We start from the raw sequence: 57,671 nt of genomic DNA, 5'->3' as shown, positions 1-57,671 counted from the left end.
CGTTTTGCGTGCGCGCCCCGTCAAAGGCACTTCTGCTAAGATTTGACCTTCTTTGACCTTTTGACCATCTTTAACCAGCAGCGTTGCACCCTGTAGAACAGAGAAGGTTTGCTGCCGTCCGTCCTTGTTTTCCAGAGTCAACTTAGAACTCGCTTCCACCGATTCGACCGTGTAGGCATCTTCACCATGGCGGGTGCGATACGGGCGGGTACGCAGTTTCTTGGGGAATTTCAGAGTGCCATCGAACTGTGCCTTTTCTTGACGCGCCATTTCACCTGTGAACACACCACCTGTGTGAAAGGTTCGCATCGTGAGCTGTGTACCAGGTTCACCAATGGATTGGGCAGCAATGATCCCTACTGCTTCACCAATATCAACCATGTGAGCGTGTGCCAGACTCCAGCCATAGCAATGCTGACAGACAGATCGAGTGGCTTCGCAGGTAAGGGGCGATCGCACAATTACTTCTTGTAGCTTTGCTCTGCCGATGTGATCTGCCATTTCGTCCGTAATGGACTGATTGCGAGCCACAATGACTTCACCTGTTTCGGGATCAACCATTGGCTCAGCCGCAACACGACCCAGCAAGCGATTTTTCAGCGGAATGAGGACGCGATCGCCATCCATCATGCTTTGAACCGGAATGCCGCGTTGGGTGCCGCAGTCTAGTTCCCGAATGATCACATCTTGAGAGACATCGACCAGACGGCGGGTGAGGTAGCCAGAGTCGGCAGTACGAAGTGCCGTATCTACCAACCCTTTGCGCGCACCATAGGATGAGATGATGTACTCAGTAACGGTCAGCCCTTCACGAAAGTTAGTCTTAATCGGCAAGTCAATAATTTCGCCCTGCGGATCTGCCATCAAACCTCGCATACCAACCAACTGCCGCACCTGCGAGATGTTTCCCCGTGCGCCAGAAAAGGCCATCATATAAACCGAGTTAAGGGGGTTATTCGCTCTAAAGTGGCGTACCACCTCATCTTTTAACTCTTCACTTGCACCGTTCCAGGTATCAATTACTTTTTGGAAGCGCTCTACTTCAGTGATCTCGCCCCGCGTATAACGTTCTTCCGTCACCCGGATTGTTTCTTCAGCGGCATCCAGCAATTTTCGCTTAGTCGGGGGGATTTGCAGATCGTCCACACTAATTGAAACACCTGCTCGAGTCGCGTAGCGGAAGCCCAGCTCTTTAAGCTGATCTGCCATCTGGGCTGTGCGAGCTGAACCGTGGGTAGTAAAAGCCCAAGAGATCAACTTCCGAAGCTGCCCTTTGTCTACCACGCGGTTACGAAAAACTGGTTGGTTCTGTTGCTGCTCTACCATGAGTTGTCCCGCTTGTCCCATGAATGAATGTCAATTTTGGCTTTTAACGTTTGGTCTTACTCTCAAAGACAAAACGCTAAAAGCCTGAAGCTAAGATTGCCTAGACCGCCAACGCATCTTGGATGGCTTTGTTGTAGATAATCCGTCCTGGAGTCGTCTGGATATATTGCGAAATCAGCTTGCCGTCAGCATCATGCCGCGATCGCCGAAACTTGTAGATGCGGGTAACCACTCCGTCGCTCGACGTTAGCTCTTCTACTACGTCATGGTCTGGCTCATCCGTCTCAACTTCGCCGTCAAAACGTACCCACACATGAGCATGGAGGTCTACTTGCTGCTGCTCGTAAGCCGTGATGGCATCCTCCAGGCTAGAGAAATAGCGCTCACGACTGCTATCAGCATCCGGGTTCTCTGCTGTCAAGTAATAGCAACCAAGCACCATATCCTGGCTAGGAGTGATAATCGGGCGACCCGTAGCAGGCGACAGGATATTGTTGGATGCCAACATTAATAGCCGTGCTTCTGCCTGAGATTCGATCGACAGCGGTACGTGTACCGCCATTTGGTCACCATCAAAGTCAGCGTTAAAGGCTGGACAAACCAATGGATGAAGCTGAATCGCCCGTCCGTCTACCAAAATCGGCTCAAACGCCTGAATACCTAAACGGTGCAGCGTGGGTGCCCGGTTGAGCATCACAGGATGTCCGTCAATCACCTCTTCCAGAACATCCCATACTGTTGGATCGTTGCGCTGAATGAGCTTCTTCGCAGCTTTGATGTTGTTGACCAAGCCTTGCCGAATCAACCGATGAATCACAAACGGTTGGAATAGCTCGATCGCCATTTCCCTTGGCAGCCCACACTGATGAATTTTCAGCTTGGGACCGACCACAATGACCGATCGTCCAGAGTAGTCAACTCGCTTACCTAGTAAGTTTTGACGGAAACGTCCTTGCTTCCCTTCAATAATGTCGGATAGAGATTTGAGTGGACGGTTATTGGCACCAACCACCGTACGCCCACGACGACCATTATCAATCAGGGCATCAACGGCTTCTTGCAGCATCCGTTTTTCATTACGGACAATGATTTCAGGCGCTAGAATTTCCTGCAAGCGCGCCAGACGATTATTCCGGTTGATAACCCGGCGATAGAGGTCATTCAAGTCAGAGGTTGCAAAACGTCCACCGTCTAGCTGCACCATAGGGCGCAAGTCAGGCGGGATCACAGGAATGACTGATAGAACCATCCAGTCAGGCTGTGAACCAGTTGCAATAAAGTTATCAATGACCCGCAGGCGCTTGATTAGCTTTGCTCGTTTCTGCCCTTTAGACGTAGCAATCTCTTCGCGGAGTTGCTCAGCTTCTTTTTCTAACTCAATGTCTTGCAGTAGACGTTGCAGTGCTTCCGCACCAATACCAACCTCAATGCCCGACAGTTTAGAATCTTCACTGTAGAGTTCATCTTCAATCTCAATCCACTGATCTTCCGTCAGCAGTTGCTTGTAAGTAAGGTTCTCTGCATTACCAGGAGACAGCACTACATACGCGTTAAAGTAAACAATTTGCTCGACATCCCGTAGGGGCATATCTAACAAGATTGCCATGTAGCTGGGGATGCCCTTGAGATACCAAACATGAGCAACCGGAGCTGCCAGCTTGATATAACCCATGCGGTGACGACGGACACGCGATTCGGTCACTTCTACGCCACAGCGTTCGCACACAATACCCCGATGGCGCACGCGCTTGTACTTGCCGCAGTGACACTCCCAATCCTTCGCGGGACCAAAGATGCGCTCACAGAACAGCCCGTCCATTTCGGGCTTGAGCGTCCGATAGTTAATTGTTTCTGGTTTTGTGACTTCGCCTACAACCTGCCCATTTGGTAAGGTGCGCTCTCCCCACTGGCGAATCCGCTCTGGCGACGCCAGACCAATCTTCACATAGTCAAACCGCTGCTCTAGCTTTGGCATCGTGTCTTTCCTTCTTTACTGTGGCGACAAAAATCTTATACGGTAGGACCAAGTGGCTAAGGGGAAGGGCACAGAAAACTAAATAGCTTTTTTGAACCCTTCTCCCTCAGCTTCTTTCCCTAGCTATTCGTCACTCTCGTCTATCTCATCTCTTGAAATAGATTCGTAGGTTGGTCGGGAGGGTGCGCGGCGGCTGCTAACATCCGCCATAAGGTCAACTTCACTGTCGCGGCTAGTGCCATCTTCTCGGGTATCTAGCTTATGCACCGCTACATCAAGGCAGAGCGATTGCAGCTCACGCATCAGCACCTTAAACGATTCAGGCGTGCCAGGTCGGGGAATTGCCTTGCCCTTCACGATCGCGTTTAGCGCTTCGTTCCGGCCCTGCATATCATCTGATTTGACAGTGAGCAGCTCTTGCAAGGTGTAGGCAGCACCAAACGCTTCCAGTGCCCAAACTTCCATTTCACCAAACCGCTGTCCACCTTGCTGCGCTTTACCGCCCAGAGGTTGCTGGGTAACAAGCGAGTAAGGACCTGTTGAACGAGCATGGATTTTGTCGTCCACCAGGTGAACCAGCTTCAGCATATATGCCTTGCCAACGGTGATGGGGCGATCAAACGCCTCACCTGTCCGTCCATCAAACACTTGCGTTTTGCCAGCATTTTCAGGATCAAACAACCAGTCCTTTGCCAGAATTTCACTTGCCTCAGTCAGCTTACCGTGAACCGTCTCACGGGACTTTTCTTCACCGTGCATTTCGTCAAAGGGTACTACTTTGAACCGGACATCCAGGTTTTCACCAGCCCAGCCCAACAAGCACTCGTAAACCTGCCCCACGTTCATCCGAGAAGGCACACCTAGAGGGTTAAGCACAATATCTACCGGTGTACCATCGGGCAAATAAGGCATATCTTCCACCGGCAGAATGCGGGAAATAATGCCTTTATTGCCATGACGACCCGCCATCTTGTCGCCGACTTGAATCTTCCGCTTTTGGGCGACATAGACCCGTACGACCATATTGGCTCCGGGCGGCAGTTCGTCTCCTTGCTCCCGAGTAAAGACGCGCACGTCAACAACCCGACCTTTCTCACCGTTTGGCACACGCAAAGAGTTGTCACGTACATCTCTCGCTTTTTCACCAAAGATGGCACGCAGCAGCTTTTCTTCAGGCGGTTGGTCTGACTCACCTTTGGGGGTTACTTTACCAACTAAAATGTCGCCAGCTTCTACCCAAGCACCAATACGGATAATACCCGTCTCATCGAGCTGACGTAGAGAATCTTCACCCACGTTAGGAATTTCGCGAGTGATTTCTTCTGGTCCAAGTTTGGTCTGCCGCGCCTCAATCTCAAATTTCTCAATGTGGATAGAGGTATAGGTGTCATTAGAAACAAGACGTTCGCAAATGAGGATGGCATCCTCGTAGTTGTAGCCTTCCCAGGGCATATAAGCGACCAGGATGTTCTGCCCAAGCGCCAGTTCACCTTTTTCAGTTGCAGAGCCATCAGCCAGCACTTGACCTGTAACTACTTTGTCACCAACGAAGACAATCGGACGCTGATTTAAACAGGTGTCCTGGTTAGAACGCTGGTACTTTTGCAGTTGGTACTCAATTTCACTTCCATCAGAACTGGTTACCCGTAAGCGATCGGCAGAGACATAGGTCACCTCCCCGTCCGTACGGCTCACGATAACCATCCCAGAGTCACGCGCTGCCTGCGCTTCCAGACCAGTACCGACCAACGGACGTTCTGGGCGCAGTAACGGCACTGCTTGACGTTGCATGTTTGATCCCATCAACGCTCGGTTCGCATCGTCATGTTCCAGGAAGGGAATTAGCGATGTTGCTACAGAAATAATCTGCACAGGTGAAACCGCTACATAGTCCACCTCGTCCCGTGTCGTAGTCGTAAACTCTTGCCGATAACGCACTGGCACCGTTTCACCCAGGATGTTTCCAGCTTCATCCATCGTGACATCACCTGCCGCGACCCGTAGATCGTCTTCTTCATCTGCTGTCATATAGACAGGAGGACGTTCTTTAATGACTCGTCCTGCTTCTACAGGGTAGAAGGGCGTTTCAATAAAACCGTAAGCATTAACCCGCGCATGGGTTGCCAAAGAGCCAATCAATCCTGCATTCGGACCTTCAGGCGTTTCAATGGGGCAGATACGACCGTAGTGAGAGGGGTGAATATCCCGCACCGCAAAGCCAGCCCGTTCCCGAGTGAGACCACCTGGTCCTAACGCACTGAGACGGCGCTTGTGGGTTAGCTCTGCCAGAGGATTCGTTTGGTCCATAAACTGAGAGAGCTGAGAGGACCCGAAGAACTCTTTGATTGCAGCAACCAGAGGCTTGGGATTAACCAGAGACGCTGGCGTAAGAGATTCGGCATCCGAAACAGTCATGCGCTCTCGAATGATGCGTTCCAAACGGTTGAGTCCAACACGCACCTGGTTTTGAAGCAGTTCACCGACTGATCGCACGCGACGATTGCCAAGATGGTCAATATCATCAATGCTACCAATGTCGAATTCTAGGTTGATCAGATAGTCGATCGCAGCCAGAATATCCTGCGCTGTCAACACGCGGGTTGGCTCAGGCACGTTTAGCCGCAGCTTCTTGTTTAGCTTGTAGCGACCAACTTTGCCTAAGTCATAGCGCTTGGGATCAAAGAAGCGAGAATCGAGCAACTGTTGACCACCAGAAACGGTTGGTGGCTCACCTGGACGCAGCTTGCGATACAACTCCATCAGCGCTTCTTCTTCGCCGAATTGCCCTTCTTTTTCGATCGTCTTCTGAAAGTACTCAGGGTGGCGTAGCGCATCAAAAATTTCGCCATCACTTAAGCCCAGCGCTTTTAGCAAGACCTGCGCCGAGAGTTTGCGAGTCTTGTCAATCCGCACCCAAACCAAATCATTCTTATCAGTTTCAAACTTGAGCCACGCGCCCCGGTTGGGGATCAAGCTAGCATTGTAGGTGCGGCGACCGTTTTTATCAGTTTCGGATTTGTAGTAGACACCAGGGCTACGTACGATCTGATTAACGATCACGCGCTCGGCTCCGTTAATGATGAACGTGCCGCGATCGGTCATCAGCGGCAAATCGCCGATAAAAACTTCTTGCTCTTTGATTTCGCCCGTTTCTTTATTGATCAAGCGAGTGGGTACATACATCTGCACCGCATAGGTACTGTCCCGCCGCTTAGCTTCGTCTACATCGTACTTTGGTCGCTTGAGCTTGTAATCTTTGCCCAAGAAGTGTAGCTCTAGCTTTCCCGTATAGTCAGTAATGGGGGAAAAGCTATCCAGCTCTTCAATTAGCCCTTCTTCGAGAAACCAGCGAAAGCTAGCCCGCTGAATCTCAACTAGATCCGGTAGTGTAAAGGCGGGTGGGGTATATGTCTGCTCAGTCATGCGTCTCCTCGAAGGGGTCACGCCCAGCGCGAGTCCCAGATTTTATGTGGTCTGTGCGAAAATGTCAATACAAAAAGCCTGGGTTCTAGCGAGAACCCAAGAAACAAATGATTCAGTTTAAGTAGACGTTTGACAGTTCAGGGCTATCTCCAAGGCATTAATGTCAGGTTCAGAGCGTGTACTGCTTCATCACATCTCTCTATGAAAATAGGAGAGAAAGCGTCTTTATGTCCTATTAGGTGCCTGAAGCACAAAGGCAGCAGCCACCCTGTAATCGATCGTGGCGTTGAGTAACTGAATATCCATACTTCCATTCATTATGACGTAGAAATGCTAATTTGGCGGATTAACCAATACCAAAAATCGGCGGCTCAGTCAACAGTGCTGGTAGCAGTTCCCATCATCAGTCAGCAGACAGATCCAATTCAGTTGCAGGCAGCAAAGGAACAGGTATGGGTAAGCTGAACAATCGGCAAGCATTTTGAGTTGTTTGCAGCGCCAAATCGCTTAGAGGCATCTGCCGTAACCGGGCAACCTGTTCCGCCACGAACCGGACATAGGCAGGCTCATTACGTTGACCCCGTTTTGGAACTGGAGCCAGAAAGGGGCAATCCGTTTCAATGAGCAGACGATCGCTAGGAACCATCTGAGCCGACTCATGGATTTGCGTTGCTTTAGGAAACGTCACTGTTCCACTGAAACTGACAAATAAACCTAGATCTAGAAACCACTGCGTTTCCTCAGGAGTGCCGCCCCAGCAGTGCATGACCCCCTTAACGGCACCGTGTTGCTGCCAGAATGTCCGGAGCATCGCTGCCATTGACTCCGCAGCCTCACGACAATGAATAATCACAGGACGATCAAGCTGCTGGGCAATTCGCAATTGCGCTTCAAAGGCTGCTTCCTGCTGCTCCCGATTGCTCGCCTTGAAAAAGTCCAAGCCTGTTTCACCGATCGCCACTACTCGCGTATCAGACTGAGCTAGCGTCAAAATCTCGTTGGCAGAGGTGTCCGTCCACTTTGTCTCAACATCCAGAGGATGCAATCCCACAGCAAAAAAAAGCTCTGGAAATCGATCCGCTAAAGATTTAATGACTGGAAACTCGTCGGGAGAGACACAAGAGTGAACAAGACGAGTAATACCAGAGTCACGCCACCTTACAGCGATTGTGTCCAGATCAGCCTGGAATGAATCAAAGTTAATATGGACATGAGTATCAATCAACTGCATGAAAACAAAGATTAAGGGCTAACGGTCAGAAGATGAGCAGTCTTGAGTCTGCAACCGTAGGATGGCACTAAACTTAGTCTTCAGGAAGCTGATCTAGGTGCTTCATGCTTTTTCAACGTACGAGCAATTAGGGACTTTTTCCGCGCACCTGTATTAGGGTGCAAAGCGCCTCGCTTAACGGCTTTATCAATTTTGCTATATGCAGCAGCCTGGGTCAGCTTAACAGCTTGCTCCAACTCAGGACTTGGGCTTGCCGCATAACTACTTACTGCTGCAAGGTATTTCTTTGTTAACGTCTTTACAGCGGACTTATAGCTCTTGTTGCGTAGACGATTGCGTTCGGCGATATCAACGCGCTTAATAGCAGACTTAATATTAGCCACAGTAAATCCCGGAGACCTTTCTATTGAACATTATTTGAGCAGACGCGCTATACGTCAGGTAAATAACTATAGCATCTCCTTCCAATGATAACGTGATCCCCAAAAAATCCAGGTTAAGCTAGAGTAGCGATTACAGATATCTCTGGTGCTCAGGGTTTCCAGGAGGCACCGCGACTCTGTTTTCACTGGGACAACTCCTAAGACTTGGCATTCCTACTCCATGCTGCGAATTATTACTCAGCGGGCTGATGCGCGAACTGAATTGCGACGGATCTGCGATCGTACTCACGATGAGCAGGTTGTCCATAAAGAAGCAACGGTACGGGAAGTGCTTCAGGCTGTAAAGCGTCAGGGAGACCGAGCCGTCCTGCACTACACCACCGAATTTGATCGGCTTACCCTTAAGCCGGAAGAGTTGCGCGTGAGCGGTTCTGAACTGGATGCTGCATACCAACAAGTATCGAAGGAACTGCTGAATGCGATTCGCCTTGCCTGTCGGCAAATTGAAGCCTTTCATCGTCAGCGCGTGCCAAAAAGCTGGGTGCAGTTTGCTGAAGATGAGGTTGTGCTGGGTAAACGCTACACGCCAGTTGATCGTGCAGGGCTATACGTTCCTGGTGGACAAGCGTCGTATCCCAGCACGGTGCTAATGAATGCTGTGCCTGCTAAAGTCGCGAATGTGCCCCGTATTGTCATGGTGACGCCTCCAGGTGCGGGGAAAACGATCCATCCAGCCGTGCTAGTAGCAGCTCAAGAAGCAGGGGTTGAAGAGATTTATCGAGTGGGTGGGGCACAGGCGATCGCAGCGCTTGCCTATGGCACCGAAACGATCCCTAAAGTTGATGTGATTACTGGACCCGGCAACATCTATGTCACGCTGGCAAAGAAACTGGTTTATGGCACGGTGGGTATTGATTCGCTAGCAGGTCCATCAGAAGTGCTGATCATTGCGGATAAAGTAGCGAATCCCGTCCACGTTGCTGCGGATATGCTGGCGCAAGCAGAGCACGATCAGATGGCAGCCGCAATTTTGCTGACTGATGACTCTGTGTTAGCACGCAAGGTAGTAGACGAAGTAGCACGACAGTTGATGGATCACCCCCGTCGTTTGCTGACGGAGAAAGCGATCGCGCACTATGGCTTGGTCGTAGTCGTCGAGTCATTGGACGATGCGGCTGACTTATCGAACGAATTTGCTCCTGAACATTTAGAACTCGAAATTGCTGATCCCTGGGGTTTACTGGACAAGATTCGCCACGCTGGAGCAATTTTCCTTGGCTGCTCTACGCCAGAAGCGGTGGGCGATTATTTAGCTGGTCCAAACCATACCTTGCCCACGTCTGGCTCTGCTCGCTATGCCTCGGCGCTCAGTGTGGAGACCTTCTTAAAGCACTCCAGCTTGGTGCAGTACTCCCAGACAGCGCTGCAAAAAGTAGCGGGCGCGATCGATGCGCTGACAATAGCAGAAGGTCTACACTCTCATGGCGAATCAGTTCGCTTACGTGTACGCGGTAACCCTAGCCCAGAGCCGTAACAGGGCAGGGGCAACCCGGAAGAGTACTGCATACCAGATAGCTAGAAACTGCGCGAGCCTTTATAGCCTGATGCCGTTGCAAGCTCGTCAAGCGATTGAGTGCCCATGTAGGTTTTGCCCCTAATTTTCCAAGTAGGATAGCCCTCAATTTTTTCTGCTTCGCAAAGGTTAGGGCGTGAGTTTTTCCCATCATTAACGCACTCGATATAAGGAAGCTGGGCGACAGCTTTCTGCCCAAACAATTGCAGTTGCTCATGACAGTGAGGGCACCAATAGGCTCCATACATCTTTGCTCCTACACGTTTGAGGTGCTTTGCTAGTGCGATCGCCGCAGTACTAGACGTTGTAGTGATAGGCGGAAGAGTGCTAACCGGAGCAGCTGTAGATTCAGATTGAGCCACTGTGATTGGAGCGACGGTCGGTTGAGCGATCGTTGTCCCTTCCTTAGAACCGAAGAATGAAGGAGCGATTGCATCCGAGCGTACAATGCCGACTGCAAGCGCCAAACCTGTACTGACTAACGCGCCTGCTAGAACCAAAGCGTGAAGTGTTTTCATTCGTTAATTTATTTGCTAGCAAGAAACCGTCGGAGTTGCAGCAGGCTTGCCGTCTGCGCCAAGTTTAGGGGCAATAGCGAAACACCTTCTAACCGAGACTGTACCCAACCATCACCCCAGTACCATTCGTGAAAACCATCAACACCCTGGCTCAAGAGTAGACGCAGGCTGTTTGGCTGTACTTGATCCACAGTCTGCTGAATGGCGATCGGACCTGCCCAACTAGTAAACGTCAACCCTGGCTGTAATTGTTCGGGTAAGCCCCGCTCAAGCCGCAGCGGTGATAGCCACTGTTGCAGCTTACCTGAGTCAGTTAAACTCTGCCGTAAATCTGCTTCTGAAGCAGCAATTTCAATGCGGAGACTACTTTGCTGAAAGATGCCAAGCATGACAATGATAGAGACAACTCCTTCAGTATGCCAAATGTAGGAGAAACGCCAAAAAGCCAAAAGTGGAAAGTGGTGGAGCGAGCCCTTAAATGAAACGTCTTTAACCTGTTTCCGTCCTTCTGACTGTTCTCCAACACTTTAGAATAGAAGGATAGGATGGTTAAGAAACGTAAGGAATTTTCATGGCTGATCAGCTAATTCGCGCTACCGCAGCTGAGGGAGGCATCCGGGCTGTGGGAGTGATCACAACCCGCTTGACCGAAGAAGCCAGACAGCGGCACAATCTTTCGTATGTTGCGACAGCAGCGTTGGGTCGGACAATGACAGCCGGACTACTGCTCGTATCCAGCATGAAGCGGGCTGAGTCAAGGATCAACATTCGCATACGGGGCAATGGTCCTCTGGGTGGCATCTTGATTGATGCCGGACTGGATGGGACAGTACGTGGCTATGTGGATAACCCCACGATCGAATTACCGCCGAGTGCTAAAGGCAAACTAGACGTAGGTGGTGCAGTTGGGCAAGATGGCTATGTATATGTGGTTCGAGATGTTGGCTATGGCTACCCCTACTCCAGCACGGTGGAACTGGTTTCAGGTGAAATCGGCGACGACTTGACGCATTACCTCGTCACTTCTGAGCAAACGCCTTCAGCGCTTGTTTTGGGCGTGTTTGTCGAAGCAAGTGGTGTGACGGCAGCAGGAGGCTTGCTGATTCAGGTCTTACCTAAAGCTGCCAGCGATGAAACGTTAGTTGAGCTATTAGAGTCGCGCCTTTCCTCCCTATCTGGCTTTACACCACTGTTGCAAGAGGGCAAAACACTGCCCGATATTTTTGAGCTGCTGCTAGGTGATTTGGGGCTAGAAATTTTGCCAGAAGTGCAGCTAGTACGGTTTCATTGCCGCTGTTCGTTCGATCGTGCCCTTCGTGCGCTCAAACTATTTAGTACGGCGGAGCTACAAGATATGATTGATCGCGATCATGGAGCCGAAGCAATCTGCGACTTTTGCGGTAACGTCTACCGAGCCACCAGTGAGGAACTTGCACAACTGATTAATGATTTGCAGGCAGAATCATCTCAAGGATAAGGTTAAAGCAAACCGCTGATCGTTTTAGACTAGCGAAGGATAGCACTGTTGGGACTACACATCTGGTTTCTCACCGCACTCCAGGCAATCTGATGTGCTTTTGACTCTTCGCCATACCATTGGATCGCTGAGTTAAACGCAACTCGGTAAAAGTTTTGTGCTGCTTCTGAGAGGCGGGTACGAATACTAACAGGCAAATCTTGATTGTTTAAGTAAGACATAGCAATCAACTCCTGCAATGGCAAATGGGATAATGACATAGTAAAACGCTGCAAAAAACTGCACACCCTCTTTAGGCTGAATTCCTTTGATCGAAGCTATTCAACCTACCGAACGTTAAGGAGACAACTTTGATTACCACAAGCTTGAATACAACCAAATCAGAAGAAATTTTTGCCGCTGCTCAAAAGCTGATGCCAGGAGGCGTTAGCTCGCCTGTCCGTGCATTCAAATCAGTCGGCGGGCAGCCGATTGTGTTCGACCATGTTAAAGGAGCCTATGCCTGGGATGTCGATGGCAACCGCTACATTGACTACATCGGCACCTGGGGACCTGCTATCTGTGGTCATGCTCATCCCGACGTACTGAAAGCACTACATGAAGCGCTAGAAAAAGGTACTAGCTTTGGCGCACCCTCTAGCCTGGAGAATGTTCTGGCTGAAATGGTTATTGATGCGGTGCCCAGTATCGAAATGGTGCGCTTCGTCAATTCAGGTACAGAAGCGTGTATGTCGGTGCTGCGCCTGATGCGTGCCTTCACCGGGCGGGAAAAAATCATCAAATTTGAAGGCTGCTATCACGGGCACGCTGATATGTTTCTAGTGAAAGCTGGGTCGGGTGTAGCAACGCTAGGGTTGCCTGATTCCCCAGGAGTGCCAAAATCGACAACTGACAATACGCTGACGGCTCCATTCAACGATTTAGAAGCTGTGAAAGCGTTGTTTGAAGCTAATCCTGATGCGATCGCTGGCGTCATTTTGGAGCCGATCGTTGGTAACGCGGGTTTTATTCCACCTGATGCAGGCTTCTTGCCAGGGCTACAGGAACTAACCCGTGAATACGGCGCGCTGCTAGTCTTTGATGAAGTGATGACTGGCTTCCGCATTGCCTATGGTGGTGCCCAAGAGAAGTTTGGCATTACTCCTGACCTAACAACCCTCGGTAAGATCATTGGCGGTGGTTTGCCAGTGGGTGCGTATGGCGGACGACGCGACATTATGGCAATGGTTGCTCCAGCCGGTCCTATGTACCAGGCAGGTACCCTGTCTGGTAATCCTCTAGCGATGACAGCGGGTATTAAGACGCTGGAGCTACTGCGGCAACCAGGCACCTACGAGCAACTCGATCGCATCACGAAGCGCCTTGCAACCGGGCTGCTGCAAATTGCGAAAGAGACTGGGCACGCCTCCTGTGGCGGACAAATTAGCGGTATGTTTGGTTTCTTCTTCACTGCTGGACCTGTCCATAACTACGAGGATGCCAAACTGTCCGACCTGAGCAAATTTAGCCGTTTCCATCGCGGAATGTTGGAGCACGGCGTTTATCTAGCTCCTTCGCAGTTTGAGGCTGGTTTTACCTCGCTGGCTCATACAGATGAGGATATTGACCATACCCTCGAAGCCGCTCGGACTGTACTGTCAAGCCTGTAGAGTTCTAGCTTCAATTAGTACGAAAGGGTCGATCGACCGTCTGGTAAGCCATAACTTTATGTGAGCGAATAGCCCTTCTCTCGCACACATAAAGTTATGGCAAAGAAAATGCATTGAGCTAGCCGTAGCAATGCAGTCACAGCGAGTCATTCTACTGCGGCTGCTTTACTGGAGCCAGTACCCAAAGCGAGTCCAATCGTTGTGCGTCGGCAGTTGCAGAGTTTGACGTGCTAACACTGCGAACGGTGCCTGCTATCCGTTGAAATTCCTGTACAAACAGCGAATCACTGGTAGATACAGGGGGCAAGATTAGGTTGTAAAGGAAAGAAAGCGTTGCGCCCATATTGACGTAGAAGTAGCCATCGTTAGGGATAGGAAAACTAGCGGTGGCAGTTTGAAAGGTGTGGTTCAAGTGCAGGGGCAAATAAGGTTTGGGGTTGAGTGCAGCCATTGGTGTCACCCCTGTTGTAATGACGAGTGTGTTGGCATCAACCCAGCCATGTGAAAGAAAGCTCAGCGTTTTGCCCCTATCCTTGGCTTCCCAACTAACGATCGACTGCCCTTTCAGTCGTTTGGGCACAATTGCCACTTCACCCTTCGCCTCTTTTTTAACAAACTGATCCAGCTTTTTGAGGGCAAGTTCCGCAGCAGCGCGATCGCTGGTTTGAATTATCAAACCCACCCCCAAGTCAAGCTTGGAGTTAATGGAGTTAAAAAGACCACCCCTGGCTGGAAAGAGGAAAAACGCATACTCACCGTCCATCCAAGGAAATACGTCTTTTTCAGGATCTAGCCCCACAGCACGCAGTGATTCGCGAAAGCCTGTCAGGGCAAGCTGAGTATTTGGATCTTTCTGGGACTCTTTGAGCGAGGTTTGCCACTGCTCCTTAAAGTTGCGACTGCTAGCAGAGAGGAAGGTCGCAGCAGGTAGACGAGTCACCATTTGGTTTGCATCGGACGTTGCCCGTGTTGCCAGATCGGGTCGCGGTGTTGTGTAGTAGATATTGACCTGACTGTGAATGCCCTCTGGTTGTAGCCAGATATGGCTATCAGCCGTGCTATAAAGCTTCGTCAGGGCAGAAAGTTGGCTTTCATACAGAGTTGGTAAGCCTAAGCCAAACGTTGATGCTGGCGAGGCTTTGACGATCGCTAAGATAAACTTACTAATTGCTGCAACATTGCCGTAGCTAGTCAGGAGCGATCGTTCTGCATGAGGATGTTGCAACGTGCGTCGAAACAAAGGGTTCTGCGTCAGTGGTTCTTTTTCAGCACGGGCATCAATCAAGTCTTCTAGAGTCTGCGCCTGTACAGCCACAGCAACATTGCCTGGTAGTAAAGCGATCGCCATACCTTTTGGCTTTAACAACTCTGACGCATCAAAATCTGATGGTTTATCTGGTTTTGGTGTCTCGTCCGGGTCTGTTGACTCGTCTGAGCTTGACGGCTCCTCTGGTTCTGAAGCAGGTGGTATTGTCTCTAGCTGCGCCACTAGCTGCTTCACGGGCTGCCCTAGCAAGGCACGAGTCGGCTGGACAAACCCACGCCACGGAATGCTACGTTGAGTTGTTGCATCTGGTTCTTCTGTAGCAGGGGAGGTTTCCTCAGCCGATGCAGACCATTGCAGCAGCGTGACCCCTTTATATTCCCGCTCAATGTCTGGGTTGCCTCGTGTTGCTTTGAGCTTACTGAGAAAACGATCGAAGCGATCGCGATCTTTGATGGGTGCCACTAACACTGCACTTGCGTCCAGGGTTTGTAGGACTGTACCTGCGATCGATCCTGCTGTTGGCACTAACGCCACTGCTACTTGGTCGCCAAGCCAGGGCTGAATATCCTGAGTAAAGTTGATCGCGCCGGGTAAAAACGGCACGCTGAAAGGAATGCGAAGCGATTCTGGTAAGGGATTGAAGCGATCGAGCGCTGCCCATGCAGTTGGTTTAGCATTTACTAGCACTATGCCTGGAGTATTGGCTGGCAGCACAGTAGTGACGGTAGGTGGCGATAGTTGCGGCACAGGAGCAGCATGAGCAACGGCATAACCAGGTAGCAAGGCTATGACCGTCAAGAACGACACAGAAACATGACGCAACACCACTTTTTCCTCCAACCGTAAACTCACTATATAGGCCCTAGGCAGCGGGCTTGAAAGACTAAATGCCGCGCAGAAACCAACTATTTCAAGATAGTGACTAATGCCAGGATGCTTACTGAAGTAGAAAGCAGGCGTTCTCATCTTCCGTCGGAAATCAGCCTTATAGCCGGGCTTTCAGGCAACCCTAGCCTATTTTGCTACGATCGCCAAGATTTGTGACCCGTAATTTTACCCTTCAGCCAACTTCGCTTCCAACTAAAGGAAGTCTAAAAAATAGACGCAGCCTTGCCCTACACAATCACGCTAAAACTAGAGCGTATCTTCTTACTGGATACTCTTAGTAGCTACTGGTAAGCCATCTAAAAAGCTGACTCTAACTGTCACGAGTGCCAGCCTTACTTGAAGGAGCAGTGCCATACGTAGCCCAATCATGTTTGTTCAGGAACAAAAACAGCTTGAATACTTGCCGCCACCAGTCCTTAAGCATTGGAAGCGAGAAGCATAAAGCTGCTAAATGATGGGGATAACAGTCTTGGACAAGCACTTGTCACAGAGGCAACTGTAGCACAAAGCTATTGAAACTAAATGGCAATAGCTTTTGCCGTCCTACTTCTAGAAGGAATCGTCCCAAGCTACTTTAACGCTGAAAAGCAGGTCTTCAAGGCTGAGAGTTTCACTCAACATCTAAATTTACACTTATTTGCAGCTTGCTATTGCTATATAGTCGCAATAGTCATGATAGGATGTGCCCAGTTTCTTATTGAGACTTTAATGCAATAAGTTTGTGGCAGCTGTCTGTTTGAAGCTAGCAGCCGGAAGAAGTTGTTAGCTGTCAACTGGCAAAACGAACTCAGAACTTAAAACTTTCCTCACTCCTTACCCCTTACCACTTGGAGTTTTCATGTCCCTCTCCTTTGACGTCCTTTGGCTCAACGCTAGCCCTAGTTTGAAGCGTTTTGATCAACCGCTTTTACGTTACCTGTCAGAGCATCTTACAGTGGCACGATGGGAGTATAGCCAAGCGGACGATGAAGCCAGCTCACTGGAGACAGCCGTTGAGTTACTACATGACTTTCTGCAATGCCGTCAGCATCCTGTTCATCTAGCAGGTCATGGTCTGAGTGGAGTCTTAGGTTTGACTTATGCCCGTCTGTATCCAGAGCAAGTACAATCGCTGACGCTCCTGTCAGTAGCGGCACAGCCTGGTATTACATGGCAAGCGCACTATTATGTACAGCGCCAACTCATTGCATGTAGTCGTCAGCAGCTTTTGGCGTGCGTTATTCGTAGTCTGTTTGGGCAACAACTTCCCTATGGCATCAAAGCGTTAGTTACGTCTCTAGAGCGCGATTTAGAAGAGGCGCCTTCACCACATTCCCTGTTTAGGCTGGCTCACTTACCAAGAGGTGGCGTCACAATGCCCTTAATGGTGTGCGGCAGCAAGACCGATCCGGTCGTCCATCCGCCAGCGCTGCAAGAATGGCTAGAGTGCTTTAAGTCAGACGATGCACTCTGGCAGTGTCCCGATGGTCGTCACTTTTTTCACTACTTCTATCCAGAAGCAGTGGGAGAACAACTTTTGCAGTTTTGGCGTTGTTTAGAGGAGCAACACTCCGTGCGATCGCTACCACTTTTATCTAACTATTGCCCTGCCAAACCTGATTGATGATGAAGGGATAATCTCTTTGTATAATTTGATATAGTGCGTTCAACTATTGGCTCAACGGTAGGCGATCGCAAAGGCAAAAAGGGAAGCGTTGCACAGTGGCACAGCACCATCGCTTTTCAGACCTATCGGCTTGTGAGTCAGGCAAGACGGATGCTCTGAGATGTCGCTAACAGTGAAGCGTGTGCAACGCTAGTGAGAAGGGAGTTTGGACTCATACCAACGATGATACTGTTGAAATCCATAAACAGAAATCACACTATTCCTCTAGAATCATAGATTCTGGTTTATGGAAGAGCCTTGAGGAACCCTGCTTGAAGAATGCAACGCTCCATCAGTTGAAAGTGTTTGAGGCAGTTGCGCGCCACAACAGCTTTACTCGCGCTGCGGAAGAACTCTTTCTGACGCAACCAACCGTGTCGATGCAGGTGAAACAACTGTCAAAATCAGTTGGTTTGCCGTTATTTGAGCAGGTCGGCAAACGGCTCTATCTCACTAGTGCTGGCAAGGAGCTGTACACAACTTGCCGAGAACTCTTTGATCGCTTGTTGCAGTTTGAGATTGCGATCGCTGATCTCAAAGGGCTCAAACAAGGCGCATTGCGGTTGGCAGTGGTGACGACTGCAAAGTACGTCATTCCCCGCTTGCTAGGACCCTTTTGTCAACGCTATCCGGGTATTGATGTTTCATTAACGGTGAATAACCATGCGTGGGTGTTAGAAAGTCTGGCAGACAATCGCAATGATCTGTACATTCTGAGCCAGCTACCTGAAGACATTGATGTAAAAGTGCATCCCTTTCTCGAAAACCCTTTGGTAGTGCTGGCTCAACGTCATCATCCCCTGGCGCAGGAGCGCAATATTCCCCTTAAACGGTTGGCAGAAGAACCGTTCATTATGCGGGAGCCTGGTTCGGGAACGCGCAAAGCGGTGCAAAAGCGGTTTGATGAGCAGGGTTTAGAGCTTAAGGTAAAACTAGATTTGGGCAGTAACGAAGCAATTAAGCAGGCAATCGCTGGTGGGCTGGGCATTTCGGTACTGTCGTTGCATACGCTGGCGCTGGAAGGACCTAATAGTCAGTTAACCATTCTGGATGTAGACGGCTTTCCGATCGAACACTATTGGTATGTCATTTATCCCTCTGGTAAGCAGCTATCCGTGATTGCTCGCACCTTCTTCGACTATCTGTTGAATGAAGGCAAAAATGTTGCTGAAGCCACCGCTTTTCAGGGAGTGTTTAGCAAGGGGCGGAAACCAGAAGGATAAGGGCTAAAGGCTAAAGTATAAAAAAAACGTCTCTTTTAGCCTTCATCCCTCATCCCTTTTAGCCTTCATCCCTTAGCCTTATTCTGGCAGTTTGTATTGCGCTACAATGCGCTTCGCATACTCTGGCACATGAGCCTCCAACTTTTCGGGGTAGTGGCGCTTGACGTAGAGGTAATTGCGGGTGAAGTGAGAGTCGATCGAAAAACGGGCGTACTCTAACCCTTTAGGACCAATCTTTTCAATGACAACACCCATAAGCTTTGCTGCCCACATCGGCAAAGTTACGCCCTTATCATAGGCAGGAATGCTTTGCTGCACAGCACTATGACGATCGCCTTGCGACATCACAGGCTGAGTTTCGATCTGATCCTGCACGAGATCGAGCATTTCTTGACCGCGATCGTTGCGCACCACAATCCACTGCCAGCCAAAGGGTGCACCCATGTAACCCACTACCAGATCAGCCAGGGAGTTAACGTAGTCAAAACAGCTCATGCACGAGGGCGCAAATACATCTTTGAGCTGGTTTGTTTTTAAGCCAAAGAAGGGCACCGTTTCGCTAGAACCGTCTTCGTGCTTGAAGTGAACGCGGAAGTCTTGCATAAATTCGTAATGCACGACGGTAGAGGGCGATCGGCTGGTAGTATCAAGAAATTTCTGTAAGCCAGCGCGGGTCACGTTATCCACGCAGGGCGTTCCCAGGACGTAGAGTTTTTCTAAGCCCAACTGTTTCTCTACTGCCCGAAGCGCCTGAATCTGACAACCAACACCAATGACCAACAGCCGCTTCATGCCCGACTGTTCAATTTCTTCTAGCACTGATAGGTTCGGCGACAGCGTCGGCTTATTTACTTTTGCTGCCAAGATCTCATCTGGTGTGCGAGCTAGCACAGGTTTGGGCTGAAAGCGATCGTCGTCTGTGTTCTGCACGCAAACAACGCCTTCAACCATGCCACGAGTCAGCATTTCAATGGCGATCGTGCTAACAATGCCTGTCCACTGTGCGCCCGGCAGTGGCTCCGTCTTGCGCGCTGCCATCATTGATTGACTAACCCCAAAGTACCACTCATCAGGGTTGTCTAAATTACGGCTGCGATCGTGAATGTCTGCTTCCAGTTCAGCAATCTGCTGATGTAGGAAGGCACACGCTTCTTTGACATAGTGAATGTAATAGGTGTCACACAGTCCGCATTCGCTGCACAACGCTTTGGCAGGGCGACGACTAGAAGGGTTGAGAGCTTTCGCCTTTTTATGAGAGGGCGCTACGGTCATGATGTGAGGCAAGTTGAAACACTATTGATCACGATAACCCAACGCTGACCCGTCTGACACAGTGTTACGCCCGTTACTTAACGTTGCCTTTTTACGGCTGCAAACGCAAGACGGCTGACAACAAAAGACTTGTCATAAACAACTCTATGGGCAATACAAACTACCTTCAGAGAGAGGTAACACCCCTCTAATCAAGGGCAAACTTTAAGCTAAAGCCTTTGCAGCGATCGAGCACTTGCAAAGATGGGCGATCGTCTGCTGTGCAATTGCGCTCTTCTAATCACTCATAACAGACGATGAAACGGTTGCTTATTAGCGCCCTTGGGCTTGTAGCGTTAACAACGTCAGGCTATGCCCTCTCCTTCTTAACGATCATGCCCAAAAGCGTAGTTGAGCAGGCAGTAAGCTGTCCTACAAATGCAAAACCAAAGGCAGAACGCTTCAAGGTTTTAAGTACGCAGCGATCGTCTCAAGGTGTGATTGTGCTTTACAGCGCTTTTTGCCCCACGAGCGATGGTGCACAGCAGGTGTTTGGGCACAAGGTTGTTAAACGAAACGGAATGATATGGCAAGTGAGCGGTAGCGGTAGCTATGGCGCAGAGAATGAGTCGGCACCATCAGCGCGACTGGTAGAGTATGGGATCAGTCATGCTTCAGCTCAACCCCCTACGAACACTGCTGCTAAAAACGATGAACCCTATACGCTCTTGTATGGTCGGGCGCTCAAGCCCCAGGTTGTTGCAGTTGAGGCGACCTTTAACAACGGAAAAACAATTCGTGATGTGAGCCACAACGGGGTCTTTGCTCTCTTTTCAGCTGGCGCAACTGGTGTTTGCGAGTTGCGTGTCTTAGGTGCTGACAACCAAATCTTACGACGCGAAGACTTTGTAGTACGAACGCCCTTCAGCCAGTACAGGCGATCGACTCAATGTTTGCCGTCACAACAGTTGTGATAGCCTAACTTTAACTTGCAGACTTTAACAAAAGCATTCAGCTAGTTAAAGAGCAACAAAACAAAAGCGGGAGCGATTATTCAATCGCTCCCGCTCAACTACTTACTGAGAGTTTCGAGATTAGATACGAGCAGCATACTGTTCCTTTTCAGGTATGTTTGTATACTCAGAAACGATTTGCCGAAACTCGTCTCCATCAATGGTTTCTTTCTCAATCAGCAAATCAACTAGGCGATCGATCACAGTGCGGTTTTCACGAATGATACGTCGGGCATCATCATAGCAATGCTCAACAATAGTGCGGACTTGAGCATCAATACGAGACGCAATTTCCTCAGAATATTCTGAGCGTGTCATCCAATCCCGCCCCAAAAAGACCTCACCCTGTTGGCTTTCCAGCGAGAGTGGACCCAAATCAGACATCCCAAAGCGGGTGACCATTTGACGCGCCATGTTAGCAACTTGCTGAATGTCGTTGCCAGCACCAGTGGTTACTTCAGCATCGCCGAAAATAACGATTTCAGCCGCGCGACCGCCCAAGGCACCAGCAATGCGAGCCAGAATTTGCGATCGTGAAATCAACGTTTGATCCTCTCCTGGTGTAAACCAGGTTAGACCTTGCGCTTGACCCCGTGGGATCAGCGTTACCTTCTGCACCGGGTCATGATCCTTAATTAGCGTGCCAATGATGGCATGACCAATTTCGTGATACGCAATCAGTCGCTTGCTCTTGCTGTCCACTAAAGGCGTACCTTCCATGCCGGCAACTACGCGATCGACCGCATCATCTACCTCTAGCATCGTCATCGCTTCTTTCCGACGACGTGCTGTAAGAATCGCTGCTTCGTTCAGTAAGTTTGCTAAATCAGCGCCAGTGAAGCCGGGAGTACGACGCGCAATTACTTCTAGCGACACTTCTGGACTCAGCTTCTTGTTGCGAGCATGTACCTGAAGCACTTCCAAGCGACCCTTCATATCAGGCGCATCAACTGTCACCTGACGGTCAAAGCGACCCGGACGTAGCAGCGCGGAATCCAACACATCGGGACGGTTCGTCGCAGCGATGATGATGATACCGGTGTTGCCTTCAAAGCCATCCATCTCGGTCAGCAACTGGTTCAGCGTTTGTTCTCGCTCGTCGTTGCCACCACCGATACCAGCTCCACGTTGCCGTCCCACCGCATCAATTTCATCAATGAAGATGATACAAGGGGCATTCTCTTTCGCTTTCTTGAACAGGTCACGGACGCGAGACGCACCCACACCCACAAACATTTCGACAAACTCAGAGCCAGAGATGCTGAAGAAGGGCACGCCTGCTTCGCCCGCGATCGCCTTTGCCAACAAGGTTTTACCTGTACCCGGTGCGCCAACCAGCAATACGCCCTTAGGAATCCGTGCCCCAACAGCGGTAAAGCGTTCGGGCTTCTTTAGGAAGGTGACGACTTCTTGGAGTTCTTCTTTGGCTTCTTCAATGCCCGCCACATCGTCAAACATCACGCCTGTTTTGGCTTCCATCTGGAAGCGAGCGCGGGATTTACCAAAGCTCATTGCCTGTCCAGGGCCACCAGGCACATTGCCAGAACGGCGGAACAGGAAAAACAGCCCCCCTAACAGCAGCACTGGGAAGATCAAGTTACCCAGCAACCCCCAGATTGCACCGTCGTTACGAGCGGGATGCGAATCAAAGCTAATCTTGTCAGTTCTAAGCCGAGTGATTACTTCAGGGGCGTTTCCGGGAAGGTCTACGCGCAAGCGTTGCAGACGATTATCAAGTTCAGGGTCAACCGCTTCAACGATCGCTGTCCGACCATTCTCATAAAAATCAACGCTCGTGACGCGATGAGCATCCAGGTACTCTAGGAAACGACCATAGGTCATCCGGGTGCTGGCAGCATTGCTACCCACGTTAGCAGTCGTGCTAAGTGAAGAGCCCTGCCACAAGAAAAACCCAATGATTACGGCTGGCAGAGTCCACAGTAGGACAGTTCGCCAAGAGAATTTCATACGCTAACGCCCTCTTAATACAGTTAAAACAGTTTGGTGTCAGTGCAATCAGGATGAAGGCACCTGCGATATCTCATTAATTTCATTCAACCGACTACGAATGAATATCCTTTTCTAGAAACCGAAAGGCTCGCTCTGCAAGTAGCGATCGCAAACTTGCATCAACAAGCAATCATGTATGAGAACAATTGTTAACTAAATTTAACGTATTTAGCAGGATCAGAGCAACTGACTTCTGCCAGTGCTCTTTTTCGACGCTGCGTTTTTTGCTCTGTCATGCTTGACTAGCCGCGGCAAACTCTATGAACCAAAAGGCTCTTTGCTCCTACAGTTGAACCGCTTAACTGCTACATATTGCTCTGTTAACGTTTCTCAGTGATGCGAAGCACGTATGCAGGAGCACGACCCTTAGCATAGGAGCTGACCCAGATTTTATATGTGCCGGGTAACCACTCGCCAGTAACACCAGGATTTTTGCCTTGATAGTCGTCGTTGCACCAAATGCCACCGGGACCTTGAATGGTAAGGGCGGTGTCATCTGCACTTTGCACAACAAGTCTCAACGACTCAAAAAAGTCGGTCAGTTCAACCGTATGATTTGGCTTGACATTGGCATTTCCAACACATTCACCTGTTGGCGTTTTAGCAACCTTTACCACATCTTTAACAGGCGTATCACCCCCTGCAACGCCCTTTACCTCTAACGGGTTGGGCGAGAAGCGCTGACCAATAGTAATAACACTAAGGTTTTGAGGCGATTGAGCTTGCACAGGTGTAATTGAGGTGTAGCTAGCCAATAGAAAGGCAGTCACCAGGAACGAAACGGGCGCGATCGGAGCGAGTAGTCTTGCGCTAGCCTGTAAGCCTCGATAGTTCATGTAAGGTAGCCAGGAAAGGTGACGGTTGGACTCACAACGACGTGTAGACGTAGGTAGAGTTCCTGACACGATGAGATGGGAGGAGTAAGGAGTGAGGAAGTTTTGAATTAATTCTGGCTACTAACTGACTAACAGTTGCCTGATCGTTGCCCGCTGCTTGCCAATAATCGTCGTCTAACAATTAGCTACTTCGATCGTGCTGCTTCTAGCGCTTGCTGAAGGCGAGATTGATCGAGCCCACGCTGGTGTAGCAGCAGCCAGGACTGCACCAGGTCAGGACCATGCATGGCTCCTGTGAGGGCAGCGCGGAGCGTTCGCATCACCAAGCCTTTTTTCAAATTCTGCTCTTTGACAACTTGTTTAAGCAAGTCCTGGATTGTAGCTTCGGTCAAAGGTGAATAGTTAGTGATCGCGGCAGAAACTGCTTCAACGGCTGTAGTCGAACCATCTTGCCGTAGTTGAGCGATTGCTTCCTCTGTGAAATTTACAGTAGGAGTGAAAAGATATTCACTCATCGGCACCGCTTCATCCAAACGTGCCAAGCTTGCGCCAATCATCCCGGTCAAGCGTTCTAACCAGGGGCGATCGTTCCAGTCAGCCTCAAAGCCCGCTGCCTGCCAGTAAGGAATTAGCAAAGGAGTAAGTTTGTCAGCGGGCATCTCATGCAAATACTGACTGTTGAGCCAATTGAGCTTGTCCCAGTCAAACTTCGCACCAGCTTTATTGACCCGTTCAAACCCAAACTGTTGGGCAGCAGTTTCTAAAGAGAAAATTTCATTGACGCCTTCCGGTGGCGACCAGCCTAACAGCGTCATGTAATTGACCAATGCCTCTGGAACGTAACCCATGCGCTGAAAGTCTGAAATCGACGTGACACCATCGCGTTTGGAAAGTTTTGCCCCAGCCTCATTCAGGATCAACGGTGTATGCCCAAACGTAGGAAGTTCGGCTCCCAGCGCTTCATAGAGCAGAATTTGCTTCGGCGTATTGCCGATATGGTCTTCGCCGCGAATGATATGGGTGATGTTCATGTCAATGTCATCGATAACGACAACAAAGTTGTAGAGGGGTTGACCAAAATCAGTACCAGACGCAGCACGGGCAATCACCACATCGCCGCCCAAATCGCGACCTTTCCAGCTAACGGTGCCGCGCACAAGGTCGTTCCAAACAATCTCGCGATCGTCCTCAATAATGAACCGAATAACGGACGATCGCCCTTCTGCTTCGTAGGCAGCCCGTTGCTCCTGAGTCAGGTTACGATGACGGTTATCATAGCGAGGCGCTTCACCTTTCGCTTTTTGCGCCTCTCGCATGGCATCTAGTTCTTCTGGCGTATCATAGGCACGATATGCCAAGCCTTTGTCCAACAGCACTTGTACCTTCTGCTGATACAAATCCAGGCGTTTGCTCTGGTACAACGGTCCTTCGTCCCAGGTCAAACCAAGCCAGGTCAAGCCATCAAGAATATTTTGCGTATATTCAGGGCGCGATCGTTCCTGGTCAGTATCCTCAATCCGCAGCACAAACGTACCGCCAGTATGACGGGCATAGAGCCAATTAAAGACGGCTGTACGGGCTGTACCAATGTGGAGATTTCCAGTCGGGCTGGGAGCAATGCGAACGCGAACAGTCATAGAAAAAGCGGGCGAACCCTGAGTTATGGCACTCCCTATTCTAAACGCAGATTCCTCTCTATCAGTGATCCACCGTTGGGAAGAAAGATCGCGACTTAAAGCTTGAAGACACTGTTGCTTAGCTAAAGTACATCCCCTTCTGCATTCAGGAAGACGCTTTTTAATACGCTTTATGCGACCGTCAAGGAATTGCTAGAGGACGATCGTGTGATTCTTGATGGCGTATTGCTAGACATTGACGGAACTTTTGTACTGAGTAATGATGCTCATGCTCAGGCGTGGGTTGAGGCTTTTACAGCTTATGACTACAAGATCTCATTTGAGCAAGTCCGTCCTCTCATTGGTATGGGTGGGGATCAAATTATTCCCCGCTTTGCACCAGAGCTGAACGATAAAGAAGGGACTGGAAAGCAGATCGCCGATCACCGGAAAAAATTAATTCTGACAAAGTTTGGCTCTCATCTTGCTCCAGCACCAGGTGCACGCGAACTGGTGCAGAAGCTAAAGGAGCATGGATTGCATCTTATGGTTGCCAGTTCTGCAACCTCAGAAGAGTTAGAGCTTTTGCTGAAAGTGGCTCAAATCGATGATTTGGTGCATGAAGCCACAACTTCTAATGATGCTGAAGCCTCTAAACCACAGCCAGACATTATCGAAGCAGCGTTGAGTAAGGCACAGCTTGCTCCTGACCGGGTCATCATGCTGGGTGATGCTCCCTACGATATTGAAGCGGCAAGCAAAGCAGGGGTTAGTGTCATTGCTTTCCGCACAGGCGGTTTTAGCGATGAAAAATTAGCAGGGGCGATCGCCATCTATGATGATCCCGCCGAGCTAGTGCAGCACTATCATGAGTCGCCACTAAATCAATCAGCTTGAAGGCAACAGCACTTGTACCTTCTAAAGTGGGCGAACCCTGAGTTGTGGCACTCCCTAATTCTAAGCGCAGATTCCTCTCTACCAGTGATTTACCATTGGGAAGAAGAATCGTGACTTAAAGCTCGAAGACACTGTTGCTTAGCTTGAGTACATCCCCTTCTGCATTTAGGAAGGCGCTGATCTCATTTGAGCGAGTCCGTCCTCTCAAGAGTATAGGTACAGATGTTGTTGTCACGAACGCTTGGGAGCAACGGGCGACCAAGGCGACACCATAGAGCGTGTGGCTTCCGTAAGAAGCTCGAAACGGCACCGCGAAGACAAGCCAGTGAGGGGTTGAGAGGCATGTTACTGCCGCAAAGCACGGATTCAACGCAATCATTTTGGCTGTGCCGTCCTCATATGGGTCTGGCTCCATGCTCTTGCCAACTTAGCCAAGCAGACAATGGCTCAACTTAAACATGACTTACTTGATGATGACCGCTGTCAGCAACTCAAAAAGCCGTCTCTCACAATAGCTTTTGCATAAGTCCTAACTGATTTGTTTTGCTTCGTCGTTATTGAAGCAATGCCTTGAAGATCCTTCTTAGGAGTGAAGCGTTAACGGCTCTAAGCGTATAAAGTGACACAGCAATGTAGCCGCATGAAAGGCGTACCTACCGACTGCTACAATGTCAACTGCCGCAAAATGCCTTTAACCGATGTGTCCATTTCCTCTCTCCGAGCAGGCAATATGAGCCAATCACTCATGACGCGACCCGCAAAAGTCGATCGCATATTGGTTGTTGATGATATTCCTGATAACTGCTTTTTAACTCAAACACTCCTCCAGCAGCAGGGCTACCATATTGACATCGCTTACAGTGGCAGCGAGGCTCTTACGTACATTGAAAACTCTCCACCCGATTTGCTGCTGCTGGATGTCATGATGCCAGGCATGGACGGGTACGAGGTGACACGACGCATTCGCCAAAATACAGCGCTTCCGTTTCTGCCTATTTTGTTAATTACGGCTCATGGTCAGCCTAGCGTTGCGCGTGGCTTGGATATTGGTGCCGATGAGTTTATTCGTAAACCGATTGAGCTAGATGAGCTAGTTGCGCGGGTACGATCGTTGCTGCGTCTGAAGCATAGTGTTGACGAGCGTGATTTAATTGCTCGTCAACGTGAAGATTTTGTCTCCCGCCTAACGCATGATTTGCGGACACCACTGGTTGCTGCTGATCGCATGTTGAACCTGTTTCAAGAGGGCGCGTTGGGTGAAGTGCCGCCCACAATGGGGGAGGCGCTTGGCACGATGATTCGCAGCAACCAAAATTTGCTGACGATGGTGAACTTGCTGCTGGAGGTTTACCGTTACGAAGCGGGTCGCAAAACACTAAACTTTACGTCAGTCGATCTACTAGAACTGGTGCAAGCTGTGATCGCTGAATTGCAGCCCCTCGCAGCCGAGAAAAAATTGGCGCTGTTACTTGAGGTCGATCCTGAGCATACTCAGCCTGTGGGAACGATTCTGGGCGATCGCCTTGAGCTACGACGGGTGATTACCAATCTGCTTGGCAACGCCATTAAGTTTACGGATACAGGCTCGGTTGTAGTGCGGCTCACCAGGCAACCAATGGAGGAGCAAAAAGGGGATACAGTCGTCTTAGAGATCAAAGATACGGGTCCTGGAATACCGATCGCGGATCAGCCTAAGCTGTTTGAAAGCTTTATTACTGGTAGCCATCGACGTTCGGGAAGTGGTTTAGGGCTTCACCTCTCACGCCAGATTGTCGAGGCACACCAGGGTCAAATTAATGTGCAATCAGAAGTTGGCAAAGGCAGCGTCTTCACGGTGCGACTACCAGTGCAAGGATAACAAAACCAGCTTTTAGTTTGTAGTAATTGGTGTTAACGGCTAAAACATTGCTTTTCATCCAACTTGGTAGTGAGTATTGAGGTAATGTTCACTATCAGCAAATTATCAAGATGATTTGGAAAAAGCAAAGAAGCGCTTAATTTGGTTGCGTTAAAGCGATTAGCTTCGATTTTGCATAAGAACAGCGCTCAGCCTTGTTCGGACTTGTCAGGCAAGAGCGATCGCGCATTGATTCTGAAAAGCGATGCATAACACCACCCTTTTCTCTTAGCCTGCGTTCTTTAAAGGGCGACACAGGCTATCAGCACTCTACACAAGCATTTAATTCAATTAAAATTACAAGCCTAAGCGCCGAAGAATGGTTAATTGCTATAGCGCTCTTCGGCAAAGGGCTCGCCGCGACGGTGATAGCCGTTCCGTTCCCAGAAGCCTAGCGCTTCGTGGTCGAGAAATTCTAACCCGTTGAGCCATTTGGCGCTTTTCCAGGCATAGAGATGAGGCACGACTAGACGTAAGGGTCCGCCGTGTTCTGCCGGGAGCGGCTCACCAAAGAGCGTGTGCGCGAAGAAGTTTTCCTCCCGCAGGAAGTCGTCGATCGCCAGGTTGGTCGTATAGCCACCATAGCAATGCTCCATCAGGTGCACTGCTCTTGGATCAAGTTCAATCTGGCGCATCAAGTCAGTAACCTTTACGCCTGACCACTGCACATCTAGCTTTGACCAGGTGGTGACACAGTGAAAGTCAGCAGTGAAGCTGCTTTGCGGCATCGCCATGATATCGTCCCAGCTAAAGGTGATTGCTGTAGCAAGCCCCCAGACGCGCAGTTGCCAATTGCTACGATCGACAATTGGCGTATCACCGTACGTCAAAACTGGAAAGCCTTTAGCAAGATGCTGACCAGGAGGCACACGGTCTTGTAGCTCTGGAGGGGGCTTTTGAAAAAACTTTCCCAGCATGGCGAATTAGATTAATGACGGTTGTACTATGACTCTTCTTCGTCTTCAGCGTCTGGTTGTGGGTAGATAAAGCCTTCCGCACGCCCAGTCAGGATTGATTTGCCCATCGAGAGAGCCTTTTGCGCTTGCAGGGTTGCCTTGCGCTTCCAGGTTGCTTTACGCTTGTCGCGCTTGGAGTTAGAGGTTTTCTTCTTAGGAACAGCCATTGCAGTGGATTTGTTTTTACAGCTTTCCTATTCTAGGGCATTAATCCTGAAGAATTGTCTAATGGCATAAGATCAAGCATCAAATTGGCGGCTTGCTGAGGGAGTGACCATATTAAGGGGCTAGCTCACCCGCCTTGGCTGCGCTTCCATCAGTACAGATGTAGGGTGTGTTTACGGCAAATGAAACTGGCTGAATTATGACTAAACGGTGGCACTCTTTGCAGAACGATCGCCCCTTTCGCCCCATCACACTGCTGCCTGTAACGATCGCCTTTAGCAGCGGCATTTTAATGGGGTTCGCTCCTGCACCGCTCAATTTTTTTCCGCTGGCTTGGGTCGCCTTGGCTCCACTTTGGGTGCTACTTTTTACGCCCTCAAAGGCAAAGGCTCAAGGCGAAAAAAATGAATCCAAGCGCCCCTTTTTCCTTTTTTCTTTTTCCTTTGGCATTAGTTTTGTCTGGGGCGTGGGCTATCACGGCTTGGCGTTGTCATGGATCACGGGGCTACATCCGCTGACCTGGCTGGGCGTACCCTGGCTTGCCAGCGTGGCGATCGTTCTCTTTTGCTGGGGGTTTATTACTGTTTGGGGTGCTGTGCTGGTGGCACTGTGGGCTTGGCTGATGCACCGCCTTGAAAGTGTCGGGGTGAAAGGCAAGGGTGAGGACGATGCAGCACTGCTCTCAGTTCATGCCTCAACCCCTTGGCATCATTTGGAGCCATTGCTGCGATCGCTCCGCCGCGTTCTTCTTGGCACCGCTCTCTGGTGTGGGTTGGAATGGCTCTGGAGTCTGGGACCACTAGATTGGACGGCGCTAGCCTATACCCAAAGTCCGGGGAATCTAGCGGTGCTGCATTTTGGGCAAATCTCTGGGGCGACTGGGGTAACAGCGGCGATCGTAGCGGTCAATGGGCTGCTAGCAGAAGCGTGGATGAATGGGCAACAGTTAGCGGTCAGTCGTCAGCGGTCAGCAGTCAGCAGTCAACAGCTCAAAACTCAAAACTCAAAACTCAAAACTATTGCACTGCTAGTCTCTGCCACTATTCTTTTCATCGCTGTTCATCTGCTTGGTGCAGTGCTTTGGCTACAGCCGATCGCCCCGTCCAATACAACAGCACTCAAGGTCGGGATTATTCAAGGCAATGTGCCAACGCGCATTAAACTGGGGAGCGACGGCATTCGCCGTGCTATGGAAGGCTACACCAACGGCTATCTAGCACTTGCAGCTCAGGGTGTGGATGCAGTGCTGACACCAGAGGGGGCATTGCCGTTTTTGTGGAACGAGCCGAATAAGCTTCGCAGCCCGCTTTATCAGGCAGTTTTAGAGAAGGGTGCGGTGCTTTGGTTGGGCACTTTTACGGCACAAAAGGGCGGCATTGCCCGCAGTCTGCTGACGATCACTCCTAATGGCGCAACAACCAGCCGCTATGACAAGATCAAGCTTGTGCCACTGGGTGAATACATTCCCTTTCAAGCCGCTCTTGGTGGCATTATTAACCTGCTTTCTCCCATTACCGAAAATGGGCAGCCAGGAGCCTTCCATCAACAGTTTGATACGCCCTTTGGACGAGCGATCGCCAGCATTTGCTACGATTCAGCATTTCCTGAAGTGTTTCGGACACAAGCAGCAGCAGGCGGACAGTTCATTCTCACAGCCTCAAATCTCGACCCGTACAGTGAAGTGTTGATGGCGCAACACCAGGCGCAGGACATTATGCGAGCCATTGAGACCGATCGCTGGGCAGTGCGTGCGACCAACACAGGTTACTCCAGCATTGTTGATCCACACGGGCATATAGAGTGGCGATCGCAACCCCGCACTTACCAAACTCATGCAGCCACTATTTTTCGTCGTGAGACACAGACTCTGTATGTTCGCTGGGGAGACTGGTTGACACCATCCTTGCTAGTACTGGGGGCGATCACCGTACTCTTTCAAAGACGTTCACTTAGAAGCTGAGCGATGTTTGCAACACACTAACGATATTTATCTAACGATATTTATGTAGCCGCGGTTTGAACCGCCAGACACGTTTCAAACAAACTCCAGCGATTCCTTCTACTTGAAGTAGAACAGTAAGCTACGATTAAAAACTAAGTCGTTAGCACAAAAGGCTAGCGGCGTTGTTCCCCTAGTGCTTTTGGAATCCCTTACTCTATGGCGACGACACTTCCGCTAGTTTCCTCTGTAATGACCGCTGCGCCAACTATAGCCCCTTCGCGGTCTAGCCAGACGACTCGCCAGCATTACCCAAACTTCAAAATCATTGTACTAAATGATGATTTCAACACCTTTCAGCACGTTTCTGAAAGTTTGTTAGAACATATTCCCGGTATGACCGTCGATCGCGCCTGGGAACTGACTAACCAGATTCACTTTGATGGACAGGCGATCGTCTGGGTGGGACCGCAGGAGCAGGCAGAGCTTTACCATATGCAGCTTGGTATGGAAGGATTGACGATGGCTCCTCTAGAAGCGGCGTAAGAAACAAGTTGTGATGGCTGTAGCTGCCAGGAGTAGGGAGGCAGAGCGTTGTTCAAAAAGATTTCATTTAACTATCTCAAAGCGCACCCTTCTCATGAGCAGTTCCCCAGACGGCAGACTTGTCCTCAACCATTCCACTCATATTCCTGGGCTGATTCCGGTTTTAGAGCGGCTAACCCGTCAAACAGGCATTCAAACTATTACCCCTGGCGTTATTGGTCCTGTACGTTCTCATGCCCCCAAGCTGGTGCTAAAGATATCGGTGCCCATTCGCGGGGGCTTCAAGGTCATCGCACGTCAGGGTAAAACAGTACAAGAAGTTTTTATTTTGACGCTCTTGCCACAGGAGCAACTTGAAGCAGCAATCGCCTTTGTCATCAAACGCCGCTAGCCATTGTGATGCAAATCCGCCCCGCTACGCTTGCTGATGTGCCTGCCGTACTGCCGATGGTGGCAAAGATTTGCGCCTTACATGAAGCGTGGGACTCTGCTAAGTATGGCTTTTTGCCCAATCCTGCTCAGCGGTATGAGCGTTGGTTAGCAAAACAAACAGCGAACGATCGCAGTGTCTTCCTGGTTGCCACACATAGAGCCTCTGTAGATCAGGTTGAACAGCTCGTTGCCTTCGTAATTGCCACGATCGAAACGGAAATTCCGATCTATCGCCTCAAGGAGTTTGGTTTCATTCACGATCTCTGGGTTGAGCCTGATTACCGTCAATTAGGATTCGGACGGCAACTAGTCGAGCGCACGCTACAAGAGTTTCGGCACAAAAAGATCCAGCAGATTCGGCTTGATACAGCGATCGCCAACGACGATGCACGACGCTTGTTCCAGTCCTGCGGGTTCCGCTTAAGCACGATCGAATTACTGGCAGAACTCAATGAACAAGAGCCTTGATATTGCAAAAGGCTAAAGGATTAAGTAGAACTCTTACCAGAAGCAAAACTAGGAACCCGAATCTATCCTCACTCTCTCTTCAACTGCTATAGGTTGTTTTTGGCAACACGTCGTTGGACGATTCGTTGTTAGTTTCACAAGCAAACCGTTGCTTACAACCAGCCTTTAGCGCCAGTTTTCTAAGATTAAAAAGGCATATGATTCAACTCTCACCTGTTGCCTTAACCGCGCCATTATAATGCTGCGCTAGAAGCAAGGAAGAGTATAGGGAATGCCTAGTTTTATGCCGCTACAAAAAGCATGAGAGGACAACTGAAACCAATTCTTTTTGTAGAAGATATAATTGCTAAACGTCGGCTGGATCGAACAGCGTGAAACTGAACGTCTTACTCTACTGGGTTTCAGAGGCTCAATCCAACCAACGTTTTTGCCGATTCACATAAGAAGAGACACTACTCCGGCTGACGCACTGAGACTCGATGCAGCGGCAAGCTCAAGACACACGCTGCCGTAAGCAGATAGGAAAGGACACCTGTCAATTTCACGCTCCATAGCAACATTTCCCACTCGGGCAAAATAAAGCGCTGTAAGCCAGCGGCAGCGCAATAAACCAGCCAATAGGTAAACGTCATTAACATGAGTACCCGATCAGTAATTTCCCAATCGCTCTCAGATGCTTGGCTACTGCTAAAAAGAAGACCAATACCCGCGATCGCAGCGAAAAAGGAGAAGACCATTAAATAATCGTGCCAGGAAAGCTGTGGCATATCCTTGTGACCTAAGTGCTTAAAATTCAGAACGAATCTTCAGCCTAAAGGATGATGTGTTCTGAGAGACAGCAATCCTTACAAAGAGCAATAATTTAAGTACTGCGCTTAAGAAAACTAAAAACTTCTGAAAAAGACAAACGGTAATCGTTACTCTCGTTTTTACGATCGCCCCGTTTTAGCATTGCTGAGATAGCTGCCGTCTCTCCAAACGCCTTCCAGGCGAACGCCGTCTGCAAAAATGTAGGTACCTTTGCCGTTTTGCCTGCCATTGCGAAACTCTCCCTCATACCGATTCCCACTGGGAAAGGTACAAATGCCAAACCCGTTCAGCACTTCATTCTGAAAATCGCCCTCGCAGCGGGTGCCGTTAGCAAAAGTGAACGTACCTCTGCCTTGCCGACGACTGTCTTGAAACAAACCCTCATACCGATTGCCACCCGGAAAGGCGCAGGCACCAGCACCATTTAGCAAATTGTTTCGAAACTCACCCTCGCAACGAGTGCCATCAGCTAAGGTGACAATCCCTCTACCTTCACGCTGATTATTGCGGAAGTTGCCTTCATAGCGGCTACCACTGGGAAAGATGCAGATGCCTTTACCATTCAACAAATTATCTTGAAAGTTTCCCTCGCAACGGGTGCCATTGGTAAAAATGAATGTGCCTCTACCCTGGCGTTGGCTATCACGGAGTTCACCCTCATAGCGATTGCCACTTGGAAAGGTACAAACGCCTTTACCGTTGATTAAGCCCTCGCTCCCTCGCCCCTTGCAGTAGCCATCAGAGTCAGACGCTTGGGCGATCGCTGGGGTGAAAAGGGCCTCATAGCCATAACCAGCACTGGTGATACTGATTGAAGTCCATAACATCAGCCCTAGAGAGCGGAATGAAAGCGGTTTAAGCAAAATTCTCTCCATGATGAAGCAGTGCAGATTGTTGCCTTGATGTAGCAGGTTACGCTATCGAATCAGCTAAGATACGTATTCTGTTCAGGGTAAACGTTCGCTTGTCAGGATGAACGCTTAACGAGAAACTGTTAAAGCTCCTGATGATGGTCTCTAGCTAGTGTAAGCATCGGTAATGATGTTGACTCCAACTCTGGATTTATACTTGTCCTCGTTGATGTTGTGGGTATAAAAAGCTTGATGTTGCAGCAGCTATCATGCTCATGCCATCTGTTTTTCTCTCTTTGTCTGTCTCAGGCTTTACGTTTGGCTCAAGTGCTGTTGTGAAAACTGGCAGCGATCGCCGCGAACAAGGTTTACTCCTCTCCTTTTTGCGTTGCTGCCTGTTAATGCCTTTGTTGTAGGATTCTTTCGGGTTTGCTGATGTTGTCATTGTTCTCGTTCTTCACTCTCGCGCAGACGATCGCTGCTCCCGTTCCCTTACCATCACCTCCAAGCTTCCCCGCGCCGCAACCGTCCAGGGTGCCGCCCCCGCAAGAGATTGTGCCATCGCAGGAGCAACGCTTACCACCCCTAGAACCATTGCAGCGTCAAGAGGTCTTTGCACCGCAAGAACTCCGCCCCTTACCTGGTCAGCTTGATAACGTGCCGGTTTTCAATAGTAACAGTCCAGAGCTGGTGCAAACTGAAGGGATTTTGCTCTCTACCTTTCCACCCGACGGGAAAGCAGTGCCCGCCGCTCATCTCAATTTTCCCTTCCAGGGTCGGTTTGACATCTTTTCGCACCATATCGCGAAAGCGAAAGATGCTAGCGAGACGCGCACCCTATTCCAGGGAGTGTTACTCTATAACCCAACCTATGAGCCTGTCACAGTTGATATTTTGCAAGGCGCAAGCTACCTCACCCGCCCAGATGCGCTGTTTATCAACCTACCGTCCTACGTGGATGATCCGATCGGTCGAGTGTATGCAGGACCCGGTAGTCGTGCAGTCAACGATGTCTTGCGCGGACGGCGGCAGGGAAATTGGCCTGCTGTCACAGTCATTCCGCCCCGCCAAAGCTGGATGCTTATGAACCTGCCTATCCCAGTGGGCACCGTCACACCATCCTCCAACGGTCGTTCAACCCTATTGCGACTACGAAGCAGCGGACCCATTTACATGGCGAGTCTAGCCATGTTTGCGCCTCTGAATCCTGATAAAACAGAGCGCAGCCCCTCGTCTGAAGAATGGCAAAACCTACTGCTTAACAGCGGATTGGCAGGACCACGTGATATTCCGCCAACGCCGATTAGCCGCTTGAAGGATTATGCAACCGTCATTTATGGACGCGTGGCAGGCGTAGCAATGGGGTCTGAGTGGAAGGCAAACTTAACAGACAGCCCGAAGTCTGATGCTCTCAGCATTCCAAAACGGGGACGTGCTTTCTCTTACGGGCTTAGTATGCTTGAGCGGGGCACCTTTGGCACAGGGCAAGTGCAAAGTGCTCCCTTGGTGGCTCGCTATGACGATACAGCCTACCGGGCTCATGGCAACTACGGTATTCAGTACAGCCTAACGTTGCCGCTTCACAACACCACTGGACAACCCCAAACGGTGACATTAGCCCTTCAAACGCCTGTCAAGGAAGATCGAATCAAAGGTGGGTTGCTGTTTTTTACACCCCCAGAAGAGCGCGTTTTCTTTCGTGGTCCCGTGCGTGTGCGCTATACGGATGATAAAGGTGCGCCTCAAACCCGCTACACTCACCTGACGATGCAGCGGGGACAAGAGGGTGAGCCGTTGATTTCGCTGAGTATGCCAAAGGGCGATCGTCGCCTCGTACAGCTTGACTTTCTCTATCCGCCCGATTCTACTCCGCCTCAGGTTTTGACGGTAAAAACTGTAAGTAAACCCTAGTAAGGTGAAGGGTAGAGGAGTGAAGCAGTAGGGGGCACCGATCGATCTGGAGATGGCTCTGGCGCAAAACTTCTATCTTCCTGCATTCTTCGTGAGAAAGACTGTTGCTCTGACTGTGCAGGCGATCGCTGTGTTGCCGAATGAGTCATTCTGGGTATGCTGGCAAAGCAACGATCGCAGGAAAGTATGCTTGCTAGAGTCTGGAGTGCATCACTGGTTGGCATTGACGCAGTGAAAGTTGGCGTAGAAGTTGATATTGCGGGCGGCTTACCGGGCATTATTGTTGTTGGGTTGCCCAGCCAGGAAGTGCAGGAATCTAAAGAACGAGTCAGAGCCGCGCTGAAGAATGCAGGCTATGCCTTTCCTATGCGGAAAATTGTTGTCAACTTGACTCCAGCCGACCTACGGAAGGAAGGTCCCAGCTTTGACTTGCCAATCAGCGTGGGCGTGTTGGCAGCATCAGAGCAAGTGAAGACTGATCTACTAGATGACTATCTTTTTTTAGGAGAAGTCTCCCTGGATGGCAGCTTACGCCCAGTTGCAGGTGTGTTGGCGATCGCTGCCGCTGCCAAACGTCTGGGTATTTCAGGCTTAGTCGTACCTGCCGACAATGCTCGTGAAGCCGCTGTCGTTAGAGGTCTGTCAGTCTTCGGCTTCAAGCATTTATCTGATGTTGCTAACTTTCTCTGCGCGCCAGAGCAATACGTGCCAACACAAGTCAATGGCCTGGAAGAGCTAGAACAGGCTCAACTTAGCGGACCCGATCTCAAGGATGTCAAAGGACAGGCACACGCTCGACGTGCCCTCGAAATTGCCGCAGCAGGTGGGCATAATCTTGTGTTCGTGGGACCGCCAGGAAGTGGAAAGACAATGCTTGCCCGCAGGCTCCCTGGCATCTTACCACCGCTGACCTTTGACGAAGCACTTGAAGTTACCCAAATTCACTCGGTTGCTGGGTTGCTCAAAAACAAAGGTTCGCTGGTAGCAACCCGTCCGTTTCGCAGTCCCCATCATTCTGCGTCGGGACCCTCGCTAGTGGGTGGCGGTAGCTTTCCTAGACCGGGCGAGATTTCTCTATCGCATCGAGGCGTCTTGTTTCTTGATGAACTTACAGAATTTAAGCGCGATGTTTTAGAGTTTTTGCGCCAGCCTTTAGAAGATGGCTATGTCAGCATTTCTCGCACACGCCAATCGGTCACTTTTCCGGCTCAGTTTACGCTTGTTGCCAGTGCTAATCCCTGCCCCTGTGGCTATTTCGCTGATACGGTACAGCCTTGCACTTGCACGCCTAGAGCTAGAGAACAATACTGGGCACGGCTATCGGGACCGCTTATGGATCGCATTGATCTACAAGTAGCGGTGAATCGCCTGAAGCCAGAGGAAATCACCCAGCAGCCAAAAGGCGAGGAATCCGCGTCAGTGCGCGATCGTGTCCAGGTTGCCCGCGCTCACGCCTCCACTCGCTTCAAAGACACAACCTTGCGCTGTAATGCTGAAATGCAAAGCCGTCACTTGAGGCAATGGTGCCAATTGGATGACCCAACTCGTAACTTGCTAGAAGCCGCGATTCGTAAATTAGGCTTGTCAGTCAGGGCAAGCGATCGCATCCTTAAAGTGGCACGAACGATCGCCGATTTGACAGGCGACGAGAACCTGCAAACGCATCATGTTGCTGAGGCTGTTCAGTATCGCACTATCGATCGAATGCAGTAGATTGTGCTGGCAGCACAGTTGGTTAGTGGCTATTTTTACAAGATACGGTAGCAATCGACTCGATTAATCCGAAAGTTAGATGCAGCCTTTAGACTCTCGAACAAAGATGGGGCATAAACCTCTTTAGGACTGCTTGTATGAAAACTACTGATCAAGGCTCCCGATCGTCTTCTCAATTAAACCAACCCGAAAAGACTGCTGGTAAGAAAGCGTCATTTACCCTAATCTTTAGTACCATCGGCGTCGTACTAACTGGTCTGCTAGTAGCAGCGATTTATTATTTCAACACTAATACGCATCTCACACCTTAAGTGAATTGATCGATCGCTACTTTCTCTAGCCTACTTGTAGACGCTCCTTAAGGGCGATCTCTGCGCTGAGACGCGGTCTCTTTTTCTAGCCTTTCGACTTCGTTAGCCCAGTTGTGACATTGGGAAACCTGTAGTAATAAGCACACCGCTTTATCACTCCTCGAGGTTTCCCGATGCCAACCAAGCATTTTCGTCATGTCCGTAAGACAAGCATCGTTAAAACGCCTGATGGTGGACAGATCAAATTAGGCACCTATCGTCCCGATAAAAAAAATCCTAAAGACAAAACCTATAAATCTAGCCACTCAACGGACGATTTACCATCTAACGTCGATTTGCGTCCCTACATGACTCCGGTGGAGAACCAGGGCAACTCTAATAGCTGTACCGCAAATGCTATGGCAGGCGCTTACGAATACCTGGCAAAGCGCATTAAAGGGTCTGCACATGACGTGAGCCGTTTATTTATTTACTACAATGCCCGTGAGTTAGATGGTGCCATTGATGCGGATGAGGGCACCTATCTCCGGAGTTGTATCAAGGTGCTAAAGAAATATGGCACCTGTGCTGAAGCGACCTGGCCTTTTGATCTAGAGCGCATTTTTGAACCACCCCATGAAAGTGCCTACACCGAAGCTACTAACTTCTTGATTGAAGATGCCTACCGGGTGGACATCGATCTCGACGCAATGCGGCAATGTTTGGCAGATGGCTATCCCTTTACTTTTGGGCTACATCTCTTCTCGTCGTTTCAAAAGGCTGGTTCAAAAGGCTTAGTGCCCATGCCTGAGCCGGACAATGAGCAACACGACGGTGGACACGCAATGCTCTGCGTTGGTTATTCCGATAGCGATAAGGTCTTTATTGTTCGCAATTCCTGGGGCGAAGGCTGGGGCGATCGTGGCTATTGCTACATCCCCTACGACTACATGACCAACCCCGACTTAAACGGCGACCTGTGGGCGATTCGCCATGTTGCTGATGTTGATGTTGATCTAAGCCAAGATATTCAAACTGAACAAGCTTCGTTGTTTGATAGCGCCACTGCCGCGATCGCCCATGCTATCCAGACTGCTGGCGTTGGCAACCTGGCAGAGTACAGCGATAACTACACCGTTGAATATACCGAACAGTCGGTCTATGTCGATGGACAGTACGTTGCACTTTTTGACTACGACCAGGCGGAAGCGCTCTACTACGCCGATTACGAAGAGGAGTACGAAGACTCTGAAGAAGAGGATTCTGAAGACGTTTATGAAGAAGAGTCTGAAGAGGACGACGAAAGCGAGGCCAGCTATGAGGAGGACGTAGAGGAAGGGGAAGAAGAGGAAGTTAGCGAAGCCAGCTACGAGGAGGAAGAGGAAGAAGAAGAGGAGGAGGACAGCGAAGCTAGTTACGAGGAGGAAGAAGAGGAGGAGGAAGACAGCGAAGCTAGTTACGAGGAAGAAGAGGAAGAGGAAGAGGAAGAGGAAGGCAGCGAAGCTAGTTACGAGGAAGAAGAGGAAGAAACTGGTTACGAAGAAGAGGAAGAGTAGCGCATCGCTATCACTAGATCTCCGGCTACTTCACAGTCGGAGATCGGTCAGGCTAAGGTTCAAAGCGGGCGTTGTAAAGTTGTTTACCGATCAGTGTGGCTAGATCAGCGAACCCTGCTTCGATAAGGGCACGATCGCGAATGCGACACGAATCACACAAGCCGCATGGTACTGCATCCCCCTGATAGCACGACCAAGTTTGGGCGATCGGCACTCCCAGTTGCACAGCCCGTCTCACAATATCTGCCTTGCTATCGTTTACTAGCGGCGCAACAAGGGTAGGCGCGTTGCCTTCGAGTCCTGCTTTAGATGAGAGCCTTGCAAGCTGCTGATATGCCTCTAAATAGTCGGGACGGCAATCGGGATAACCAGAGTAATCTACAGCGTTGATGCCCAGATAGATAGCAACGGCATTTTTGGCTTCTGCCAGCGAAAGCGCGATCGCAATAAACACAGTATTGCGCCCCGGCACATAGGTAACAGGAATAACATTGGACTGCACGCCATTTAAGGGCATTGCTACTGCTGTATCAGTCAGTGCTGAACCGCCCCACTTCGCTAGGTTAACGTCCATAATAAAATGGTCTTGGATACCTAGATGCGCGGCTATCTGCTTGGCAGCAAGGAGTTCACGAGCGTGACTCTGACCGTAGTTGAAGGATAAAGCAATCACCGTGTTGCCATCGGCGATCGCCTGCGCTGCCACCGTTGCAGAGTCAAGCCCGCCTGAAAGTAACACAACGGCTGTAGGGTTCATAAGCTAGAAAAAAGGGAGTGCAAAGAGTTTCACCGAGACAGCGGTGCCACCTGTTAGGCTGTTGCTGGCTCGTTTTAGACTGTTCTCTAACCGTCTTCTTGATTTCTGCCATGTCGGCTCTAAATTCGATTGTGCTTTCGGTGAGCCGACCGATGCTCGGTGGTGATTTCAAGGCGATGACCGATGGTGTCTAACTATTGTGTGGTTATGGCAGTTCCGGTTTAGCGATCGCTCACCCAGCAAGTCTGATTCATTCTACAGGAGCTGCGATCGATGCAAGCGGTAAGAGGGGTGACAGCTCAACTTTGCCACTTAAGGGCTATGGCTGATGCGCGTCCCCATGCGAAAGTAGGAACGCATACAGTAGACTGAACGTGAGTTATGACCTTGTTAAAGAAACCATCGGGCGGGTCTGCCTCCTGGTTTGCACCAGGTATGGTGGGGTTACTGGTGCTGTCTCTTGCTCTACGCTTTTGGGGCTTGGGGCGGTTTAACAGTTTGGTCTTTGACGAAGTTTATTATGTCAAATTTGCCCACAACTACCTGACCCAAACACCGTTTTTTGATGGGCATCCACCGCTTAGTAAGTATTTAATTGCGATCGGTATCTGGCTTGGTAATCAGATGCCGATCGGGCGTGACACCGTCAACAGTCTTGCGGGTGCGCCCTACAGCACATGGAGCTATCGTTGGCTAAATGCGCTGACGGGTGCGTTTATTCCGCTGGTGGTGGCAGGCATTGCGTATCAGTTGAGCCATCGCCGCAGCTATGCCTTCCTTGCTGGGCTATTTGCCGCATTAGATGGCTTGTTTCTGGTGGAATCACGCTATGCACTCAATAACGTTTACCTGGTCATCTTTGGGCTGCTGGGCTTGTGGTGTCTTTTGCTAGCGTTAGAGGTGCGATTGACCCCGCGCAGTCTCTACTTAATTGCCTCTGGCGTGTTTTTTGGGGCTTCAGCCTCGATCAAGTGGAATGGACTATGGTTTCTCTTTGGTGCCTACGGGCTGTGGGTGGCTGCCTGGTTGCTCCGTTGGCTTCAGGCTCGATTCCCCACTATTCAGCCTGGTTTGCTTTTGGCTGATGGGGCGGAACCTAGGCAAAACGATCGCACAGTACAAAGTCCGTTACAACGGTTGGCTCAGTTAACACCGTGGCAAATCGCGTTGAATTTGGGCTGTGTGCCAGCCACGTTCTATTACCTGATCTGGATTCCTCATCTGAAATTCAACACAGCCGTCGGTTTTTTGGATTTGCAAAAGCAAATACTGAACTACCACGAGCGGGTAGGCAGTGGTACGCAAGTGCATCCTTACTGCGCTGAGTGGTATACGTGGATTTTGATGCTGCGTCCGTTAGCGTATTACTACAAAGTGGAGGCGCAGGGTGGTCCGCTGTTGTCCACCGATCCGGCTGTACCAGCAGGCAACACCGTAATTTACGATGTCCATGCGATTGGCAACCCTATACTTTGGTGGCTATCGACGCTGGCGATCGTCCTTGTCTTTATCGTCCTGGTGCAGCAGCTTCTCCACTGGCTGTCGCCGCCTCAGCTTGAAGAACCGTCGTATGTTGAAGGACAGCCGTCTACCCGCCGACCTCCTTTAAACGCAACTGAATTCTGGCTCGCGCTTTTTCTAGGCATCAACTACGCTGCCAATCTGTTGCCCTGGGTGAAGGTCACGCGCTGCACGTTTTTGTATCACTACATGGGCGCGTCAGTGTTTGCCTCGATGGCGATCGCCTGGTTAGTTGATCGCTGGCTCCACAGCAGCAAGTCAAATCTCCGCACGATGGGTGTGCTGGCGATCGTAGCGATCGTGCTGGCATTTATCTTCTGGCTACCCGTTTATTTAGGGTTACCCCTCTCGACCGAAGGCTTTCAACAACGGATGTGGCTACCGTCGTGGGTATAAGGAATGAAGGCGTGGAAGCGTGGAAGGGTAGGGAACTCAACTTATTTTTTGGCAAACAGCGATCGATACACAGCTTCTCCCCGTTCCATCGTTGACGTTTCACGTTCAGTGGGAATGGGGAGGGGATTGGAGTCTAGCCAGTCATAATGTTCGCAAACGAAGGCAGGATGGGCAGCGAAGCGATCGCGCATCTCCACCGCGACTTCTTCGACATCAGACTGGATAAAGACCTTACCACCGGGCGTAAGTGCTTCTGCTAGCGCCTCAATTAAGTCTGGCTGTACCACGCGGCGCTTTTGGTGTTTGCGCTTAAACCACGGATCGGGAAACTGGATGGTCGCCTGCTGAAGCCGTCCGACAGGCAGTGACCTCAGTAACGGTCGCAGGGAGTTGTTGGCGTTGCAAAATAAATAGTGCAAATTAGTCAAGCCCAACTCCGCTTTCCAGCCATTAGCTTGCTCTACCAGTGGCTCCCGAATTTCTAGCCCTAAGAAATTCCACTCTGGCTGCACTTGTGCCATTTGCAGCAGGAACCGACCCTTGCCACAACCAATATCTAAGTGAAGTGGGCGATCGAGGTCATGGTAAAGACGGCTCCAATCCGGTGGGCTGATGGGAGTTTGATACTTTTTGCTAAGCGGATTAACGTGTTCGCGCACTCGGACAATAGACAAGTGAGAAGAGCCTCTTAGAGAAAGGATAAGGGATGAAGGGTGGAGGGTAAAAAGGTGAAGGGGTAGAAGGGTGAAAGGGGATACGTTTTAGTCAACACTGATGATGGCTTTCTAACTTTAGCCTTTCCCCTTTAGCCTTTCCCTTCTAGCTGATTGCTTCGCACATCGCTTAGGATCGATCGTATGAGTCTTAATTTTCGCTTCGCCGTCATTAGCGATCTACATATCGCTTTACCCCACACCATTTGGAATCATCCCAGCCGCTTTCACTTGGTTGAAGTGAGCATTCCTGTTTTAGAAAGCATTCTCGATCGCCTAAGCACTCTCAAGCTAGATTTCCTGTTGCTGCCAGGTGATTTGACCCAGCATGGCGAACCAGCAAACCATACCTGGCTGGCAGAACGATTAGCACAACTGCCCTACCCAGCGTATGTGGTGCCTGGTAATCATGATGTACCGACGTTGGAATCTGATGGTAACGCGATCGGGCTGGCGGACTTTCCACATTACTACCGTTCGTACGGCTATGACAATCCAGAGCAACTTTATTACACCTGCCAACTGCTGCCAGGAGTACGGTTGATTGGGTTGAATTCTAATCAGTTCGATCGTCATGGTAAACAGCTTGGCTGCCTGGATGATGCACAATTAAGCTGGCTGCAAACCGTTTTGGCAGAGCATCAGGACGATTTGATTCTAGTGATGATTCACCACAATGTTGTGGAGCATTTGCCGGGGCAGTCGCGGAACCCAATAGGGCAGCGCTATATGTTAGACAATGCGCCGACATTGTTAAAAATGCTGCGAGAAGCAAAGGTACAGCTCGTATTTACAGGGCATTTGCACGTGCAGGATATTGCCTGCTCTGAGGGCGTTTATGACATCACGACGGGATCGCTAGTGAGCTATCCGCATCCCTATCGTGTGCTGGAGTTGCGAACGGACGATCGTGGGCAGCGATTACTGCACATTGCCTCTGGACGGGTTGAATCAGTACCCGGTTGGGAGACGTTACAGCAAACGTCGCGTGACTTCATGGGCGAGCGATCCCAGCCGTTCATGCTTCAACTTTTGATGCAGCCCCCGTTAAAGCTGTCTCAGGCAGAAGCAGCGGAATTGGCTCCCCATCTACACTCCTTTTGGGCAGATCTCGCCAATGGTGATGCAAGGTTTGCTTTCCCTACGTTTCCCGCATCCGCTCGTCGTTACTTCGAGCGATTTAGCGCGATCGACGCTAACGGTCAGCTGCAGTGCATCGATAACAACACCACGCTATTGTTGTCCTAAAGTTGATGGAAGTCTTTAGCTGATCGCTGACTGCTGAAGGCTCATACAGACTTAGCACTTACACTCAAACGCTACGCTTATGGCTGGCGTACGATACCGAAGACAGACGTAAACCCATGCAGAAACGTACTGTCACCAACAGGACCAATTTCACCACTGCAAAAGAAGCCACTGAGGGGCACATCTGGTAAGTAGCGGCTAAAAAGCTGGGAGTCAAAATTAGGTTCGTCATACAGCCGATTGCCTCGTCCGACACAAGCAAACATGAGCGCTCCGATCGCAGAGGCTGGTTTAGTCTGTTGGTAACGTTCTAGCAGCATTTCCAGATCTTCGGCTGAGGTCTGGGCATCGCGCAGATGAAACTGAATGCGCTGACCGGGGCGGATACGATCGCCGATTGCAATCGCGCCCACTCTTGGGTCGACACCGAGCAAATACCGAATCAAAAAGTCTCCCTGTTCCAGATCTTGCTTGAATTCATTCTGCGCTACACCAACAAACAGCGAATTCTGCGCCAGCATTTGGTCATCTGCGTCCAGCGTTTGAATGAGATCCTGCAAGACCTCTAGCGGCGTACGCTTTTGTGACACTAGCGCACCGCCGCCGTGGGGTACGGGGCTAGTATCTGCCTGTTCTTCCAACCCTAGCAGAATGTTTCGCTCACCTTCTGTTACCCAATACGGTTGCCCAATCGGTCGGCAACCCTGCGCGACGATCGTCTCCAAGACAACGTTGCCACTGAGTGCAATGCCAACGACTCCATCACGATGTAGATGAGCATTACAAAATAAGCCGCTACTGCCGTTTGGGGTGGCTGCACTGGCAACGCCGCCCACCTTAACTGAGCCAGGGTACGCAAAATCAAGTCCTTGCAGGAGGTCGTTAATTTTGGGAAATGACTGATCAGCCAGCAAAACAAACTGGGGTTGCTCGTCAATAGGCACATCGATTAACTTCACCCAGGCATCAGGCGCACTGTCTAAGTCGGGCAACTGTTCTGCCGTGATATGAAACGATCGCACATTAACGTCTGGCAAGGTTGCCAAGGTGAGCGCGATCGCGGGTTCATCTTCTACTTCCTGGGGCTGTTCTGTGCCCTTCGACCCTACGACTCCATTACCACCACACCCAATCAGTGGGATGTCTGGCAACCGCTCCCGTAGCAGCGGCAGCAACCGAGAATATTCACTGGCAAACGCAGCGGCAATAAAAACAAAGCCAACAGTGGGTGCATTGTTTAGTAGCGCTTGTGCTTTTTGCACCACGTCATCAACGGCGGCTTCTAAGGACGGACGAGTTGATAAGGTGCTGACCCACTGCATTGCATTCGCGCTGTCTCCTCCTGTCATGCGTTCCCCCTTGAGGCAAAGGATGCTTCTCAGCGTAGCTGGAAATGTTTCGATCGTCTCAACGATTACGAGCAATTCTTAGAACCACCTCAACAATTCTCAAGCTTCGCCATGGCGATCAATGGATCTGGTAAGGTGGAGTTAGCGTTACGATAAGTAAAGGTAGAGCATAGCCTAATTAGCCTCTTCTTTGAGGTTAGCCAAAATCGTTAGCGATGAGGCAAGCTTTACTGAAGTGCGATCGCTTTCTGCTTCACCCAGGCAGAAACGGCTAAAGCGATGGATGTAAGCATACATTGATCGGGCGATCGACAAAGTGCTGATGTTTGGGACGGCAACCGTAACTTACGAAGCAGTAATTTATCTGCGTTGCCCCAATACTCGATGAGAATTATTACCAGCGAAGAATCCATGAGTGATATTCAAGAAAAAATTGAAGATGAGTTGAAGCAAGCCCGTGCTGCTTGTGATGTTAGCGGCAGCAACTCGCCTGAGTGTGCCGCAGCCTGGGATGCCGTCGAAGAACTGCAATCTGAAGCGGCTCACCAACGGCAAGCTAAACCAAAGAAAAACTCCCTTGAGATCTACTGCGACGACAATCCTGAAGCGGCTGAATGTCGGATTTACGAGGACTAAAGCCCGTTAGCTTGAAGTTCCTATCTCCCGCCTCCTGTAGCCCTTAGGTATACTGGATGCGCGAATCTTGACGAGTACCCAGAATGCCTAGTTGGCGTTGAGGCTACTCGTCAATTTTCATGTTTACTGGTTATTATCTTTGCCGTTGACCGTATTCTTATGCCGTTTCCTTCCTGGTTGCCATCCCTTGTCTGGACAGACTACCGATTGGCGCTTCTTTTCACAGTGTTGTTCCCGCTGGCACTGCTGCTATGGACATTTATTGCCAAAGCAGAAGCGATGCAGAGCCTTCTGGCTATTTACTGGCGTGTTTCGAGCTTGCTAGCCATTACGGTCTATTTATTGATTGGGGCGTTGCCTGTTGGCTTTGTAGCTGGCTGGCTGGCACGGCTTTTGATTCCAGTATCGCTCTGGTTTTGGGCAGATTTGAACGAAGAAATTTCAGAGCAGCCGTCTAGTCGCTTAAAACTGGCTTTTACATCCTGGCGCTGGGCGGTCTCGATTTATTGCGGCTTAGGTGCGCTGGCTCAAATACCAGTTCTACGCTGTGCCTTTTTGGGTGCCAATACGCTGTTAGGAGATCCGTTTTGCCGTCTCTGGCTTGAGCCACCTTGGGCGCTTAGAGAAGCCATCCATGCTACAACAAAGCCGTTTTTTCTAGGCTTTTTAGCATTGGTGGCATTGGCAGTTTATGTGCTCTATTTGGGCTACTTTGTGGTCGTTCGCTTAGGTCGGCAGGGTCGATCGGCGACAGGGCAATAGATGTCATGGTTGATTTGACGCCGACAGCAGGAACTCGCTTGGAACGCTATACCGAAAAGCGTCCGCAAGAAGTGCTGCTTGTGATGGCTGAGGTAGATGGTGTCGTTGATCAGGTTGCTATCTTTCGGGGTTTCTCTAGCTCTCTAGTACGATCGACTGCGTTTGATCCTGATCTGCCAGTGCTGCCCGATCATGCCATCATCCAAGCGATCGATCGGCTCCATAGTCCTTATGACCCTAATGAACCGCGCTACATCCAGCAGGGATTAACCTGGGGAACCATACAACCAGTCCTTGAGGCAGCGGGCGTATAGAGGCGCATAGAGAAGACGCTTAACTTACTGGTTCTGTCCAGCGTCGGTTTTCTAAAGAAAGTGTTATCCTCCACAATGAGTGTGTTGTGTGGGGTTCTTTAGTGTATGGTTCAATCTCCAGTCAGGACGCAAGAGTCTGATGATATCGGCATTGCGTCGTCTTTACGATCGACAGAATTAGGGCGATCGTCCTTTATAGCACCGCCATTAGTTAGTAAAGAAACGACTAACTTGGCAACTGCTAACACAGGTTGGGGCGGGTTAAACCTACCGACCAGTCGCCTGTTTGGTACCGATGGCATTCGTGGACGCGCTGGGGATTTGCTTACCGCGCCGCTAGCTTTACAAATTGGGTTTTGGGCAGGACATATTTTGCGGTCACAGATGGTTCCAACGGGGCGATCGCAAGCAGCGGCGCTGGGTCCGGTCGTGATTGGGCAGGATTCACGTCAGTCTGGCAATATGCTGGCGATGGCACTCTCAGCCGGGTTAAACGCAGCGGGTTTAGATGTGTGGAATTTGGGTTTGTGCCCAACTCCAGGCGTTGCTTATCTGACCAATGCGTCTGAGGCGATCGGGGGTGTGATGGTTTCTGCCAGCCATAATCCACCGGACGATAATGGCATCAAGTTTTTTGGCTCTAACGGCAGCAAGCTAGCGCTAGCACTTCAAGAGCAAATTGAGGCAGCTTTACGTGGTAAAAGCACTCTAGCGATTAATGATAACGGTCGCTATGGGCAGCATTATTATCGCTCAGAGTTGCTCAACGACTATCTCACTGCCATTCAGCAGCCTCTATCAAAAGCAGCATTACCGCTGCAAGGAATGCGTATTGTCCTGGATCTGGCGTGGGGCGCAGCCGTGCATTTGGCACCAGAGGCGTTTCGCTCGCTTGGTGCATCAGTCATTTGCCTCCATGACCAGCCAGATGGTAGTCGTATCAATGTGAACTGTGGTTCAACACATTTAGGGGCACTTCAGGCGGCTGTGAAAATGCATCATGCCGATATGGGGTTTGCCTTTGATGGCGATGCCGATCGCGTTTTGGCAGTGGATGCTAGTGGTCGCGTGGTAGATGGTGATTACATTCTTTACCTGTGGGGGCAAACCCTGCGGCAGTCAGAGCAGCTACCTGGCAATACGATCGTTGCAACTGTTATGTCCAACCTGGGCTTTGAACGTGCTTGGGAAAAACAGGGTGGTACGCTGATTCGTGCTGCGGTTGGCGATCAATACGTCCATGCTGAGATGTTGCGCCACGGCTCGGTGCTAGGTGGTGAACAGTCAGGTCACATTCTCTGTAGCCATTATGGTGTGAGCGGTGATGGTTTGCTAACAGCACTCCATCTAGCCTCGCTGGTGCAGCAGTCGGGCGTTTCGTTAACGACGCTGGTCGATCAGAGCTTTCAAACTTATCCTCAACGGCTGCAAAATGTGCGGGTAGAAGACCGCGATCGTCGGCTGCACTGGCAAAACTGCGATCCGCTGCAACAGGCGATCGCTCAAGCAGAAGCCGATATGGGCGATCGAGGACGTGTTCTGGTGCGGGCTTCAGGCACAGAACCCCTTATTCGCGTCATGGTAGAGGCTGCTACTGCCGATCTCGTAACGTACTGGACCGAAACATTGGTAGCTGTCGTGCAGCAATACCTGGTTGCCTAACGATACCTGGGGGTTCGTTAAATAAAATTGAGGTGTTCCGACGGGAGCGCCTCAATACTTAAATTTCTACTGATCTTGAGGCTTGCGATAACCGTAGAAATCAATGTGGTAGTCAGTAATGCGAACGCCTGTCTGCTGCTCAATCTGTTGCAAGATTGCTTCTGGCAGCTCAATGTGAACGTCCAAAATTTGGTTGGTGTCTAGACAATTGACGTGGCTATGAGAATCGCTAATGTTGCCATACAGTCTGCCATCAGAACGCTCAACGCACTCGATAATGCCTTGCTCAGAGAGCGCTTCAAGGTTTTGGTAAACTGATGTATGACCGATTTCTTTGCCCTGACGGTTGAGGCGATTATAAATTTCTCTCGCAGCTAAATGCTCTTCTTCTTGCCATAACAACTCAAGAATGAATCGTCGTTGACGGCTCAACCTCATGCCTAACGCCTGACAGCGATCAAGGGCATCTTCAAGCGATCGAATTGGTTTTTCCGCTGCTACATTGTTTTGCATACTGGACGCTCTCGACTCACTGATACAACCTAGCTGCCTACATCGCGCCAGATTTTGCTGCTACTCAAGCTTTTTCAGCTCAAGCTGATAATTGTAGGCGTTGCTACTTACATACAGTTCTATCACAGGCTAACCTAAACTCGCTACAACTTTGCTTTAGGGTAAGGGGTTAAGAGGCAGGGGGCAGGAGGAGTAAGGGACGTTTGGGGAAGGCTAGCGCTTTGCTACTTTTACTTCTTGCCTTCTGTCCTCTGCTTTTGCCTTTGCTTCTGTCCTCGATTGCTAGAGAATGAGAAGGGAGACGTTACGAAAGTATTCGGGTTTATGAGAGTTTTGCAGTTGCGCTGGTTAGAGTTACCGATCGCGGGTGCATGTGTTGATTGGGGACGAAGAACGTTTCAGCGTGGTTTATGGCTGTGCCTAGCTATGGCTATTGGACTAGGGGTGCTAAGTATGCCACCAGCGCTAGCAGGGTTGACGGACGACCGCTACGATGGGGAAATTTTTACGCTCTATGCGGGCAATGGGTCGCTGGTACCGCCGAAGTTTACGTTAGCAGAGGCATTAAAGCGCGATCGTCCTGCGTTGCTATATTTCTATGTTGATGATAGCAAGGACTGTAAGGCATACACGGCAGTGATTTCTCAACTACAAGCCTTTTATGGCAAGGCAGCGGATTTGTTGCCAATTCGAGTTGATTCGATTCCTTCAAAGCCCTCTTATACAAATACAGAGCCAGGTTACTACTACGCAGGCGTGGTGCCGCAAGTCGTGCTCTTTGATGCTTCTGGTAAGGTCGTGCTGAACGAAAACGGTATTGTTCCGTTTGAGACGATCGATGCGAAGTTGCGCGAATTGTTTGACCTACTGCCACGATCAGAGAGCACTGTCCTTAAACGCCGTCAGGTGAATGAAGTGACAACCGAATTGGCGAAGTGAGGCAAGGCAAAGGGCAAAACGGCAGTCAATCAAACGCTAGCCTTCCTTAGACTTCCCTTGCTTCCTCAGCACCCCTTGTTTCCCAGTGCCCCTTACCCTCTATGCAATCTGGCGCGACCTTTGATGCCACTGGATACTATCGCTATTTGCTTTGGCGATCGTGGGATACAAGAGCGGCAAAAGTTGGCTTTGTGATGCTGAACCCCAGTCAGGCAGATGCAGTTGTTGACGATCCGACCATTCGGCGCTGTCTAGATTTCGCACGAGTATGGGGGTTTGGTGCGCTAGAAGTCGTGAATCTTTTTGCTTACTGTACGGCTTATCCAACAGAGCTACGCTGTGTTGCCGATCCGATTGGGGCTGAGAACGATCGCTACCTAGCAGACCTGGGGCAGCGAGTAGACCAGATTATTCTAGCCTGAGGAAATGGTGGTCGCTTGCAAGGGCGCGATCGGTGTGTAATGGCGTTGCTGGGTAATCAGCCGATTTATTGTTTGGGCACCACGAAGCTAGGACAACCCAAACATCCGCTCTACCTCAAGCGGGAAGTAGCCAGACATGAAGTGCAGTTTTCCTTTGAACGCGACAAATGAAAGGGAGACAAATTGAATAAAGTCGAATTTTTCCTATAGGGGCATGATTTTGCTGCCTTAACAGATTGCGACGTTGGCAGGTGTTTTCATTCTTAGTTCTTCGTTGTGCTAGCGCTGTTCTAGAACGTGCCATGAATCTAGATAAAACAGAGGTACAGATACACTCAAGCAGAATAGCTGACACCACGACGATACGCTCTACGAGATAAGCAATGGAAACGAACCAAAGACTTACTGCCTAGACGCGAAGGTGATATAGGAGCCAACGTCAAGAACAAACGACTGCTTGTCAATACGGTGCTATGTCGTTACTAGGCGGATCTCCTATGACAAGCACTCAAAGAGTTTTCTAGAGGCAGTTTCTCTGGCGGCCACCGCTATCTGGCTTAATTGGTACAGGCTCTAGATCCAAGTGTTAGTTGCTTAGCCTTAAAAGTCCGTCTTCAAAAACTAAAGCACTAAAAGCACTGCCTACATTAGGTTTTACTGTCCTTACATCTGCTAGTAATACGCTATGTCAACACCAGACAATTGTAACTAGATGTAACGATGTTGCCGTCATGACGGCATGGTGTCTTGACAGCAAGCTGTTCAGTCGATATTCTTCATTACATACCCGGGTACACAACTGAGAGTTCTATGCAAGACAAGCAGAAAGTTACGTTATATCTCCCGCCAGAGCTGCACCGTCAAATCAAAATTCGGGCAGCACTTGATTCTGAGACAATGACGGATATTGCTCAACGCGCCATCGCGTTCTACTTGTCTCATAGTGAGCTGGTTGACGGTTATGAAGGTGCAGCGCACGGAAAGGCTTATCAGATCTATACGTGTAACGAATGTTCCTCTCCTTCCATTTTGAAAGATGGTGAATTGGTTTCTCTACGCGCTCAATCTGGTGCGTTAGTTGAGGAAAAGCTTCCATCTGTACGGGTCAAGGGTGCTAGCTCTATTAGTGCTGAAGCTCAAGGTGAAGGAAGTTTGGTTCCCTGCTAGTTCCAAGCGGGTGTTTTAGTAGAAAGCTTGCGTTCTGAATATTGCCTCTAAGTAGGTTTTAAGGTCAGACGTAAAGGTTTCTTTAATCTAGGCGGTTGCACTGTCTCTCATGGGTCGATGCTATGCAGGAAGAACTCAGTATTCTGATACAGGCTCAGTATCCTCTCATCTATATGGTGACATCAGAGGAAGAAAGGGCTGAACAGACCATTGTGGCGGTTTCCCAGAATAAACCTCAGCGTCGGGTCTTTGTCTGGACTGTAACGCACGGCATTGTTGAGTACGGTCAGCCTCGTAGTGTGACTCAGCACAATACAGTTTCGCCTGAGGCTGCTATTGAGTGGGTAACTCGGCAGAAAGAGCCAGGTATTTTTGTTTTCAAGGATCTTCATCCATTTTATTCGGCTCCTGTTATACGTTGGTTGAGAGATGCAATCTCTAGCTTCAAAGGCACTCAAAAAACGATTATTTTGATGTCGCCGGTACAAGAGATTCCCATTGAGCTAGAAAAAGAAGTAGCGGTTTTGGATTTTCCAATGCCGAATATGGGAGAGCTTAACCACGTTCTTTCGCAGCAGCTTGAGCAAGTTCGCACTAGACGTATTACGACTGAAGCGCGTGAGAAGTTGTTAAAAGCAGCCTTAGGGCTGACGCGCGATGAAGCAGAAAAGGTTTATCGTAAAGCTCAGGTTACTGCTGGTCGCTTGACGGAGGAAGAAGTTGACGTTGTTCTTTCTGAGAAGAAGCAGCTAATTCGACGCAACGGTATTCTGGAGTACGTTGAAGAAGACGAAACGATCGATTCTGTCGGCGGCTTAGAAGAACTCAAGCGTTGGTTAAAGCAGCGTTCCAATGCGTTTACAGAGCGTGCTAGAGAGTATGGCTTGCCTCAGCCAAAAGGGATGCTAATTCTAGGTGTACCAGGTTGTGGCAAATCACTGATAGCCAAAACAACCTCACGCCTTTGGGGTTTGCCCTTGCTACGCCTTGACATGGGACGTGTCTATGATGGCTCTATGGTGGGTCGGTCTGAAGCAAATCTACGTGGTGCTTTGAAGACAGCAGAGTCGATTTCCCCCGCTATCTTGTTCATTGATGAGATGGATAAAGCGTTCGCTGGCACATCCGGTTCAGCGGATTCTGATGGTGGTACATCTAGCCGGATTTTTGGCTCTTTCCTCACCTGGATGCAAGAAAAAACGTCTCCTGTGTTTGTGATGGCAACTGCTAACCGTGTGGAGCGTTTGCCCGGAGAGTTTTTGCGGAAAGGAAGATTTGACGAAATCTTTTTTGTTGACTTGCCGAATAGTGAAGAGCGGAAAGAGATTTTTCAGATTCATCTCTCTAAGCGTCGCCGCGAGATTGCACGGTTTGATTTGGACCAGTTAGCGAATGTGTGCGACGGTTTCTCAGGTGCTGAAATTGAACAAGCACTGGTAGCAGCAATGTATGAGGCTTTTGCCCAGGATCGAGAATTTACTCAACTGGACATTATTGCTGCTATCAAGTCAACGTTGCCGCTTTCTAAAACAATGACCGAACAGGTAACTGCCCTCAGAGATTGGGCAAGGCAGCGAGCGCGACCTGCGGCGTTCTCAGTGGCTGAGTATCAGCGACTTGAGTCCTAAAAGCTTTCTCCTGCTCCCAACAGGAGGAAAGGCTAGCACTTTGCTAGCAGTTGACCCACAAACAGCTAAGAGCGATCGCTGTTAGCTTCCTGACCATCAAACGTTGTTCTCAAATCCCCACAGGAGGAAACTCAAATGTCTCATTTTAGCACTCTGCGTACCAAGATTACTGATGCCGAAATCCTGAAGGCTTCTCTCCGTGATCTAGGTATTTCTGTGAAAACAGATGCTGATGTTCGTGGCTACAATGGTCAGCGGGTTCGTTCAGACATCGTTGCCATTCTAGAAGGCGAATATGATCTGGGCTGGTCTCGCAACACCGACGGTTCGTTTGACCTGATTGCTGACCTCTGGGGTGTTGCTAAGAAGCATAACCAGACTGAGCTGATCAATTCGATCAACCAAAAGTATGCTGTGAACAAGACTCTTTCTGAAGTCAAGCGTCCTGGTCTGCAAAACGCAAACGTCAAACTGGTACTACAAAAGTAGTTCTTTTTCGCGTTCCCAAACTAGCGGGTTAACCCTTCCCTGGTTAGCCCGTTTTTTGTTGGCGCTTTTTCTTAATCCTTATATCTAGAGTTTTTTAGCGATCGCTACACTAAAGCGATCGAGCTTAAGATGAAAGTAAAAGTGTTGTTTTGTAGCCATTGGCAGGCTAGAGTTTGTTTTTAATCGCAGTACGTTTGCTATGAACCCAATTTCTCCCGATCTCGATCGATCGATCAGGCACTTATTGCGTAGCTGCGGTCAATATGCAAAGCAAATGGCTGCCAGTCCGTTTGAGGTTTTTGAGAAGGGACCAGAGGATTACGTCACCAGTATTGATGCGGCGCTAGATCAAAAACTGGCAGCGGCATTCGCCACGATGTTTCCTGAAGACGGGGTAATTACTGAAGAGGATGCACAGTCGCGCCAAAAGTTTCATGCTGGCTACAGGCGATTGTGGTGCATTGACCCGATCGACGGCACAGAAGATTTCATTCACCGCAAGCGCGATTATGCTGTCATGGTGGGATTACTGCAAGACCAGCAGCCGATCGCAGGTTGGCTTTATGCACCTGCTTATGACCAGCTTTATTATGGCGGACCAGGCTGGGGATTGTTTCAGGCAACAGCCGATGCACAGCCGGAGACTTTAATAGCGACTGAACCTGCGCCACCAACAGCTGGGTTTTGCCCTGTGCTGATTGGTCATCGCGATCAGGCGCAGTTTGGTAGTGCGATCGCTCAGTTGATTCCAGAGGCTCAATTTTACTCGCTTGGCAGCTTTGGCTTAAAGGTGGTCGACGTCGTTTTAGGACGAGCGGGTCTCTACCTCTACTTTAATGGTCGGGTCAAGTTGTGGGATACGGCAGGCCCCTTAGCCCTAGCAAAAGCGGCTGGACTCGTCTGCTGTGATTTGGATGGTCGATCGCTCGGTTTCTCACCTGATGATGTGCATGGAGAGACGTTGGCGCACACACAACCGATTTTAGTGGGTTGGTCTCAGTATGTTGAATTATTGCGACCAAAACTTAAAGCAGCGGTCGAAGCGGTTGCTCAAAACTCGCAACTATAGGTGCAAAGGGACAACGCCCGTCTCACCTATAACTAAGCGTGCCCCTATGACTATTGCCGCTTGGGAAATATAGCGAATGGTGATGCAACGCTTAACGTCGTGGCTCAACTATTTCAGTTCTTACGGAGCGCATACACAAACAAGCTAATGCCTCACTATAGGGACAGCGTTTTAGGCAAAAAACGAAAGCAGGCACATGACCAGAGGTAGTTAGTACGTTTGTGGCGTTCACTGTGATCGAAAACCACCTGTGTTTCATTGCCTTTGCATACTGACACATCAATAGCCCACAAGTGCGGTTCAAAGCTTGCTACTATTTTTGACATACGGTATAAGATTAAGCGCCCAGCCCAAGAATCCGTAAATTCTCCCTCTAACAAGCGTCAGAAACCCTGCCATGATGGTGTGAGTATAGATTAGTGGCAGTCCTTGTCTCCTGTACTCTTGCGATCGCTGTTCAGCCTCAGCTCTATCCCACAGAATTCTACAGATTTTCATGCAGATCGAAGCGTTTAGTGAACTCTTCCCCCTTTTAATGGCAGCTAACCCAGAAACTCTGGAGTGGTTGCTGTCAGTTGCTGTCGAACACGAGTACCCTGCGAACCGGGCAGTGTTAATGGAAGATGCGTGGGGCAATGCCGTCTACTTTATTGTCTCTGGTTGGGTTAAGGTGCGGCGTTTGTCTGGTTCGGGTGAAGATGTTGTGACCTTAGCTGTATTGGGACGGGGAGACTTTTTCGGCGAAATGGCGATTTTGGATGAATCACCGCGATCAACTGATGTTATTGCTCTTTCGGCAGTCAGGCTCATTAGCATTTCAGCACAGCGGTTTATTCAAACCTTGTTCAAAGATCCGCAACTGCACCATCGGATGTTGCAATTAATGGTGCGACGTTTGCGACAAACTAATCTCCGCTTTCAGTTACGTCATCAACCACCCGCTGTCAAGCTAGCAAATACCCTGGTCTCTCTAGGGGAAAATTACGGGCAAGAAGTGCAGCATGGCATCGAGGTCTTTAATATTCCGTTTAAAGATCTGGCAGATGTCACTGATATTGGCGTGGAAGAAACAGCCAAAATTATGGAAAAGCTGGATAGTAAGGGCTGGATTAAGATTGATACTGTGGGACAAACAGTTTTATTAATCAACCTGAAGCAACTGACACATTTAGCAGGCAAGATATAGGGTAAAAGCACGTAGAGCTAAATTGCACTGAGTAGCAAACATCGACCACTGAGATTACTAACTTCTTCAAGCTCTTAGAGAGCTAAAAAGCTTTCAGTTGGTGGCGGTAACACAGAGCTGTCATCAGGTGACGTGTGGCTTGTGGATGAGGTAAGGCAGAGGGTGCAAGGTGTACCTTATCTAAAGAAGGACTGCTGTATAGTGATGCTGCTTGCAGCACACAGTTTATACAATACAGGAGCAAGATTAAGCATGAATCGAGAAGACTTAGAGCTAGATTCTCAGGTTGAGCTGTTCCAGCCTAGAGAGGCTGGCTTGAGTCAAGAGCCAACCCATTCACCCGTTTCTGCGCCCTTAACAACGCTTCAACTCCACTATCAAGTGGCAATGCCAGAGCCAGAAACCCATCTGTTTGAGGTAAGCCTTCAGATTAAAGGTTTGCAGCCCAATGCTATGTCCTTGCTGGATCTAAAGATGCCCGTTTGGACACCTGGCTCGTATCTCGTGCGGGAATATGCAAGGCACTTACAGAATTTTGTGGCGGTTGGAGGCGATCGCACCACACCGCTACCCTGGTGCAAGATCAGCAAGAATCATTGGCAGATCGATCCTCAGGGACAGGAGTCTTTGACGGTTCGCTATCAGATGTATGCCGATGAGCTTTCGGTGCGGACGAATCATCTCGATGGTACGCACGGCTACTTCAATGGGGCAGCGTTGTTTTTCTATATTCCAGGGCATGAGCGGCAGCCGTTGACGATTACGATCGTGCCTCCTGACGGTTGGCAAGTAGCTACACCCCTTCAACCTTTAGAAGGACAAAGCCACACGTTTGCAGCACCCAATTTTGACACGCTGGTGGATAGCCCCTTTGAAATTGGTCGCCATGCCGTCTATGCCTTTGAAGCGCTGGGTAAACCACATCAGCTAGCAGTTTGGGGTGATGGCAACCTGGAACCAGAGCGTTTGATTCCAGATATCCAAAAAATTATTCAGGTTGAAGCGGATCTGTTTGGCGGCTTGCCCTATGATCGCTACCTCTTCTTGCTTCACCTATCATCACAAGGCTTTGGTGGGCTAGAGCATCAATCATCCTGCTCTTTGATTTATCAACGCTTTGGCTTTCGGCAAAAGGACAAGTACGATCGCTTTATTCAACTGGTAG

General features: G+C 49.9%; 53 protein-coding genes (2 of these 53 running past the window's edge). 30 read left to right on the top strand and 23 right to left on the bottom strand.

Annotation, left to right across the window (positions count from 1 at the left end):
• The 5 genes from H6F76_RS06795 to rpsT form a co-directional block, all read right to left on the bottom strand.
• Positions 1-1,347 carry the beginning of a DNA-directed RNA polymerase subunit beta' gene (locus H6F76_RS06795; protein ID WP_206754335.1) on the bottom strand. It extends 2,685 nt beyond the left edge of the window, so 1,347 of the gene's 4,032 nt are visible here — the first part of the coding sequence; the start codon lies at positions 1,345-1,347; its stop codon lies off the left edge, out of view.
• 79 nt (positions 1,348-1,426) lie between these two features.
• Positions 1,427-3,301, bottom strand: coding sequence for a DNA-directed RNA polymerase subunit gamma (locus H6F76_RS30935; RefSeq protein WP_190450399.1), 1,875 nt, complete (start codon positions 3,299-3,301; stop codon positions 1,427-1,429).
• A 123-nt stretch (positions 3,302-3,424) separates the two neighbouring features.
• Positions 3,425-6,724, bottom strand: coding sequence for a DNA-directed RNA polymerase subunit beta (gene rpoB / locus H6F76_RS06785; protein WP_190450400.1), 3,300 nt, complete (start codon positions 6,722-6,724; stop codon positions 3,425-3,427).
• Positions 6,725-7,127: 403 nt separating this feature from the next.
• Positions 7,128-7,955 carry a TatD family hydrolase gene (locus tag H6F76_RS06780; RefSeq protein WP_190506935.1) on the bottom strand — a complete coding sequence of 276 codons (828 nt, stop codon included), beginning with the start codon at positions 7,953-7,955 and terminating at the stop codon, positions 7,128-7,130.
• An 80-nt stretch (positions 7,956-8,035) separates the two neighbouring features.
• A complete protein-coding gene (gene rpsT / locus H6F76_RS06775; protein WP_190506934.1) occupies positions 8,036-8,338 on the bottom strand; it encodes a 30S ribosomal protein S20 in 303 nt (100 codons plus the stop codon).
• Positions 8,339-8,558: 220 nt separating this feature from the next.
• Between rpsT and hisD the strand changes: the two genes are divergently transcribed.
• A complete protein-coding gene (gene hisD, locus H6F76_RS06770) occupies positions 8,559-9,872 on the top strand; it encodes a histidinol dehydrogenase (protein WP_190506933.1) in 1,314 nt (437 codons plus the stop codon).
• A 41-nt stretch (positions 9,873-9,913) separates the two neighbouring features.
• Here the strand turns inward: hisD and H6F76_RS06765 are convergent, their stop codons facing one another.
• Positions 9,914-10,429, bottom strand: a complete 516-nt coding sequence (locus H6F76_RS06765) for a hypothetical protein (protein WP_190506932.1) — start codon at positions 10,427-10,429, stop codon at positions 9,914-9,916.
• 8 nt (positions 10,430-10,437) lie between these two features.
• A complete protein-coding gene (locus tag H6F76_RS06760; protein WP_190507105.1) occupies positions 10,438-10,818 on the bottom strand; it encodes a hypothetical protein in 381 nt (126 codons plus the stop codon).
• A 182-nt stretch (positions 10,819-11,000) separates the two neighbouring features.
• On the opposite strand from H6F76_RS06760, the gene hslO reads away from it, so the two are divergent.
• Complete coding sequence (gene hslO, locus H6F76_RS06755) at positions 11,001-11,906, top strand: Hsp33 family molecular chaperone HslO (protein WP_190450406.1); 906 nt, start codon at positions 11,001-11,003, stop codon at positions 11,904-11,906.
• A gap of 29 nt (positions 11,907-11,935) precedes the next feature.
• Here the strand turns inward: hslO and H6F76_RS06750 are convergent, their stop codons facing one another.
• Positions 11,936-12,127, bottom strand: a complete 192-nt coding sequence (locus tag H6F76_RS06750) for a ChaB family protein (RefSeq protein WP_190507103.1) — start codon at positions 12,125-12,127, stop codon at positions 11,936-11,938.
• Between the two features lie 129 nt (positions 12,128-12,256).
• Between H6F76_RS06750 and hemL the strand changes: the two genes are divergently transcribed.
• Positions 12,257-13,555, top strand: coding sequence for a glutamate-1-semialdehyde 2,1-aminomutase (hemL, locus tag H6F76_RS06745; protein WP_190450407.1), 1,299 nt, complete (start codon positions 12,257-12,259; stop codon positions 13,553-13,555).
• Positions 13,556-13,706: 151 nt separating this feature from the next.
• On the opposite strand, the gene H6F76_RS06740 is transcribed toward hemL, so the two are convergent.
• On the bottom strand, positions 13,707-15,674 hold the full coding sequence (locus tag H6F76_RS06740) for a DUF3352 domain-containing protein (RefSeq protein ID WP_190506930.1): 1,968 nt from the start codon (positions 15,672-15,674) through the stop codon (positions 13,707-13,709).
• A gap of 874 nt (positions 15,675-16,548) precedes the next feature.
• Here H6F76_RS06740 and H6F76_RS06735 point away from each other — a divergent pair.
• On the top strand, positions 16,549-17,313 hold the full coding sequence (locus H6F76_RS06735; RefSeq protein ID WP_190450409.1) for an alpha/beta hydrolase: 765 nt from the start codon (positions 16,549-16,551) through the stop codon (positions 17,311-17,313).
• Positions 17,314-17,627: 314 nt separating this feature from the next.
• On the top strand, positions 17,628-18,578 hold the full coding sequence (locus H6F76_RS06730) for a LysR family transcriptional regulator (protein WP_190450410.1): 951 nt from the start codon (positions 17,628-17,630) through the stop codon (positions 18,576-18,578).
• Between the two features lie 78 nt (positions 18,579-18,656).
• Here H6F76_RS06730 and H6F76_RS06725 read toward each other — a convergent pair whose 3' ends face one another.
• On the bottom strand, positions 18,657-19,850 hold the full coding sequence (locus tag H6F76_RS06725; protein WP_190506928.1) for a Coenzyme F420 hydrogenase/dehydrogenase, beta subunit C-terminal domain: 1,194 nt from the start codon (positions 19,848-19,850) through the stop codon (positions 18,657-18,659).
• A 296-nt stretch (positions 19,851-20,146) separates the two neighbouring features.
• Between H6F76_RS06725 and H6F76_RS06720 the strand changes: the two genes are divergently transcribed.
• Positions 20,147-20,803, top strand: coding sequence for a hypothetical protein (locus H6F76_RS06720; protein WP_190506926.1), 657 nt, complete (start codon positions 20,147-20,149; stop codon positions 20,801-20,803).
• Positions 20,804-20,923: 120 nt separating this feature from the next.
• Here the strand turns inward: H6F76_RS06720 and ftsH2 are convergent, their stop codons facing one another.
• The 3 genes from ftsH2 to gltX form a co-directional block, all read right to left on the bottom strand.
• Positions 20,924-22,810, bottom strand: coding sequence for an ATP-dependent zinc metalloprotease FtsH2 (gene ftsH2 / locus H6F76_RS06715; RefSeq protein WP_190450413.1), 1,887 nt, complete (start codon positions 22,808-22,810; stop codon positions 20,924-20,926).
• 362 nt (positions 22,811-23,172) lie between these two features.
• On the bottom strand, positions 23,173-23,757 hold the full coding sequence (locus H6F76_RS06710; protein WP_199321963.1) for a hypothetical protein: 585 nt from the start codon (positions 23,755-23,757) through the stop codon (positions 23,173-23,175).
• A 116-nt stretch (positions 23,758-23,873) separates the two neighbouring features.
• Complete coding sequence (gltX, locus tag H6F76_RS06705) at positions 23,874-25,325, bottom strand: glutamate--tRNA ligase (RefSeq protein ID WP_190506924.1); 1,452 nt, start codon at positions 25,323-25,325, stop codon at positions 23,874-23,876.
• A 207-nt stretch (positions 25,326-25,532) separates the two neighbouring features.
• Between gltX and H6F76_RS06700 the strand changes: the two genes are divergently transcribed.
• Complete coding sequence (locus H6F76_RS06700; RefSeq protein ID WP_190450416.1) at positions 25,533-26,201, top strand: HAD-IA family hydrolase; 669 nt, start codon at positions 25,533-25,535, stop codon at positions 26,199-26,201.
• A 730-nt stretch (positions 26,202-26,931) separates the two neighbouring features.
• Positions 26,932-28,059 (top strand): hybrid sensor histidine kinase/response regulator, encoded by a 1,128-nt coding sequence (locus H6F76_RS06695; protein WP_190507100.1) that lies wholly within the window; start codon positions 26,932-26,934, stop codon positions 28,057-28,059.
• Positions 28,060-28,421: 362 nt separating this feature from the next.
• Here H6F76_RS06695 and H6F76_RS06690 read toward each other — a convergent pair whose 3' ends face one another.
• Both H6F76_RS06690 and rpmF read right to left on the bottom strand, forming a co-directional pair.
• Positions 28,422-29,015 carry a sulfite oxidase-like oxidoreductase gene (locus H6F76_RS06690; protein WP_190450419.1) on the bottom strand — a complete coding sequence of 198 codons (594 nt, stop codon included), beginning with the start codon at positions 29,013-29,015 and terminating at the stop codon, positions 28,422-28,424.
• A 26-nt stretch (positions 29,016-29,041) separates the two neighbouring features.
• The gene (gene rpmF / locus H6F76_RS06685; RefSeq protein ID WP_190450420.1) at positions 29,042-29,221 is read right to left on the bottom strand and encodes a 50S ribosomal protein L32; all 180 of its coding nucleotides are present in this window, start codon (positions 29,219-29,221) and stop codon (positions 29,042-29,044) included.
• A gap of 197 nt (positions 29,222-29,418) precedes the next feature.
• Here rpmF and lnt point away from each other — a divergent pair, with 197 nt between their 5' ends.
• From lnt to H6F76_RS06665, 4 genes are all read left to right on the top strand, one after another.
• The gene (gene lnt, locus H6F76_RS06680) at positions 29,419-31,179 is read left to right on the top strand and encodes an apolipoprotein N-acyltransferase (protein WP_190506923.1); all 1,761 of its coding nucleotides are present in this window, start codon (positions 29,419-29,421) and stop codon (positions 31,177-31,179) included.
• Positions 31,180-31,377: 198 nt separating this feature from the next.
• Positions 31,378-31,704 carry an ATP-dependent Clp protease adapter ClpS gene (clpS, locus tag H6F76_RS06675; RefSeq protein ID WP_347275983.1) on the top strand — a complete coding sequence of 109 codons (327 nt, stop codon included), beginning with the start codon at positions 31,378-31,380 and terminating at the stop codon, positions 31,702-31,704.
• Positions 31,705-31,798: 94 nt separating this feature from the next.
• Complete coding sequence (locus tag H6F76_RS06670) at positions 31,799-32,095, top strand: DUF2103 domain-containing protein (RefSeq protein WP_190450422.1); 297 nt, start codon at positions 31,799-31,801, stop codon at positions 32,093-32,095.
• Positions 32,096-32,103: 8 nt separating this feature from the next.
• A complete protein-coding gene (locus H6F76_RS06665; RefSeq protein WP_190507096.1) occupies positions 32,104-32,604 on the top strand; it encodes a GNAT family N-acetyltransferase in 501 nt (166 codons plus the stop codon).
• A gap of 452 nt (positions 32,605-33,056) precedes the next feature.
• Here the strand turns inward: H6F76_RS06665 and H6F76_RS06660 are convergent, their stop codons facing one another.
• Positions 33,057-33,371 carry a hypothetical protein gene (locus tag H6F76_RS06660; RefSeq protein ID WP_190450423.1) on the bottom strand — a complete coding sequence of 105 codons (315 nt, stop codon included), beginning with the start codon at positions 33,369-33,371 and terminating at the stop codon, positions 33,057-33,059.
• Between the two features lie 162 nt (positions 33,372-33,533).
• On the bottom strand, positions 33,534-34,277 hold the full coding sequence (locus H6F76_RS06655) for a membrane-binding protein (protein WP_206754333.1): 744 nt from the start codon (positions 34,275-34,277) through the stop codon (positions 33,534-33,536).
• Between the two features lie 423 nt (positions 34,278-34,700).
• Between H6F76_RS06655 and H6F76_RS06650 the strand changes: the two genes are divergently transcribed.
• Positions 34,701-36,176: a DUF3370 domain-containing protein gene (locus tag H6F76_RS06650; protein ID WP_190450426.1), complete on the top strand. Its 1,476-nt coding sequence runs from the start codon at positions 34,701-34,703 to the stop codon at positions 36,174-36,176.
• On the opposite strand, the gene H6F76_RS06645 is transcribed toward H6F76_RS06650, so the two are convergent.
• Positions 36,173-36,325: a hypothetical protein gene (locus H6F76_RS06645; RefSeq protein ID WP_190506919.1), complete on the bottom strand. Its 153-nt coding sequence runs from the start codon at positions 36,323-36,325 to the stop codon at positions 36,173-36,175. The genes H6F76_RS06650 and H6F76_RS06645 overlap by 4 nt on opposite strands.
• Positions 36,326-36,362: 37 nt before the next feature.
• Between H6F76_RS06645 and H6F76_RS06640 the strand changes: the two genes are divergently transcribed.
• The 3 genes from H6F76_RS06640 (at position 36,363) to H6F76_RS06630 (ending at position 39,735) form a co-directional block, all read left to right on the top strand.
• Positions 36,363-37,889 carry a YifB family Mg chelatase-like AAA ATPase gene (locus H6F76_RS06640; protein ID WP_190507093.1) on the top strand — a complete coding sequence of 509 codons (1,527 nt, stop codon included), beginning with the start codon at positions 36,363-36,365 and terminating at the stop codon, positions 37,887-37,889.
• 137 nt (positions 37,890-38,026) lie between these two features.
• Positions 38,027-38,200: a hypothetical protein gene (locus H6F76_RS06635; RefSeq protein WP_190506917.1), complete on the top strand. Its 174-nt coding sequence runs from the start codon at positions 38,027-38,029 to the stop codon at positions 38,198-38,200.
• 173 nt (positions 38,201-38,373) lie between these two features.
• On the top strand, positions 38,374-39,735 hold the full coding sequence (locus H6F76_RS06630) for a C1 family peptidase (protein WP_190506915.1): 1,362 nt from the start codon (positions 38,374-38,376) through the stop codon (positions 39,733-39,735).
• Between the two features lie 52 nt (positions 39,736-39,787).
• Here H6F76_RS06630 and queC read toward each other — a convergent pair whose 3' ends face one another.
• Positions 39,788-40,492, bottom strand: a complete 705-nt coding sequence (gene queC, locus H6F76_RS06625) for a 7-cyano-7-deazaguanine synthase QueC (RefSeq protein ID WP_190506913.1) — start codon at positions 40,490-40,492, stop codon at positions 39,788-39,790.
• 381 nt (positions 40,493-40,873) lie between these two features.
• Between queC and H6F76_RS06620 the strand changes: the two genes are divergently transcribed.
• Positions 40,874-42,409, top strand: coding sequence for a phospholipid carrier-dependent glycosyltransferase (locus tag H6F76_RS06620; protein WP_190506911.1), 1,536 nt, complete (start codon positions 40,874-40,876; stop codon positions 42,407-42,409).
• A 41-nt stretch (positions 42,410-42,450) separates the two neighbouring features.
• On the opposite strand, the gene trmB is transcribed toward H6F76_RS06620, so the two are convergent.
• Positions 42,451-43,083 (bottom strand): tRNA (guanosine(46)-N7)-methyltransferase TrmB, encoded by a 633-nt coding sequence (trmB, locus tag H6F76_RS06615; protein WP_190506909.1) that lies wholly within the window; start codon positions 43,081-43,083, stop codon positions 42,451-42,453.
• 183 nt (positions 43,084-43,266) lie between these two features.
• Here trmB and H6F76_RS06610 point away from each other — a divergent pair, with 183 nt between their 5' ends.
• Positions 43,267-44,370 carry a metallophosphoesterase gene (locus H6F76_RS06610; RefSeq protein ID WP_190506908.1) on the top strand — a complete coding sequence of 368 codons (1,104 nt, stop codon included), beginning with the start codon at positions 43,267-43,269 and terminating at the stop codon, positions 44,368-44,370.
• 77 nt (positions 44,371-44,447) lie between these two features.
• Here the strand turns inward: H6F76_RS06610 and H6F76_RS06605 are convergent, their stop codons facing one another.
• Both H6F76_RS06605 and H6F76_RS06600 read right to left on the bottom strand, forming a co-directional pair.
• Complete coding sequence (locus tag H6F76_RS06605; protein ID WP_242036554.1) at positions 44,448-45,719, bottom strand: FIST N-terminal domain-containing protein; 1,272 nt, start codon at positions 45,717-45,719, stop codon at positions 44,448-44,450.
• A gap of 227 nt (positions 45,720-45,946) precedes the next feature.
• A complete protein-coding gene (locus H6F76_RS06600) occupies positions 45,947-46,132 on the bottom strand; it encodes a hypothetical protein (RefSeq protein ID WP_190450432.1) in 186 nt (61 codons plus the stop codon).
• Between H6F76_RS06600 and H6F76_RS06595 the strand changes: the two genes are divergently transcribed.
• The 4 genes from H6F76_RS06595 to glmM all read left to right on the top strand — a co-directional run bounded on the left by H6F76_RS06595 (position 46,131) and on the right by glmM (position 49,093).
• Positions 46,131-46,355 (top strand): Calvin cycle protein CP12, encoded by a 225-nt coding sequence (locus H6F76_RS06595; RefSeq protein ID WP_190450433.1) that lies wholly within the window; start codon positions 46,131-46,133, stop codon positions 46,353-46,355. The two genes, H6F76_RS06600 and H6F76_RS06595, sit on opposite strands and share 2 nt — an antisense overlap.
• A gap of 159 nt (positions 46,356-46,514) precedes the next feature.
• Entirely contained in the window at positions 46,515-47,117 is a 603-nt protein-coding gene (locus H6F76_RS06590; protein ID WP_190506906.1) for a DUF3177 family protein, read from the top strand.
• A gap of 5 nt (positions 47,118-47,122) precedes the next feature.
• The gene (locus H6F76_RS06585) at positions 47,123-47,431 is read left to right on the top strand and encodes a hypothetical protein (RefSeq protein WP_190506904.1); all 309 of its coding nucleotides are present in this window, start codon (positions 47,123-47,125) and stop codon (positions 47,429-47,431) included.
• A gap of 105 nt (positions 47,432-47,536) precedes the next feature.
• Positions 47,537-49,093, top strand: coding sequence for a phosphoglucosamine mutase (gene glmM, locus H6F76_RS06580; RefSeq protein ID WP_190506902.1), 1,557 nt, complete (start codon positions 47,537-47,539; stop codon positions 49,091-49,093).
• A 66-nt stretch (positions 49,094-49,159) separates the two neighbouring features.
• Here the strand turns inward: glmM and H6F76_RS06575 are convergent, their stop codons facing one another.
• Positions 49,160-49,606, bottom strand: coding sequence for a Fur family transcriptional regulator (locus H6F76_RS06575; RefSeq protein WP_190450437.1), 447 nt, complete (start codon positions 49,604-49,606; stop codon positions 49,160-49,162).
• A gap of 426 nt (positions 49,607-50,032) precedes the next feature.
• Between H6F76_RS06575 and H6F76_RS06570 the strand changes: the two genes are divergently transcribed.
• The 8 genes from H6F76_RS06570 to H6F76_RS06535 form a co-directional block, all read left to right on the top strand.
• Positions 50,033-50,545, top strand: coding sequence for a thylakoid membrane photosystem I accumulation factor (locus H6F76_RS06570; protein WP_347275987.1), 513 nt, complete (start codon positions 50,033-50,035; stop codon positions 50,543-50,545).
• 101 nt (positions 50,546-50,646) lie between these two features.
• Positions 50,647-50,967, top strand: coding sequence for a DUF1643 domain-containing protein (locus H6F76_RS06565; protein WP_242036553.1), 321 nt, complete (start codon positions 50,647-50,649; stop codon positions 50,965-50,967).
• A gap of 810 nt (positions 50,968-51,777) precedes the next feature.
• Positions 51,778-52,134, top strand: coding sequence for a hypothetical protein (locus tag H6F76_RS06560; RefSeq protein ID WP_190506897.1), 357 nt, complete (start codon positions 51,778-51,780; stop codon positions 52,132-52,134).
• 122 nt (positions 52,135-52,256) lie between these two features.
• Positions 52,257-53,762: an AAA family ATPase gene (locus H6F76_RS06555; protein ID WP_190506895.1), complete on the top strand. Its 1,506-nt coding sequence runs from the start codon at positions 52,257-52,259 to the stop codon at positions 53,760-53,762.
• Positions 53,763-53,897: 135 nt separating this feature from the next.
• Positions 53,898-54,251 (top strand): DUF1257 domain-containing protein, encoded by a 354-nt coding sequence (locus tag H6F76_RS06550; protein ID WP_106254971.1) that lies wholly within the window; start codon positions 53,898-53,900, stop codon positions 54,249-54,251.
• Positions 54,252-54,450: 199 nt separating this feature from the next.
• A complete protein-coding gene (locus tag H6F76_RS06545; RefSeq protein WP_190506893.1) occupies positions 54,451-55,320 on the top strand; it encodes an inositol monophosphatase family protein in 870 nt (289 codons plus the stop codon).
• A gap of 496 nt (positions 55,321-55,816) precedes the next feature.
• A complete protein-coding gene (locus tag H6F76_RS06540; protein ID WP_190450443.1) occupies positions 55,817-56,506 on the top strand; it encodes a Crp/Fnr family transcriptional regulator in 690 nt (229 codons plus the stop codon).
• A gap of 252 nt (positions 56,507-56,758) precedes the next feature.
• A protein-coding gene (locus H6F76_RS06535; RefSeq protein ID WP_190506892.1) for a M61 family metallopeptidase crosses the window boundary here: on the top strand, positions 56,759-57,671 show its beginning. The gene runs 956 nt beyond the window's last position; the window shows 913 of its 1,869 coding nt (coding positions 1-913); the start codon lies at positions 56,759-56,761; its stop codon lies beyond the right edge, outside the window.

Origin of the sequence: Leptolyngbya sp. FACHB-321 (genome assembly GCF_014695975.1) — a bacterium.
In the GTDB taxonomy this organism is placed as follows: Bacteria; Cyanobacteriota; Cyanobacteriia; order Leptolyngbyales; family Leptolyngbyaceae; genus Stenomitos.
Note: the sequence above shows the minus strand (reverse complement) of the source record. Positions and strands in the feature narration are given on the sequence as shown.

Excerpts from the sequence above, each read along its gene's own strand:
- H6F76_RS30935 (WP_190450399.1), bottom strand. The coding sequence starts at position 3,301 with ATGCCAAAGCTAGAGCAGCGGTTTGACTATGTGAAGATTGGTCTGGCG.
- rpoB (WP_190450400.1), bottom strand. The coding sequence starts at position 6,724 with ATGACTGAGCAGACATATACCCCACCCGCCTTTACACTACCGGATCTA.
- H6F76_RS06780 (WP_190506935.1), bottom strand. The coding sequence starts at position 7,955 with ATGCAGTTGATTGATACTCATGTCCATATTAACTTTGATTCATTCCAG.
- hisD (WP_190506933.1), top strand. The coding sequence starts at position 8,559 with ATGCTGCGAATTATTACTCAGCGGGCTGATGCGCGAACTGAATTGCGA.
- H6F76_RS06765 (WP_190506932.1), bottom strand. The coding sequence starts at position 10,429 with ATGAAAACACTTCACGCTTTGGTTCTAGCAGGCGCGTTAGTCAGTACA.
- H6F76_RS06760 (WP_190507105.1), bottom strand. The coding sequence starts at position 10,818 with ATGCTTGGCATCTTTCAGCAAAGTAGTCTCCGCATTGAAATTGCTGCT.
- hslO (WP_190450406.1), top strand. The coding sequence starts at position 11,001 with ATGGCTGATCAGCTAATTCGCGCTACCGCAGCTGAGGGAGGCATCCGG.
- H6F76_RS06750 (WP_190507103.1), bottom strand. The coding sequence starts at position 12,127 with ATGTCTTACTTAAACAATCAAGATTTGCCTGTTAGTATTCGTACCCGC.
- H6F76_RS06735 (WP_190450409.1), top strand. The coding sequence starts at position 16,549 with ATGTCCCTCTCCTTTGACGTCCTTTGGCTCAACGCTAGCCCTAGTTTG.
- H6F76_RS06725 (WP_190506928.1), bottom strand. The coding sequence starts at position 19,850 with ATGACCGTAGCGCCCTCTCATAAAAAGGCGAAAGCTCTCAACCCTTCT.
- H6F76_RS06720 (WP_190506926.1), top strand. The coding sequence starts at position 20,147 with ATGAAACGGTTGCTTATTAGCGCCCTTGGGCTTGTAGCGTTAACAACG.
- ftsH2 (WP_190450413.1), bottom strand. The coding sequence starts at position 22,810 with ATGAAATTCTCTTGGCGAACTGTCCTACTGTGGACTCTGCCAGCCGTA.
- gltX (WP_190506924.1), bottom strand. The coding sequence starts at position 25,325 with ATGACTGTTCGCGTTCGCATTGCTCCCAGCCCGACTGGAAATCTCCAC.
- H6F76_RS06695 (WP_190507100.1), top strand. The coding sequence starts at position 26,932 with ATGAGCCAATCACTCATGACGCGACCCGCAAAAGTCGATCGCATATTG.
- H6F76_RS06690 (WP_190450419.1), bottom strand. The coding sequence starts at position 29,015 with ATGCTGGGAAAGTTTTTTCAAAAGCCCCCTCCAGAGCTACAAGACCGT.
- rpmF (WP_190450420.1), bottom strand. The coding sequence starts at position 29,221 with ATGGCTGTTCCTAAGAAGAAAACCTCTAACTCCAAGCGCGACAAGCGT.
- lnt (WP_190506923.1), top strand. The coding sequence starts at position 29,419 with ATGACTAAACGGTGGCACTCTTTGCAGAACGATCGCCCCTTTCGCCCC.
- clpS (WP_347275983.1), top strand. The coding sequence starts at position 31,378 with ATGGCGACGACACTTCCGCTAGTTTCCTCTGTAATGACCGCTGCGCCA.
- H6F76_RS06670 (WP_190450422.1), top strand. The coding sequence starts at position 31,799 with ATGAGCAGTTCCCCAGACGGCAGACTTGTCCTCAACCATTCCACTCAT.
- H6F76_RS06665 (WP_190507096.1), top strand. The coding sequence starts at position 32,104 with ATGCAAATCCGCCCCGCTACGCTTGCTGATGTGCCTGCCGTACTGCCG.
- H6F76_RS06660 (WP_190450423.1), bottom strand. The coding sequence starts at position 33,371 with ATGCCACAGCTTTCCTGGCACGATTATTTAATGGTCTTCTCCTTTTTC.
- H6F76_RS06650 (WP_190450426.1), top strand. The coding sequence starts at position 34,701 with ATGTTGTCATTGTTCTCGTTCTTCACTCTCGCGCAGACGATCGCTGCT.
- H6F76_RS06645 (WP_190506919.1), bottom strand. The coding sequence starts at position 36,325 with ATGACTCATTCGGCAACACAGCGATCGCCTGCACAGTCAGAGCAACAG.
- H6F76_RS06640 (WP_190507093.1), top strand. The coding sequence starts at position 36,363 with ATGCTTGCTAGAGTCTGGAGTGCATCACTGGTTGGCATTGACGCAGTG.
- H6F76_RS06635 (WP_190506917.1), top strand. The coding sequence starts at position 38,027 with ATGAAAACTACTGATCAAGGCTCCCGATCGTCTTCTCAATTAAACCAA.
- H6F76_RS06630 (WP_190506915.1), top strand. The coding sequence starts at position 38,374 with ATGCCAACCAAGCATTTTCGTCATGTCCGTAAGACAAGCATCGTTAAA.
- queC (WP_190506913.1), bottom strand. The coding sequence starts at position 40,492 with ATGAACCCTACAGCCGTTGTGTTACTTTCAGGCGGGCTTGACTCTGCA.
- H6F76_RS06620 (WP_190506911.1), top strand. The coding sequence starts at position 40,874 with ATGACCTTGTTAAAGAAACCATCGGGCGGGTCTGCCTCCTGGTTTGCA.
- H6F76_RS06610 (WP_190506908.1), top strand. The coding sequence starts at position 43,267 with ATGAGTCTTAATTTTCGCTTCGCCGTCATTAGCGATCTACATATCGCT.
- H6F76_RS06605 (WP_242036554.1), bottom strand. The coding sequence starts at position 45,719 with ATGACAGGAGGAGACAGCGCGAATGCAATGCAGTGGGTCAGCACCTTA.
- H6F76_RS06595 (WP_190450433.1), top strand. The coding sequence starts at position 46,131 with ATGAGTGATATTCAAGAAAAAATTGAAGATGAGTTGAAGCAAGCCCGT.
- H6F76_RS06600 (WP_190450432.1), bottom strand. The coding sequence starts at position 46,132 with ATGGATTCTTCGCTGGTAATAATTCTCATCGAGTATTGGGGCAACGCA.
- H6F76_RS06590 (WP_190506906.1), top strand. The coding sequence starts at position 46,515 with ATGCCGTTTCCTTCCTGGTTGCCATCCCTTGTCTGGACAGACTACCGA.
- H6F76_RS06585 (WP_190506904.1), top strand. The coding sequence starts at position 47,123 with ATGGTTGATTTGACGCCGACAGCAGGAACTCGCTTGGAACGCTATACC.
- glmM (WP_190506902.1), top strand. The coding sequence starts at position 47,537 with ATGGTTCAATCTCCAGTCAGGACGCAAGAGTCTGATGATATCGGCATT.
- H6F76_RS06575 (WP_190450437.1), bottom strand. The coding sequence starts at position 49,606 with ATGCAAAACAATGTAGCAGCGGAAAAACCAATTCGATCGCTTGAAGAT.
- H6F76_RS06570 (WP_347275987.1), top strand. The coding sequence starts at position 50,033 with ATGGCTATTGGACTAGGGGTGCTAAGTATGCCACCAGCGCTAGCAGGG.
- H6F76_RS06565 (WP_242036553.1), top strand. The coding sequence starts at position 50,647 with ATGCAATCTGGCGCGACCTTTGATGCCACTGGATACTATCGCTATTTG.
- H6F76_RS06560 (WP_190506897.1), top strand. The coding sequence starts at position 51,778 with ATGCAAGACAAGCAGAAAGTTACGTTATATCTCCCGCCAGAGCTGCAC.
- H6F76_RS06555 (WP_190506895.1), top strand. The coding sequence starts at position 52,257 with ATGCAGGAAGAACTCAGTATTCTGATACAGGCTCAGTATCCTCTCATC.
- H6F76_RS06550 (WP_106254971.1), top strand. The coding sequence starts at position 53,898 with ATGTCTCATTTTAGCACTCTGCGTACCAAGATTACTGATGCCGAAATC.
- H6F76_RS06545 (WP_190506893.1), top strand. The coding sequence starts at position 54,451 with ATGAACCCAATTTCTCCCGATCTCGATCGATCGATCAGGCACTTATTG.
- H6F76_RS06540 (WP_190450443.1), top strand. The coding sequence starts at position 55,817 with ATGCAGATCGAAGCGTTTAGTGAACTCTTCCCCCTTTTAATGGCAGCT.